The organism is Saccharospirillum sp. (assembly GCF_039982735.1).
Taxonomy (GTDB): Bacteria; Pseudomonadota; Gammaproteobacteria; order Pseudomonadales; family Natronospirillaceae; genus Saccharospirillum.
The window spans coordinates 1-56,948 of record NZ_JBDWXV010000009.1 but is presented as its reverse complement, the minus strand read 5'-3'; the positions used below and the strand labels follow the sequence as shown (position 1 = coordinate 56,948).

Annotated in this window: 55 protein-coding genes and 1 tRNA gene (1 of these 56 running past the window's edge); 40 read left to right on the top strand and 16 right to left on the bottom strand. The window is 55.9% G+C overall.

What is annotated here, in order from left to right:
- The 4 genes from ABJT94_RS06270 to ABJT94_RS06255 all read left to right on the top strand — a co-directional run.
- Positions 1 to 138: the final stretch of a hypothetical protein gene (locus tag ABJT94_RS06270; protein WP_348474834.1), read on the top strand. 783 nt of this gene lie to the left of the window's left edge; 138 of the gene's 921 nt are visible here — the last part of the coding sequence; its start codon lies beyond the left edge, outside the window; it ends in the stop codon at positions 136 to 138.
- Between the two features lie 40 nt (positions 139 to 178).
- A complete protein-coding gene (locus tag ABJT94_RS06265; RefSeq protein ID WP_348474833.1) occupies positions 179 to 676 on the top strand; it encodes a GNAT family N-acetyltransferase in 498 nt (165 codons plus the stop codon).
- A 57-nt stretch (positions 677 to 733) separates the two neighbouring features.
- Positions 734 to 1,243, top strand: coding sequence for a GNAT family N-acetyltransferase (locus tag ABJT94_RS06260; protein WP_348474832.1), 510 nt, complete (start codon positions 734 to 736; stop codon positions 1,241 to 1,243).
- Positions 1,244 to 1,416: 173 nt separating this feature from the next.
- Entirely contained in the window at positions 1,417 to 2,199 is a 783-nt protein-coding gene (locus tag ABJT94_RS06255) for a head GIN domain-containing protein (protein WP_348474831.1), read from the top strand.
- On the opposite strand, the gene ABJT94_RS06250 is transcribed toward ABJT94_RS06255, so the two are convergent.
- The 3 genes from ABJT94_RS06250 to ABJT94_RS06240 all read right to left on the bottom strand — a co-directional run bounded on the left by ABJT94_RS06250 (position 2,186) and on the right by ABJT94_RS06240 (position 5,550).
- A complete protein-coding gene (locus tag ABJT94_RS06250) occupies positions 2,186 to 3,049 on the bottom strand; it encodes a S1-like domain-containing RNA-binding protein (RefSeq protein WP_348474830.1) in 864 nt (287 codons plus the stop codon). The two genes, ABJT94_RS06255 and ABJT94_RS06250, sit on opposite strands and share 14 nt — an antisense overlap.
- A 93-nt stretch (positions 3,050 to 3,142) precedes the next feature.
- Positions 3,143 to 4,513 carry a decarboxylating NADP(+)-dependent phosphogluconate dehydrogenase gene (gene gnd / locus ABJT94_RS06245; RefSeq protein ID WP_348474829.1) on the bottom strand — a complete coding sequence of 457 codons (1,371 nt, stop codon included), beginning with the start codon at positions 4,511 to 4,513 and terminating at the stop codon, positions 3,143 to 3,145.
- 113 nt (positions 4,514 to 4,626) lie between these two features.
- Positions 4,627 to 5,550, bottom strand: coding sequence for an AEC family transporter (locus ABJT94_RS06240; protein ID WP_348474828.1), 924 nt, complete (start codon positions 5,548 to 5,550; stop codon positions 4,627 to 4,629).
- A gap of 134 nt (positions 5,551 to 5,684) precedes the next feature.
- Between ABJT94_RS06240 and ABJT94_RS06235 the strand changes: the two genes are divergently transcribed.
- On the top strand, positions 5,685 to 6,296 hold the full coding sequence (locus tag ABJT94_RS06235; protein ID WP_348474827.1) for a DUF2239 family protein: 612 nt from the start codon (positions 5,685 to 5,687) through the stop codon (positions 6,294 to 6,296).
- 93 nt (positions 6,297 to 6,389) lie between these two features.
- The gene (locus ABJT94_RS06230; protein ID WP_348474826.1) at positions 6,390 to 7,205 is read left to right on the top strand and encodes a class III extradiol ring-cleavage dioxygenase; all 816 of its coding nucleotides are present in this window, start codon (positions 6,390 to 6,392) and stop codon (positions 7,203 to 7,205) included.
- A gap of 109 nt (positions 7,206 to 7,314) precedes the next feature.
- Here the strand turns inward: ABJT94_RS06230 and ABJT94_RS06225 are convergent, their stop codons facing one another.
- Complete coding sequence (locus ABJT94_RS06225) at positions 7,315 to 8,172, bottom strand: class I SAM-dependent methyltransferase (protein WP_348474825.1); 858 nt, start codon at positions 8,170 to 8,172, stop codon at positions 7,315 to 7,317.
- A 464-nt stretch (positions 8,173 to 8,636) separates the two neighbouring features.
- On the opposite strand from ABJT94_RS06225, the gene ABJT94_RS06220 reads away from it, so the two are divergent.
- The 11 genes from ABJT94_RS06220 to ABJT94_RS06170 all read left to right on the top strand — a co-directional run bounded on the left by ABJT94_RS06220 (position 8,637) and on the right by ABJT94_RS06170 (position 21,382).
- A complete protein-coding gene (locus ABJT94_RS06220; RefSeq protein WP_348474824.1) occupies positions 8,637 to 9,959 on the top strand; it encodes a sugar ABC transporter substrate-binding protein in 1,323 nt (440 codons plus the stop codon).
- Between the two features lie 253 nt (positions 9,960 to 10,212).
- Entirely contained in the window at positions 10,213 to 11,091 is an 879-nt protein-coding gene (locus ABJT94_RS06215) for a sugar ABC transporter permease (RefSeq protein ID WP_127556906.1), read from the top strand.
- A gap of 9 nt (positions 11,092 to 11,100) precedes the next feature.
- Positions 11,101 to 11,931 carry a carbohydrate ABC transporter permease gene (locus ABJT94_RS06210; RefSeq protein WP_348474823.1) on the top strand — a complete coding sequence of 277 codons (831 nt, stop codon included), beginning with the start codon at positions 11,101 to 11,103 and terminating at the stop codon, positions 11,929 to 11,931.
- 93 nt (positions 11,932 to 12,024) lie between these two features.
- Complete coding sequence (locus ABJT94_RS06205; RefSeq protein WP_348474822.1) at positions 12,025 to 13,518, top strand: mannitol dehydrogenase family protein; 1,494 nt, start codon at positions 12,025 to 12,027, stop codon at positions 13,516 to 13,518.
- Positions 13,519 to 13,601: 83 nt separating this feature from the next.
- The gene (locus ABJT94_RS06200) at positions 13,602 to 14,495 is read left to right on the top strand and encodes an AraC family transcriptional regulator (protein ID WP_348474821.1); all 894 of its coding nucleotides are present in this window, start codon (positions 13,602 to 13,604) and stop codon (positions 14,493 to 14,495) included.
- A gap of 91 nt (positions 14,496 to 14,586) precedes the next feature.
- Complete coding sequence (locus ABJT94_RS06195) at positions 14,587 to 15,276, top strand: peptidase E (RefSeq protein WP_348474820.1); 690 nt, start codon at positions 14,587 to 14,589, stop codon at positions 15,274 to 15,276.
- Between the two features lie 103 nt (positions 15,277 to 15,379).
- Positions 15,380 to 16,192, top strand: a complete 813-nt coding sequence (locus ABJT94_RS06190; protein ID WP_348474819.1) for a methylamine utilization protein — start codon at positions 15,380 to 15,382, stop codon at positions 16,190 to 16,192.
- A complete protein-coding gene (locus ABJT94_RS06185) occupies positions 16,182 to 18,527 on the top strand; it encodes an EAL domain-containing protein (protein ID WP_348474818.1) in 2,346 nt (781 codons plus the stop codon). The genes ABJT94_RS06190 and ABJT94_RS06185 overlap by 11 nt, the downstream gene beginning before the upstream one ends.
- Positions 18,520 to 19,359 carry a DUF3034 family protein gene (locus ABJT94_RS06180; protein ID WP_348474817.1) on the top strand — a complete coding sequence of 280 codons (840 nt, stop codon included), beginning with the start codon at positions 18,520 to 18,522 and terminating at the stop codon, positions 19,357 to 19,359. The genes ABJT94_RS06185 and ABJT94_RS06180 overlap by 8 nt, the downstream gene beginning before the upstream one ends.
- A gap of 14 nt (positions 19,360 to 19,373) precedes the next feature.
- Entirely contained in the window at positions 19,374 to 19,832 is a 459-nt protein-coding gene (locus tag ABJT94_RS06175; protein WP_348474816.1) for a group 1 truncated hemoglobin, read from the top strand.
- Between the two features lie 140 nt (positions 19,833 to 19,972).
- Complete coding sequence (locus ABJT94_RS06170) at positions 19,973 to 21,382, top strand: HDOD domain-containing protein (RefSeq protein WP_348474815.1); 1,410 nt, start codon at positions 19,973 to 19,975, stop codon at positions 21,380 to 21,382.
- 59 nt (positions 21,383 to 21,441) lie between these two features.
- On the opposite strand, the gene ABJT94_RS06165 is transcribed toward ABJT94_RS06170, so the two are convergent.
- Positions 21,442 to 22,161, bottom strand: coding sequence for a hypothetical protein (locus ABJT94_RS06165; protein ID WP_348474814.1), 720 nt, complete (start codon positions 22,159 to 22,161; stop codon positions 21,442 to 21,444).
- 151 nt (positions 22,162 to 22,312) lie between these two features.
- Between ABJT94_RS06165 and ABJT94_RS06160 the strand changes: the two genes are divergently transcribed.
- From ABJT94_RS06160 to ABJT94_RS06145, 4 genes are all read left to right on the top strand, one after another.
- Positions 22,313 to 22,861 (top strand): sigma-70 family RNA polymerase sigma factor, encoded by a 549-nt coding sequence (locus tag ABJT94_RS06160; RefSeq protein WP_348474813.1) that lies wholly within the window; start codon positions 22,313 to 22,315, stop codon positions 22,859 to 22,861.
- Positions 22,858 to 23,580 carry an anti-sigma factor gene (locus ABJT94_RS06155; RefSeq protein WP_348474812.1) on the top strand — a complete coding sequence of 241 codons (723 nt, stop codon included), beginning with the start codon at positions 22,858 to 22,860 and terminating at the stop codon, positions 23,578 to 23,580. The genes ABJT94_RS06160 and ABJT94_RS06155 overlap by 4 nt, the downstream gene beginning before the upstream one ends.
- A gap of 132 nt (positions 23,581 to 23,712) precedes the next feature.
- A complete protein-coding gene (locus ABJT94_RS06150) occupies positions 23,713 to 24,156 on the top strand; it encodes a hypothetical protein (RefSeq protein WP_348474811.1) in 444 nt (147 codons plus the stop codon).
- Positions 24,157 to 24,271: 115 nt separating this feature from the next.
- On the top strand, positions 24,272 to 25,375 hold the full coding sequence (locus ABJT94_RS06145; RefSeq protein ID WP_348474810.1) for an AI-2E family transporter: 1,104 nt from the start codon (positions 24,272 to 24,274) through the stop codon (positions 25,373 to 25,375).
- Here ABJT94_RS06145 and ABJT94_RS06140 read toward each other — a convergent pair.
- The 5 genes from ABJT94_RS06140 to ABJT94_RS06120 all read right to left on the bottom strand — a co-directional run bounded on the left by ABJT94_RS06140 (position 25,372) and on the right by ABJT94_RS06120 (position 29,816).
- On the bottom strand, positions 25,372 to 26,247 hold the full coding sequence (locus ABJT94_RS06140) for a DMT family transporter (RefSeq protein WP_348474809.1): 876 nt from the start codon (positions 26,245 to 26,247) through the stop codon (positions 25,372 to 25,374). The two genes, ABJT94_RS06145 and ABJT94_RS06140, sit on opposite strands and share 4 nt — an antisense overlap.
- Positions 26,248 to 26,320: 73 nt before the next feature.
- Positions 26,321 to 27,016 (bottom strand): monofunctional biosynthetic peptidoglycan transglycosylase, encoded by a 696-nt coding sequence (gene mtgA, locus ABJT94_RS06135; protein WP_348474808.1) that lies wholly within the window; start codon positions 27,014 to 27,016, stop codon positions 26,321 to 26,323.
- Between the two features lie 172 nt (positions 27,017 to 27,188).
- A complete protein-coding gene (locus ABJT94_RS06130) occupies positions 27,189 to 28,454 on the bottom strand; it encodes an inorganic phosphate transporter (RefSeq protein ID WP_348474807.1) in 1,266 nt (421 codons plus the stop codon).
- A 55-nt stretch (positions 28,455 to 28,509) separates the two neighbouring features.
- Complete coding sequence (locus ABJT94_RS06125; RefSeq protein ID WP_127556869.1) at positions 28,510 to 29,190, bottom strand: TIGR00153 family protein; 681 nt, start codon at positions 29,188 to 29,190, stop codon at positions 28,510 to 28,512.
- A 206-nt stretch (positions 29,191 to 29,396) separates the two neighbouring features.
- Positions 29,397 to 29,816, bottom strand: coding sequence for an acyl-CoA thioesterase (locus ABJT94_RS06120; protein WP_127556867.1), 420 nt, complete (start codon positions 29,814 to 29,816; stop codon positions 29,397 to 29,399).
- Between the two features lie 300 nt (positions 29,817 to 30,116).
- Here ABJT94_RS06120 and ABJT94_RS06115 point away from each other — a divergent pair, with 300 nt between their 5' ends.
- The 10 genes from ABJT94_RS06115 (at position 30,117) to ABJT94_RS06070 (ending at position 40,222) form a co-directional block, all read left to right on the top strand.
- Complete coding sequence (locus tag ABJT94_RS06115; protein ID WP_348474806.1) at positions 30,117 to 31,160, top strand: substrate-binding domain-containing protein; 1,044 nt, start codon at positions 30,117 to 30,119, stop codon at positions 31,158 to 31,160.
- Between the two features lie 246 nt (positions 31,161 to 31,406).
- Entirely contained in the window at positions 31,407 to 32,795 is a 1,389-nt protein-coding gene (pstC, locus tag ABJT94_RS06110; protein WP_348474805.1) for a phosphate ABC transporter permease subunit PstC, read from the top strand.
- A complete protein-coding gene (pstA, locus tag ABJT94_RS06105) occupies positions 32,788 to 34,101 on the top strand; it encodes a phosphate ABC transporter permease PstA (protein ID WP_348474906.1) in 1,314 nt (437 codons plus the stop codon). The genes pstC and pstA overlap by 8 nt, the downstream gene beginning before the upstream one ends.
- Before the next feature lie 102 nt (positions 34,102 to 34,203).
- Positions 34,204 to 35,001 (top strand): phosphate ABC transporter ATP-binding protein PstB, encoded by a 798-nt coding sequence (gene pstB / locus ABJT94_RS06100; RefSeq protein WP_348474905.1) that lies wholly within the window; start codon positions 34,204 to 34,206, stop codon positions 34,999 to 35,001.
- A 17-nt stretch (positions 35,002 to 35,018) separates the two neighbouring features.
- Positions 35,019 to 35,735 (top strand): phosphate signaling complex protein PhoU, encoded by a 717-nt coding sequence (gene phoU / locus ABJT94_RS06095; RefSeq protein ID WP_348474804.1) that lies wholly within the window; start codon positions 35,019 to 35,021, stop codon positions 35,733 to 35,735.
- Between the two features lie 73 nt (positions 35,736 to 35,808).
- Positions 35,809 to 35,884: transfer RNA gene (locus tag ABJT94_RS06090), tRNA-Thr, on the top strand.
- Between the two features lie 211 nt (positions 35,885 to 36,095).
- Positions 36,096 to 36,431 carry a DUF3392 family protein gene (locus tag ABJT94_RS06085; RefSeq protein ID WP_348474803.1) on the top strand — a complete coding sequence of 112 codons (336 nt, stop codon included), beginning with the start codon at positions 36,096 to 36,098 and terminating at the stop codon, positions 36,429 to 36,431.
- A 5-nt stretch (positions 36,432 to 36,436) separates the two neighbouring features.
- Complete coding sequence (locus tag ABJT94_RS06080; RefSeq protein WP_348474802.1) at positions 36,437 to 37,240, top strand: S1/P1 nuclease; 804 nt, start codon at positions 36,437 to 36,439, stop codon at positions 37,238 to 37,240.
- 1,208 nt (positions 37,241 to 38,448) lie between these two features.
- Complete coding sequence (locus ABJT94_RS06075; RefSeq protein ID WP_348474801.1) at positions 38,449 to 39,234, top strand: hypothetical protein; 786 nt, start codon at positions 38,449 to 38,451, stop codon at positions 39,232 to 39,234.
- Between the two features lie 76 nt (positions 39,235 to 39,310).
- Positions 39,311 to 40,222, top strand: coding sequence for a response regulator (locus ABJT94_RS06070; protein ID WP_348474800.1), 912 nt, complete (start codon positions 39,311 to 39,313; stop codon positions 40,220 to 40,222).
- Here the strand turns inward: ABJT94_RS06070 and phoR are convergent.
- The 4 genes from phoR to ABJT94_RS06050 form a co-directional block, all read right to left on the bottom strand.
- Positions 40,190 to 41,539 (bottom strand): phosphate regulon sensor histidine kinase PhoR, encoded by a 1,350-nt coding sequence (gene phoR / locus ABJT94_RS06065; protein WP_348474799.1) that lies wholly within the window; start codon positions 41,537 to 41,539, stop codon positions 40,190 to 40,192. The genes ABJT94_RS06070 and phoR overlap by 33 nt on opposite strands.
- The gene (gene phoB, locus ABJT94_RS06060) at positions 41,536 to 42,243 is read right to left on the bottom strand and encodes a phosphate regulon transcriptional regulator PhoB (protein ID WP_127556847.1); all 708 of its coding nucleotides are present in this window, start codon (positions 42,241 to 42,243) and stop codon (positions 41,536 to 41,538) included. Before phoB ends, phoR begins: the two co-directional genes overlap by 4 nt.
- A 245-nt stretch (positions 42,244 to 42,488) precedes the next feature.
- Entirely contained in the window at positions 42,489 to 43,352 is an 864-nt protein-coding gene (ubiA, locus tag ABJT94_RS06055) for a 4-hydroxybenzoate octaprenyltransferase (protein WP_348474798.1), read from the bottom strand.
- Complete coding sequence (locus tag ABJT94_RS06050; protein WP_348474797.1) at positions 43,321 to 43,890, bottom strand: chorismate lyase; 570 nt, start codon at positions 43,888 to 43,890, stop codon at positions 43,321 to 43,323. Before ABJT94_RS06050 ends, ubiA begins: the two co-directional genes overlap by 32 nt.
- Before the next feature lie 182 nt (positions 43,891 to 44,072).
- On the opposite strand from ABJT94_RS06050, the gene ABJT94_RS06045 reads away from it, so the two are divergent.
- From ABJT94_RS06045 to ABJT94_RS06030, 4 genes are all read left to right on the top strand, one after another.
- The gene (locus ABJT94_RS06045) at positions 44,073 to 44,237 is read left to right on the top strand and encodes a rubredoxin (RefSeq protein ID WP_127556841.1); all 165 of its coding nucleotides are present in this window, start codon (positions 44,073 to 44,075) and stop codon (positions 44,235 to 44,237) included.
- Positions 44,234 to 45,400 (top strand): FAD-dependent oxidoreductase, encoded by a 1,167-nt coding sequence (locus ABJT94_RS06040; RefSeq protein WP_348474796.1) that lies wholly within the window; start codon positions 44,234 to 44,236, stop codon positions 45,398 to 45,400. Before ABJT94_RS06045 ends, ABJT94_RS06040 begins: the two co-directional genes overlap by 4 nt.
- Before the next feature lie 101 nt (positions 45,401 to 45,501).
- A complete protein-coding gene (locus ABJT94_RS06035) occupies positions 45,502 to 45,774 on the top strand; it encodes an HU family DNA-binding protein (RefSeq protein WP_127556837.1) in 273 nt (90 codons plus the stop codon).
- 174 nt (positions 45,775 to 45,948) lie between these two features.
- Positions 45,949 to 46,317 carry an SCP2 sterol-binding domain-containing protein gene (locus ABJT94_RS06030; protein WP_348474795.1) on the top strand — a complete coding sequence of 123 codons (369 nt, stop codon included), beginning with the start codon at positions 45,949 to 45,951 and terminating at the stop codon, positions 46,315 to 46,317.
- A 248-nt stretch (positions 46,318 to 46,565) separates the two neighbouring features.
- On the opposite strand, the gene ABJT94_RS06025 is transcribed toward ABJT94_RS06030, so the two are convergent.
- Positions 46,566 to 47,060, bottom strand: a complete 495-nt coding sequence (locus ABJT94_RS06025) for an Lrp/AsnC family transcriptional regulator (protein ID WP_348474794.1) — start codon at positions 47,058 to 47,060, stop codon at positions 46,566 to 46,568.
- A gap of 365 nt (positions 47,061 to 47,425) precedes the next feature.
- On the opposite strand from ABJT94_RS06025, the gene leuA reads away from it, so the two are divergent.
- The 3 genes from leuA (at position 47,426) to ABJT94_RS06010 (ending at position 54,251) form a co-directional block, all read left to right on the top strand.
- Complete coding sequence (gene leuA, locus ABJT94_RS06020) at positions 47,426 to 49,126, top strand: 2-isopropylmalate synthase (protein ID WP_348474793.1); 1,701 nt, start codon at positions 47,426 to 47,428, stop codon at positions 49,124 to 49,126.
- Between the two features lie 1,121 nt (positions 49,127 to 50,247).
- Complete coding sequence (locus ABJT94_RS06015; RefSeq protein WP_348474792.1) at positions 50,248 to 53,646, top strand: hypothetical protein; 3,399 nt, start codon at positions 50,248 to 50,250, stop codon at positions 53,644 to 53,646.
- Positions 53,647 to 53,852: 206 nt separating this feature from the next.
- Positions 53,853 to 54,251: a hypothetical protein gene (locus ABJT94_RS06010; RefSeq protein ID WP_348474791.1), complete on the top strand. Its 399-nt coding sequence runs from the start codon at positions 53,853 to 53,855 to the stop codon at positions 54,249 to 54,251.
- Positions 54,252 to 54,305: 54 nt separating this feature from the next.
- Here ABJT94_RS06010 and ABJT94_RS06005 read toward each other — a convergent pair whose 3' ends face one another.
- Complete coding sequence (locus tag ABJT94_RS06005) at positions 54,306 to 54,791, bottom strand: hypothetical protein (RefSeq protein WP_348474790.1); 486 nt, start codon at positions 54,789 to 54,791, stop codon at positions 54,306 to 54,308.
- Positions 54,792 to 54,936: 145 nt separating this feature from the next.
- Between ABJT94_RS06005 and ABJT94_RS06000 the strand changes: the two genes are divergently transcribed.
- Positions 54,937 to 55,728 carry a hypothetical protein gene (locus ABJT94_RS06000; RefSeq protein ID WP_348474789.1) on the top strand — a complete coding sequence of 264 codons (792 nt, stop codon included), beginning with the start codon at positions 54,937 to 54,939 and terminating at the stop codon, positions 55,726 to 55,728.
- 423 nt (positions 55,729 to 56,151) lie between these two features.
- Entirely contained in the window at positions 56,152 to 56,718 is a 567-nt protein-coding gene (locus ABJT94_RS05995; RefSeq protein ID WP_348474788.1) for a hypothetical protein, read from the top strand.
- The last annotated feature ends 230 nt before the right edge of the window (positions 56,719 to 56,948 follow it).

The window sequence follows — 56,948 nt, the reverse complement described above, 5'->3', positions numbered from 1 at the left end:
GTTGTTGTCAGTAAAGTAGATTGCGATTCATGCGGTACGGTTGGCTCTGTAATTCACCAGGTTTCAGGCCCGGATCTAACAGAGTATATTGATCGGCACCATGCGCTCATCACCCGTATAGAAAGCTTTGGGATATAATGGTTAACGCTGCTTTTCTTGCTATTTAAGGTGGTCTTTTTTGTCGATATCGCTAGTGCATGCAGAACATTGCCAGTATGTTGAAAACCTGTTTCAGTACTATCTGTACGATATGTCTGAGTATACGGGGTGGCCACCAGACAAAGACGGTAGCTACAAGATAGATAAGTCGCTCACCAATCTGGCCGAGTACTGGTCCAAGCCAGAGCACTATCCTTATTTGATCATGTTTGATAACGAAGTAGCGGGTTTTTCTTTGATCAGAAGATACCCTGGCAGCAGAGACACTTTTGATATTGGCCAGTTCTTTGTGCTGAGAAAGTTTAAGGGTGCTGGGGTTGGCCGCTCTGCATTTAACATGACAGTTGCCATGCAGCCTGGAAAGTGGGTTACCAGAGTGCTTGCTGGAAATCAGGGTGCTTATACATTCTGGGAAAAGGTGATATCGGAAGTGGCGGTGGAAGAGCCGACTGTCAAACGGAAACTTTACCGTGCGACAGATATGCACTTTTTCTACTATGAAGTACAGCCCTGTTAATCATGAATAGCGGTGGTCTACGAAATAAATTAGAACGCTATAGTGGAGTTGGGTTTTATGGACATACCGGTCATCGAAACTGAACGACTACGTCTTAGGGGTATATCTGCTGAAGATCTGGACGATTTCGCAGAAATGAACGCGAGTCCCGACTTTGCAAAATACTTTGGTACGGGTAAGCCTCTATCGCGCTGGGAGAGCTGGAACGTTTTAACGATGCTGGCTGGACACTGGATGGTACGGCAATTCGGGTTTTGGTTTGTGGAGGAAAAGGAAACCAGGCGTTTCGTCGGCAGGGTAGGTATCTGGTATCCGGATGGTTGGCCAGGCATTGAGATCGGCTGGGGCATCTCTCCCAAGTTCTGGGGGAAGGGTTATGCGACTGAAGCAGCCCGGGCCTCAAGAGATTGGGCCTTTGAGACCCTTGATCTGGACGATTTGATTAGCGTGATTCATCCGGAGAATGAGGCGTCCAAGAGAGTGGCTATGCGGATTGGTGAGTCCTTCAGGGAAACATTAACGGTGAATGGGAAAAGATCCGATATTTACTCGATGTCCCGTTCCTAGCAGGGCTGTCGATACTCCGAAGGCCGGTGATCGTTTTAAGACATTTCCGCAGTAGAATAATTGATCTGTTTGGTCAATATTGCTAAAACAAATAGTGTTTTTGCTTAATTGTATGCTTGTCATGCGGCCTATGAACACATCCGGGCCCCACGGTGCCTGGCTTGCAGCGCCGAATGCCTGGTTGGCACATCTCTCGCTATGGCAACGCCACCAATCACAATAGTAAGGAAATCGATATGCTGGTCAGGAATAGCCGGTGGGCCCTCTGGGCCGCCTTTGCAAGCTTTGTGCTGGTGGGCTGCGCCTACAACAATACAGTACGGGGAGAGGGGGAGGTGGTTGTCACGGAAATAGCCCTGGGTGATGTGTTGCATGTCGACATCGGTGGCCGGTCGACTGTTACCTTGCACCAGTCTGAGCGCAATGAACTGGTGGTTCATGCTCAGCAGAACGTGCTTGATGAGCTGTACATTAATCTGGCCGGTGACAGGCTGGAAATACGACCACGCCGGGGTGTGACGATCTCTTCTCGCACACCGCTCAGTTACGATCTCTACCTCAGTCAGCTGGAAAGACTGGACCTGAGTGGCAGCTCTTACCTGGTTTCCGATGGCTTTCAGACGCCCAGGCTGAGGCTTGATATCGCCGGCAGTGCAGACATCGACATGGTACTGACGGTCGATGAACTGGACCTCGATACGGCGGGCAGTGTGGATGCTCTTCTGGCTGGTCGGGCCGATCGGTTCTCGATCGATTCTTCAGGGTCGGCCGATATTGACGCCCAGGCATTAGTTGCCCGGGAAGTTGCTATCGATTCGGCCGGCAGTGCCTCGGTTCGGGTCTGGGCAGAGGATGCCCTGCGGGTGGATGCCGCCGGAGCCGCCAGTATCCGATACCGGGGCCGGCCCGTTATCCATCAGGATCTGGCCGGGTCGGCGTCTGTTAACCCCCTTTAGAATTGCTTGGAGACTGGTCGTTCTGCAACAGTATGCGATGGGTCTCCTGGGTTATTTTTCCCTGCTTGAGCAGGCGCCCAATGGCTTTCTTGAAATTGCCCTTGCTGACCTGAAAAGCCGAGTAGATGGCTTCCGGGGTGGAGCGATCCGACAGTTCCAGAACGCCGCCGTTATCGATCAGCTTTTTCAGAATCCGGTCGGCAATGTCTACCCGCGCTTCGTGGCCTTGCAGTTGTAGCATCAGGTCTATCTTGTGGTCGTCGCGGACGGTTTTCACATAGCCTTTTATGCGCTGGCCAATGCTCAGTGGCTGCAGTACATCTTCGTTAAACACCATGCCGAGATAGCGCTGATCGACCACGGCGCGGTAACCCAGATCTGTGCGTCCGGCGATCAGCAGGTCGACGGGGTCGTTGACCCGGTACGCATCGGTTTCTTCGGCCAGAAAATTGCTAAGCTTGGCACTGCCGGTAATGCGTTGCGTGAGGTTGTCGACAAACAAATAGACTACGTGTTTCTGGCCCGCTTCCATCGGTTTGCGTTGTTCGCCAAACGGCACCAGCAGATCCTTGGGTAAACCCCAGTCGAGAAAGGCACCAAAGGTCGTGAGTTCCTTGACTTCAAGCAGTGCGCACTGGCCAACTTCAGCTTTTGGTCTGATGCGCGTGGCGATCAACCGGTCTTCAGAATCGAGATAGATAAAGGCGTTGATGAAGTCGCCTTCGTGAATGGGCTCGGGGCATTGTTTTTTAGGCAGCAAAATGGTGCCAAGATTCTCGCCATCGAGAAAGGCGCCAAAGTCGGTAAGGGAAACGACTTCCATCGAGTTGAAGGTGCCAATTTGTGCCATAGTCGGGGTGCCTTGCGTGAAGCGTTTGGAGGGAAGTGTAGCGGGATGTTGTGCCGACACGCTACCGCGCGTCAGCAGCAACATCCTGAAAAGTCAGCCAGGCAACCGTTCGTATTCGTGGGCGCCAAAGAAGTTGCGCTGGCCCTGAATCAGGTTGGCGGGCAAACGCTGGCTGCGTACGCCGTCGTAGTAAGCCAGTGCATTGGACAACGCCGGTACCGGAACGCCGCCTTCGATCGCACGAACCAGCAAGCGTCGCAACGCGGCTTCGCAGCCTTTGAGTTCATCGACGAAGAAATCACTGAGCATCAGGTTGTCGAGGTCGGGTTCAGCCTGAAAGACCGACTGAATCGGGTCGAGTGCTTTCGCGCGAATGATACACCCGGCTTTCCAGACCTGGGCGATGTTAGCCATGTTCAGTTTCCAGTCGTACTCGCGGGCGGCTTCGGTGAGCAGGGTAAAGCCCTGAGCGTAGGCGAGCAGTTTGGCGGCATAGAGGGCTGCTTCGGCATCGTCTTCCAGGCCCTGGTAACCGGCAACTGAGGTCGTCTTTGCGTATTTCTCATGTACTGCCTGGCGTTCGTCCCAGCGCGAGGAAAGCGCCCGTGCGAACACGGCTTCGGTGACGATGGAACCCGGTACGCCCAGTTCCAGCGTTTGAATGGCGGTCCATTTGCCGGTGCCTTTCTGCCCGGCTTTGTCCCAGATGTTATCGACCCAGTCACTGCCGTCGTCGTCTTTGATGCGCAGCACGTCGGACGTAATTTCGACCAGATAGGACGCAAGGCGGCCCTGATTCCAGGTATCGAACAGGCTGGCGATGGCGTCGTTGCTGCGGCCACTGTGGCGCAGCAGGTCATAGATCTCGGCAATCATCTGCATGTCGCCGTATTCGATGCCGTTGTGCACCATTTTGACAAAGTGACCGGAGCCACCGTTGCCCATCCACTCGCAACAGGGTTCACCGGCCTCTGTCTTGGCGCTGATGCCCTGCAAAATGGGTTTCAGCGCAGGCCAGGCTGATTCATCGCCACCGGGCATCATCGACGGGCCAAAGCGGGCGCCGTCCTGCCCACCTGAAATGCCGCAACCAACAAAGTGGATGCCTTGCGGCGTCAGGTCGTCGCTGCGGCGTTGCGAATCGGTAAACAGGGAGTTGCCACCGTCGATCAGAATATCGCCATCTTCGAGTAGGGGTTTGAGGTCATTGATAACGGCGTCGACCGGGTCACCGGCCTTGACCATCAGGATGATCTTGCGTGGCTTGGCCAGTGATTGAACGAACTGTTCCAGTGAATGGCTGCCTACCAGGTTGGGGTGGTTGGCTTCTCCAACAAAGTCGTCAGTGACTTGTGCAGTGCGGTTATAGACCGCTACTTTGTTGTCGTGGTCGAGCAGGTTCAACACCAGGTTTTGGCCCATGACAGCCAGGCCGATCAGGCCAATTGAACAATCACCCTTCATCAGGTCACTCCTTGTCGGCGGACACTTCCGCAGTAATGTGAGTCTGTAGGGTAATAAGGGCAATTCTCAATAATGCAATCAGGAAGGGCTACCCCGTCAACCTGAGAAGCGCTTCAGAAGAGCGCGGTATTGGCGGCCAGAACCAGCCAGGCGGGCATCACGAGAAAGGCCATCAGCGTCTGCAGGGTAATGATGTTGGCCATCAGGTTGGCATTGCCGCCCATCTGTCGCGCCAGAATGAAGGCGGAACTGGCCGTGGGTAAGGTGCCCAGAATCAGCAGGACTGACACGCCCAGTGCATTCACGCCTAACAGGGTCGCCAAGGCAACCAGTGTCAGTGGCAGCAGGGCGAATTTTATCAGACTGGCCAGCAACACGGGTTTTACATCGGCACTGATCGTGCGCAGGTTCAGCGCCGCGCCGACGGCCAGCAGGCCCAGAGGCAAGGCCGTAGAGCCGAGCAGGCGAGCGGTGTCGGCGGTCCAGCCCGGCAGGCCAATGCCACTCAGGTTCAGCGTAACGCCAGCCAGGCATCCGAGAATGAGTGGGTTGCTGAGCAGTGCACGCACGATGCCCCGGGCCGATACCTGCGAGCCGGTGCCGGTCAGCGCGAAGGTGAGCACACACAGTACGTTGACAAAGGGAATCATCACCGCCATGGCCATGGCGGCAATTACCAGGCCGGGTTCGCCATGCAGGGCACTGACGACAGCCAGGCCGATGTAGGTATTGAATCGGACCGCGCCCTGATACACCGATGTCAGGTCTGGCCCGTTTTTGGCCAGCCAGCGTTGCAGCAGGGAAAAGAGCAAGCTGATCAGTAGCAGGGCCGAACAGATGGTGAGCGCCAGTTGACCGAAAGCGCGCAGGTCAAAATCGGCCAGTGCCAGCCGGTGAACCAGCAGCGCTGGGAACAGAACGGTATACGTCAGGCGTTCAATGCCAGGCCAGGTGGCGGCCGGCGGCAGATCCCAGTGGCGCAACGCAACGCCCAGCAGGATCAGCAAAAAGACGGGCCCGAGCGCATTGGCAATCATTCCGTGTTCCAGTCGGTAAAGCCCGCATTTAACCCCTTGGAGCACCCGGCTGTAAAGGGACGACAAAAGCACTGTTCGAACGCACGAAATCTGGATACACTGTATTAATTCCGGGTAAAAATAAAGAGAACCCCATGAAAGTCATCGCATTCAATGGAAACCTCAAGGTAGCCGAAGGCGAGCCAGAACAGGCACTGCCGGTCATTCGAGCCTTTCTTGAGACCGAACAGGACGCATCATTGCTGGTGCTGAATCATCAAACCTCCAGAGTGCTGGAGATCGACTGGACCCAGCCAGACGACCTGATTACCCGCAGCCTGGCCTACCAGGCAGGCGAGGCCCCGGTGCAGCAACGTCAGGGGCGCGGGCGGCCCAAGCTGGGTGTGCAGTCGCGTGAAGTGTCGCTGTTACCACGTCACTGGGAATGGCTGAACCGCCAGCAAGGCGGTGCATCGGCGGCCTTGCGGCGCATGGTGGAAGCGGCGCGCAAGTCACCGGTGGTGCAACTGGAAGAGGCTTCTCTGGCAGTGGACCGCTTTATGCAAACTCTGGCCGGTGACCTGCCCCGCTATGAAGAAGCGTTGCGCCAGTTTTATCGCCATCAGTACGGCGCCATGTTTACCGAAATGGCCGACTGGCCCGAAGATGTGCAGCGCCACATCAGAGCCCTGGTAGGCGAAGTGCAACACTGGCGGGAAGCCAGTGAACCGGATCGCCGGCATGAACATTCAATGCGGTCGTTTTAATCAAATAGGGTGAAGATGTTGCACAACTTATTTTGATGGTTGCCGCCCGGCTCGCAGGGCTATGCTTGGCGCCATAATGATGAGGAGCCAACCATGAATACGCCAACCATCCAAAGGGCACCCGCGGTCTTTATTCCACACGGCGGCGGCCCGATGCCGCTGCTGAACGAACCCAGCCAGCAGGCAATTGCCGACTTCCTGCGGCAATTGCCGCAACACTATGAGCGCCCAAAAGCGATATTGGTGATCAGCGCGCACTGGGAAGCGCCGCGCCCAACGTTGCTCGGTGCCGACACACCGCCTTTGCTGTTCGATTACTACGGATTCCCGGCTGAGACCTATGATTATCGCTACCCGGCAACCAACCCGGCTGATATCCGCGCCCGGGTGACGGAATGCCTTACCAACGCAGGGTTGCCGGTTGATACCGATGCAACGCGTGGCTATGACCACGGTGTCTTCGTGCCATTGATACTGATGCACCCGCAGGCGGACATTCCGGTACTGCAGTTGTCACTGATCGAAGGGCTGGACCCTGCATCGCACATCGCGCTGGGTCAGGCATTGTCTGCGTTGCGCGATGACGGCGTGATGATTCTCGGGTCCGGGTTTTCGTTTCACAACATGAGTGTGATGCGCAACGGCAACGACCAGGCCAGGGCCATTAACAGCGAGTTTCATGACTGGCTGGCCCAGACCCTAACTAATCCGGAGCTGACGCCGGAGCAGCGTATCGCCAAAATGATCGACTGGGATCAGGCTCCAGGAGCCCGGTTCAGCCACCCGCGTGAAGAGCACCTGTTGCCCTTGCCTGTGTGCCTGGCGGCAGCCGGAGGGCATGCCGGTGAGATTTTGTTTGATGACACCGTTCTGGGTTATCGGACGTTCTGTGTGATCTGGCGGGATTGACTCTGGCGGCTGCTTAACTCTCTGAGGGGGTTCGTCAGGTTCGCCCAGAACGGAATGGGGCGTGTGGCTAACATCACACTCCGCCCCCGTTGAGCCTGTCGACGAGGTTTCAGCCCGGTTTTCTCAAGACAATGCGCCGGTAGGTTTTGTATCGCTCAAACACCGCCTGGCTGCGATGGCCGCTGAGGTACTTGAACTTCAGTTTGGCCAGCTTCTTGCGAAACAACCACTTGACCGACTTCAAAATGAAACCGTGACGTTCACCCAGATACTGATCGAGCGTGCCCATTGCTGGCCCGATGCGTTCGCGCAACAGCAGGTCGAGCAGATGAATGTTCGGGCTGGTGTTGGCCGTGATGTCGCTGTTTTCAAGCACTTCCCAATCCGAGGCCTCCAGGTCTTTCACGAATTTGGTGTAGGGGTGACCACCGCCGAAACTCTTGTCGCCGGGCTGGCCATCACCGGTGTGGTCGGTTTTGAAAAAGTCACAGATGACAACGTGGCCACCGGGCTTGAGCAGGCTGTTCGCGGCGGAAAGTGCTTTCTGGTAAGGAATGTACTGGAAACTCTCGCTGAACAGAACCGTATCGTACTGGCCCGTCAGCGTATCGACCGGCACATCCTGCAGGGTGCAACCCCAGACGGTGCTCTCAAGATGACCAGCGGCGACTTTCTCGCGAACCCGGGCTTCCAGGTGCGGCGCGGGAATCACGCCATCGACATGATGGTCGCGCTCACTCAGCGCTACCAGCACCTGGCCGGTGCCACACCCCACATCTATGATCCGCTGCGGTCCAGCGCCGTGGGCTTCAATGGTTTCTATTATCTGTTCGGTGTAGCGCAGCTGCGCCTGTTTCATATATAGCACGGAGATCTCGGGAATGGTTTCGTCCCAGAACCCGTAGTGCAAATCTTCCATTCCCGTTAACTGCTGGCCGAAAACCAGCCCAAATTCTTTAGAGTCCATGGCTTTGCCGTTTGTTATTAGAGTCGGGTTACCTTATCACGGTCTTAGGAGGCGGTGAATCAGTGTTAAAGGGCTCGACTTACTGAATTGGCAACAGGCCAAGTATCAGTTGCCGGGTGTGTCTATCCGGGGTAGTCCGCAGCATGGACTAAAACGCCGGGAGCGTTTTAGCACGAGCATAGCGAGCCCGAAGGGTGAATCCCATGGAGGGGATTCATATCATGCGGACTAGGCCCCATGGACGGGTTTACGCCGACCCCGGATAGACACACCCGGTGACTGATGCGAACTCCTGGCAGTGGCATTAGACTAACCCTCGAAGTACCGAGCTCAAGAGGTCAAAAAAGTACAGAAACTTTCTGTTGAAGTATTGGTGAGTTGTTCGCCTTACTCGTTTAATGGTGTCGTCCGTAACGGGATTCCCGAAATCGCAGACATACAAAAACAACGATAGGTGAATGACAATGAACGCTTCCCCAACGACCTGGCTGCGCCTGAGTGCGCTCGCCATTGGTGTTTCCTGCACCACCGCCGCACTGGCAGAAACCATCACTATTGGCACCGTCAACAACGGTGACATGATCCGTATGCAAGCCCTGTCTTCCGAGTTTGAAGCCGCCAACCCGGGTATTGAACTGGAATGGGTCATACTGGAAGAAAACGTCCTGCGTCAGCGTCTGACGACTGACATCGCGGCCAACAGTGGCCAGTTCGACGTTATGACCATTGGCATGTATGAAACCCCCATTTGGGGTGCCAACGGCTGGCTCGAGCCCATGGACAACCTGCCAGCAAGCTACGACGAAGCCGATCTGTTCCCGTCGGTAAAAGCCGGCCTGTCGTCTGATGGTCAGCTGTATGCACTGCCGTTCTATGGCGAAAGCTCCATGACCTATTACCGCACCGACCTGTTTGAAGACGCAGGCCTGAGCATGCCAGCGTCACCCACCTGGGATCAGGTGCGTGAGTTTGCCGTCGCGCTGCACGACCCATCGAACGAACAGTACGGCATCTGCTTGCGCGGTAAAGCTGGCTGGGGTGAGAACATGGCGCTGGTAAGCACCATGGTCAACGCCTTCGGTGGCAGCTGGTTCGATATGGACTGGAACGCCCAACTGGAAACCGACGAATGGAAGAGCGCCGTTAATTTCTACGTCGACCTGCTTGGCAATTATGGCCCTCCAGGTGCCAGCAGCAACGGTTTCAATGAAAACCTGGCGCTGTTCAACACCGGCAAATGCGGCATGTGGATTGATGCAACGGTAGCCGGTAGCTTCGTTACCGATGAAAGCCAATCCAACGTAGCGGACTCCGTCGGCTTCGCTGCCGCACCTAGCCAGGTAACCGAAAAAGGCAGCGGCTGGTTGTGGGCCTGGGCTCTGGCGATTCCGGTCAGTTCAGACGAGAAAGACGCGGCTCAGAAATTCGTTACCTGGGCCACTTCGAAAGAGTACTCGGCACTGGTTGCAGACCGCCACGGCATTGCCGCCATTCCTCCTGGCACGCGTGTCTCTACTTACGAAAACCAGGAGTACCTGGACGCCGCTGAATTCGCCAGCATGACGCTGACGCAAATGCGCAAAGCCAACCCGGATGATTCAACCCTCGAACCGTCGCCCTACACCGGCGTTCAGTTTGTCGCCATCCCCGGCTTCAGCGGCTTTGGCACCACGGTAGGGCAGCAGATCTCCGGTGCCCTGGCGGGAAGTTCAACGGTTGATCGCGCATTGGCCAATGCCAATACGGTCGTGAACCGTGAAATGCGCCGCGCTGGATACCAAGACTGATCCGGTAGTAGCGACTAAATTGCCGGTATTCGAATTGTTGTACAGAGCGAGCGGCGGGTGCCGGTGACGCTTCTGCAGGGAAGTCCGCAACATGGATGTTGCGGCCTAGGCCCCATGGAAGGGTTCACGCCGACCCTGCAGAAGCGTCACCGGTAGCCGCTGCGGACCAAAGCCAACTAAGTGAACTCCGGCTCTTGATTGATGAGTGCCGCCCGAAAAGGCGGCCAGGCCTTAACGTGGACGTACCCTAGTCATGTCTCAGCTCTCTAGAAATGCCCGAGCGGCACGCTTTCTGGTTGCACCCTCGGTACTGCTCTTGCTGGCATGGATGACTGTGCCACTGGCAATGACGCTCTATTACTCGACGGTCAATTTTAATTTAACGATCCCGGGTTTGCGCAATTTCGTCGGTTTCGAGAACTACATCTTTTTCTTTACCGACCCCAGTTTCTTCGCCGGCATGTCCAATACTCTGGTGCTGGTAGGTTCTACTCTGTTGATTACCGTCGTGCTTGGCACGCTCATCGCGGTGCTGATCGACAGCCCCTTTCCGGGCCGAAGCCTGGTGCGCATCTTACTGATTTCACCTTTTTTTATTATGCCAACGGTGAATGCCCTGATCTGGAAAAACCTGCTGATGAATCCGGTCAGCGGTTTCTTTGCTTTCCTGTCAAAAACCTTTGGCATGACTCCGATCGACTGGTTCACCGACGTGCCCATGCTGGCGATTATTCTGATCGTTTCCTGGCAATGGCTGCCTTTTGCCATTCTGATTCTGATGACGGCCATGCAATCGCTCGACCAGGAGCAGCTTGAAGCCGCACGCATGGACGGTGCCGGACCCGTGGCTATTTTCCGGCACATTACCTTGCCACACCTGGCACGACCGCTGGCGGTAGTGGTGATGATTGAAACCATTTTCCTGCTGTCCATATTCGCCGAAATTTTCACTACGACAGGTGGTGGCCCGGGAACTCAGACCACCAATCTGGCGTATCTGATTTATTCCCAGGCGCTGCTGCAATACGACGTCGGCATGGCCTCGGCAGGCGGCATCGTCGCCGTGGTACTGGCCAATATTGTGGCGATTTTTCTGATTCGCATTGTCGGCAAATCGCTGGCCGGGGAATAGGAGTTCGAGATGAAGTTACATACTGAAAAAGTCGTCAAACTGACGCTGGTTACCATCGTCTCCTGGCTGGTCGCGGCGCTGATCTTCTTCCCGATTTTCTGGATGATACTGACTAGCTTCAAAACCGAATTGAATGCCTTCTCCTCACCGCCAAGTCTGTTTTTCTGGCCAACACTGGAGAATTACTCAGTGGTGTTTGAGCGCAGCGATTATCTGCGTTATGCCTTCAATTCGGTGGTTATCAGTGTTGTCTCGTCCATTCTGGCGATGGTGATCGGTATTCCGGCGGCCTATTCCATGGCGTTTTTCCCCACCAAACGAACCCAGGGTGTCTTGCTGTGGATGCTGTCGACCAAGATGCTGCCTCCGGTGGGTGTGCTGGTGCCGATCTATTTGCTGGCACGGGATACCTCGTTGCTCGATACCCGCACCGGTCTGGTCATTATTTACACCCTGATCAACCTGCCCATTGTTATCTGGATGATTTACACCTACTTCAAGGATGTGCCCAAAGACATTCTCGAAGCTTGCCGGATGGATGGCGCCAGCCTGTGGCAGGAGATTCGCCATGTGCTGGTTCCCATCACCATGGGTGGTTTGTCATCCACCTTTTTACTGTCGCTGATTCTTAGCTGGAACGAGGCGTTCTGGTCATTGAATCTGACCGCGTCGAAAGCGGCGCCGCTGACGGCCCTGATCGCCTCCTACTCCAGCCCTGAAGGGTTGTTCTGGGCTAAATTGTCTGCGGCGTCAACACTGGCGGTCGCGCCCATTCTGGTGTTCGGTTGGATCAGTCAGAAACAACTTGTTCGTGGCTTGACCTTTGGTGCTGTTAAGTAGTGTGGGTCCTCGTTAACGGAGCCTTCGGGCTCCGTCTTTTTCCAGATTTGTTGCAACCCGCCGGTTCAATGGCGGGTGATTAAGGAGTTTTTTGTGTCGCAATCGAATGTCCTGGCTATCGCGGAGTTGACGGCAGATACCTGCCCACCGGCGTTGCACTGGCCCGCCTATAATCGCTCTGACGTGGTGCCGGGTATTGCCCATATTGGTGTTGGCGGGTTTCATCGAGCGCATCAGGCGCTCTACCTGGATGACTACATGGCCCGTACGGGCGAGTTAAACTGGGGCATCTGCGGCATTGGCATTCGCCCGGCCGATAAAGGCTTTCTGGATACTCTGGCCCGTCAGCACGGGCTGTATACGCTGACCGAGAAAGATGATGACGTCATTCGCGACCGGGTGATCGGCTCGCTGACCGACGTATTGTTCGCACCGGACGACCCGCAGCGGGTTGTCGACACTCTGGCGCAGCCAGGCATCCGCATCATCAGCACCACCATCACCGAAGGCGGATATTTGTACGACTTCGAACAGCAGCGGTTCTTTCACGATCACCCCGATGTTCAACACGACCTGAGCAACCGGGAACAGCCGAAAACCATCTACGGGTACCTGTGGCAGGCGCTCGAAGCGCGTTCAAAGCTGGGTGCCGGCGGTGCGGTAACACTGCTGTCGTGCGATAACGTGCCGCACAATGGCGATGTGTTTCGCAAAGCATTGCTGAGCTTTCTTGAACAGGCTGACGCAACCCTCTGCGACTGGGTCAGCTCGCAGGTGTCGTTTCCGAACTCGATGGTCGATCGTATTACGCCAGCGCCCGGCGTGGCTGACCAGCAGGCCGTGCTTAAACGCCATGGCGTGGTCGACCCCTGTGCTGTCGGCGCCGAAACCTTTATTCAGTGGGTGATTGAAGATAACTTCAAAGCCGGTCGCCCGGCCCTGGAACAGGTTGGTGTGCAGTTTACGTCCGACGTATCGCCCTATGAAACGGCCAAATTGCGGCTGTTGAATGGCAGCCATCTGATGATGGGCTTTATTGGCTATCTGGCGGGCTACACCCGGGTGGACAACGCCATTAAAGACCCGGTCATCCTGCAGTTGGTCGAAGATTACATGACGCTGGATGCGGCCCCAACCCTGACCCCCATCGCTGACATGCCGCTGGATGCCTATCAGCGGCAATTGATCGAACGATTTGGTAATTCGAAAATTGCCGACCAGCAGCAGCGTATCTGTTCCGATGGCTATGCCAAGCTGAAGAATTATCTGATGCCCGTGCTCGCTGATGTCATGGCCGCTGGCGGTGACACCAGCCGTCTCAGTTTGCTGTTCGCCAGCTTTTTGAAGTATCTGGACGGCGTTAACGATGCAGGCGAACCGATGCCGATCATCGAATTTAATCTCAGTGAGGCGCAACGCGAAGCCAGCTCGGCAGATCGTCTGTCGTTGCTGAAAGTGGATGCCCTTTTCGGCGAGCGCCCCGACGATAACCGCACTCGCTTTCTGGAAGATGTAGCCAGCCACCTGGCCGGCATTCGTTCCCGCGGTGCTTACGTCTACTTGCAACGGATGATGCAGGGCGGATGATGCAGGGGTAAAGCAGTAACAGCACAGCAGGGTGGCTATTTGTCGGTCGGAGGGTATCCTGTGTAAGCGACTGGAGGAACTGTATGAGCGCAATCAAACCGGAATACGAAGCCGTTTATGAAGCCCAGAACAGCTTTCGGTATCTGGCGCACGGTGCCGACAGTTCTCTGGTGCGCTGGCATTACCACAACGAATACGAACTGCACCTCATTCTGACCACCCACGGCAATGCCTTTATTGGCGATTACGTCGGCCCCTTTACGCCCGGCTCGGTGTTCTTATGCGGCCCCTACCTGCCGCATAACTGGGTCTCGCTGGGTGACTTTCAAACCGGTATTCGCGACCGGGTGATCAACTTCTCCGATGAGCGCATTCAATCGCTGATTCAGATCCTGCCGGAAATGAAATCGCTGCAAACCATGCTGGCCGACTCGCGCTACGGCATTGAATTCTCCAAGGAAGCCAGTGCCCGGGTGATGGATGAGTTTGCCACCATCGCTGGACTGAAAGGCCCGGCCCGGGTGTTGTCTTTCCTCAACATAATGTCGGAACTGGCGCAGTCGCAGGATTATTGGCCGCTGTCGAGCCGCTCGTTCGAGGAGGAGTCAGATTCATTGATGGAAGGCCGGGTCAATACCGTGGTTAATTACATCATCCACAATTGCACCCGGGAACTGAGCCTCGAAGAAGTGGCCGGTGTGCTCGGTCTGGCGCCGACCTTCTTTTCACGCTGGTTCAAAAAGGCCACCGGATACCGCTATATCGACTTTCTGACCCGCTTGCGCATCAGCCGCGCTTGCGAGCATCTGGAAGTGACCGATCGCCCCATCACCGAAATATGCTTCGACGCCGGCTTTGCCAACGTCGCCAACTTCAACCGGCACTTCCTGAAGATAAAAGGTATGACACCCCGCCAGTACCGGGAGTCGATCGAGATTCGCGGCCGAACCATGCAAAAGGTGGTCTTACAGCGTTAGCCTTGATCCTGCACCCACTTAGTGGGTATAAAGGGTGTCAGCGGGGAGCAAACCCCTACCGACCCACCCGGATGTGAAGGATCATAACGCCATGTCGATCATCGCCATTGGCGGCGGTGAACTGAAGGATCAGGAAACCCTCTTGCTCGATCAGTTCATCGTCAAACAAACCCAGAAAGCCCAGCCCCGTGCCCTGTTTATACCCACTGCCAGCGGCGATGCACCTGGCTACATTGAAGCCTTCGATCAAATTTACGGTCTCTTGCTCGGGTGCGACACCCGGGCTCTGTGCCTGAGCCGGGCGCTTTCTCCGTCGGCCATTGCCGACCTGGTTGGCTGGGCCGATCTGATTTATGTGGGTGGCGGAGATACCCGTTCCATGATGGACCAGTGGCGGGCGCACGGGCTTGACCGCCTGCTGATCGAAGCCGAGGCCAGCGGCAAGGTGCTGTGTGGCCTCAGTGCTGGCGCGATATGCTGGTTCGACCTCGGGTTCAGTGATTCCAATCGCTTCGACTCGCGCGGCGACTGGGCTTATACGCGGGTTGAGGGGCTGGGGCTGTTGCCCGGCATGCTCTGCCCGCATCTCGACAGCGAGCAACGCGCCTTGCCATTGATGCAGGATTTACTGGCCAACCCGGTGCAGACGCTGGCGCTGACAGACGGTGCCGCCGTCGTGGTCAGTGACGGGCAACTGTCGATACTGGAGGGGAAGGACCGCGCCGCGGTCTATCGCATTACGCCCGCTACCGACGGGTTGAACTGGAGCCAGCTTCGCTGACGGTCGCGAACCCGGCCACAGGCTGGCCATCACTGTAAAAAAACACCGGAAACCCGCTGTTTGAGTCGCCAAACCGTGACCGGGTCGACTATAGTGAAGGGCCATGGTAATTAAATGGCTGTGCATCATGCAGTGTGTTTCCCAATTGCGACGTTGGTGCCACCGGCAACGCCGGTTCTTCACGCAAAATCCGTTTGAAGCGTTGCGTTCTGTTCGTCACGCCCGCGGTTCGGGCAGTCGGCTTATAACTGGACTTCCTTTACTGGTCTTCAGTCTGGGCGCGACGGCCTCCGCTACCGCCACCACCTTACCTCCGCTGCAGTTAGTTGATCAGGCGGGGCAACCCGTCAGCGACGCCGTGGCACGCATTGAGCAGTCACAAACCTCCGCCGCCCAGGAAGGCCCGGCGGTCGCGGTGATGGATCAGGTTGAGCTGAGCTTCAGCCCCAAGGTCATTGCCATCAGCACCGGAACCCGGGTGCAGTTTCCCAACAGCGATGACACCCGCCACCATGTCTATTCATTTTCGCCCGCTAAGACCTTCGAGCTGCGGTTGTTTCGCGGTAACGAAGCGCCACCGGTCGAGTTTGACCAGGCCGGTCTGGTGGTCATCGGTTGCAACATTCACGATGCCATGGTCGGCTACATCTATGTGACCAATGGCCAGGTGTATGGCGTGACCGATGCCGACGGTGGCCTGATGCTGCCCACCTTCACAGCGCCCGAGTCAGCTGAACTGCTCATCTGGCACCCAGATATGGACGACCCGCTGGCAGTGCCGCTGGCCGGGCTTGATACGTCCGGAGACCTTCTGCGAATTGAACTGCCCATGACCCAGCGCCAGCCAGAGCCAGCATCAGGTGCTGCCGGCGGGTTGCGCAACCGACTGCAACAATACAAGACCAATGACGATTAGCTTTCGAACCCGGCTGCTGCTGATTTTTACCGCTGTACTGGCTGTCACCCTCACCGCGACTACGCTGTCTGCTTTGCGGGCAACGGATGCCAATACCCGCGCGAACGCCACGCGAGAGCTGGCGGTGGCCGAGCGTGTGTTTCAGACCCTGCTCGATGAAAACAGCCGAGAACTGACCGACAGAACCACCTTGCTGGCCGAGGATTTCGGCTTTCGCGAGGCCATTGCCACCAACGAAGAAGACACCATCATCAGCGTGCTGGCCAACCACGGTGATCGCATTGGTGCCGATCTGATCATGCTGATGTCGCCGCAGGGCGAGGTGTTGATCAGCACCCACGACATTGGCGCCGACCTTGGCCGGGTGCGTGCAGGCCTTGGCAACCAGGCATCGGCGTTTTCACTGTTAACCCTGAGCGAGCATCAGCCCTATCAGATGGTGATGGTGCCGGTGGATGCGCCCCAGCGGGTCGCCTGGGTCGGCATGGGGTTCCTGCTGGACAACGATCTGCTGAGCCGGTTTCGGGACATTACCAGCGCCAATGTCACCCTCATTTACCGCGAACGGGAAACGGGCAGCAACTCGGACATACAAACGCTGAGCACGCTGCCTACTCAGCCTCTGGCTAATGTTGACTTGCTCGGCCCTTACGACGAGGTCCTCAGTCAGGCATCCCGGGAGTTGCGTGAACAGGGCCTGCTAAGTCGCTACACGACTCTGCTCGATCAACCGCCCGTGCACCTGGGGGCCTTACTGACGGTGTCGCTGGCCGACGCGGTAGCAGCGAATACCCGGCTGCGTACTCAAATGCTGTTAATCGCCCTGGCGGCGCTGGTGGCCGCTGCCGTTGTCACTCTGTTCATAGCTCGTGGTATTACCCGGCCGATTGACACCCTGGTGGCCGCCGCCAGACGCATTGCCAGCGGTGATTACCAGCACAGCGTGTCACTGCAAAACACCAATGAGTTCGGCGTGCTTGGGCAAACCCTCAACACCATGCAGAACGATATCCAGCAACGCGAGCGACATATTTTTTACCAGGCCCGGCACGACCTGAAAACAGGCCTGCCCAATCTGGAACAAATGGCGCAGCGCTTTGCCGACTTGACGCCGGACGAGCAGCACCCGCTGGTGGTTGTGCTGGTGCGCCTGGAAAACGTCAGCGCGCTCAGCGATGTCTATGGCCTCGCCTTTACCGACGAGATCGTGCGACTGGCCGCCGAGCGCCTGGTGCACCGTTTACGGTCCGGCGACATTGTGGGCCGGGTGGGCACCAATGAGTTTCTGGTGTTGGCCGATGCGCAGCTTGCCGGGGAGTGTGATCAGGCATTGGCGGGGTATCTGGCGGTGTTTGACCAGGCCATTGAACACCAGGACATCGATGTGTTGCTCGATGTTCGCATGGGCCAGGTGATGTGCCCCGAACAGGCCGGCAGTTTTGAAGATGCCCTGCGTCGTGCCAACATCGCCGTCAGTGATGCCAGAGTGCATGGTCAGGCGCTAGAGCGTTACCAAATCGGGCGCGATGAATCGCACCTGCGGCAATTAACCGTCACCAACCGCTTGCAGCACGCCATCGAACATGGTGGTTTCGAGCTGTTGTTTCAGCCGCAATACGACCTGCGCAACCGCCGCATTCATTCGGCCGAGGCGCTGTTGCGCTGGCACGACGATCAGTTGGGCCGAATGTTTCCGGATGAGTTCATTCCGCTGGCGGAGCAGTCGGGTGACATCACCCAGATTACTGAATGGGTTGTCACCGAGGCCATTGCCCGGATGACCGCCTGGCGAGAGGAGGGGTATGACCTTGGCGTCAGTATTAACCTCTCGGCCCGGGATATTCTCAACAGCCACTTTATCGACCGGGTGATCGAGCGAACCGCCCATGCGGGCTTTGAGCGCAAACAGCTGATGCTGGAAATTACCGAGAGTGCCATGGTTACAGATACAGAGCTCGCCCTGGCTCACCTTAAACGCCTCTATGATGCGGGTTTTGACCTGGCGATGGACGACTTCGGCACTGGCTATTCGTCGCTGGCGCAACTGAAAACCATGCCAATACACGAACTCAAGATCGACAAGTCCTTTGTGTTGAAGCTCGATGAAGATCAGGATGACCAGAACATCGTGCGCTCAACCATTGAGATGGCACATCACCTGGGGCTGACCGTTATTGCCGAAGGCGTCGAAAACCAGGCCGCACTCAAATTGCTGGAACAGATGGGGTGCGATGCCATTCAGGGCTATTACCTGAGCAAGCCGATCGCGATTGCCGATCTGAAACCCTGGCTCGCCGCTTTTAATGAAACCACACTGGAGTCTAGTTATGGTTAACCGGTACCTGAATCGGGCTTTGCTGGCCGGTGCAGTGCTGTCGCTGCTGGCACTGGCTCCGGCCTGGGCTGGCAGTAAGATTCTGGCCACCTCAGCCGCCACTCAGATTGAAGGTGCCGCCGGCGGTGGTCTGGTGCCCTGGGCCGTAATCGGCGGCTATGGCAGCGACGGTGAGTGGGGCGGTGCCGCCAGCCTGACCCGCGTTGGCCTGCCGGACTTTCAGCTGGGCACGGCAGCGGTGCATGCCGGGATTAACAACCGTTTTGAGTTCAGCTTCGCGCAGCAGACATTGCAGGTGGAAAACCTGGATCGTGTCATAGAGCAGCATGTTTACGGTGCAAAGGCCCGAATTTTTGGGGATTTGATTTATGAGCCCTGGCCACAGCTATCTGTTGGGTTTCAACACAAAGTGAATTTGAATCAATTTGTGATCCCAGGTGCTGAATCTGAAGGAACCGACTTTTACTTTGCAGCCTCTAAGCTTTATCTGCATGCGATATTTGAAAGGAATTTGCTGTTGAACGGCACCTTTCGCTATACCGACGCTAATGAAACCGGTTTTCTCGGGTTTGGCGATGGCACGGGCGCTGACCCACAACTCATGGCCGAAGCCAGCGCAGGCCTTTTTCTGAATGCGAACTGGGCATTGGGGGTTGAATATCGCCAAAAGCCAGACCGGCTGAACCTGGGCGAATCGGACTGGCGCGATGCCTTTGTCGCCTGGTTTCCCAACAAGCAGGTAACCGTGGTCGGAGCCTATACCGACCTAGGCAAGGTCGCCCTCTGGGATGACCAGGCGGGCTGGTATCTGTCGGTTCAAATCAATAACTGAAGGTGACTGAATTCATGCGACTGATGACCTCCATCGTTCTGGTGGCCCTGGTGGCGGCCTGCAGCACTACGCCCACCCAGCCGACTTTGTATGAGCGCCTGGGTGAGCAGGATGGCATTACCACCATTGTCGATAACCTGTTGTACGAAATTGGTGGCAACGACACTCTGCTGCCTTTTTTTGCCAAGACCGACATCGGCCGGTTTCGCGAAAAGCTGATCGAACAGCTGTGCCAGGTCAGCGACGGCCCCTGCGAGTACACCGGCGATAGCATGGCGCAGGTGCATGCGGGTATGGGCTTGGATGACCGTCATTTCAACGCCCTGGTAACCGACCTGGTGGTGGCCATGGACGAAGCCGGCGTGGCGACCGGCGCGCAGAACGATCTGTTGTCGCGGCTGGTGCCAATGTATGACGAAGTCATGAACCCGGACGCTTATCTGGAGTCTGGTACCACACCGGAAGCGCCATAATCCGGCTATACTGATGATTCAAGACTGTGTTCCCGGGTCGTTGGAACAACCAACCCCGGGGCCGGGCAGGGATACCCGCTTAACGTTTGCCGCCATTGGCAGGCAGACACCCAGCCATATCCACTGCAACGGGGCCCGCCATGACTGACGTACGAGGCCTTAAAGCCTGGCTGAAAGTGATCGCCAAGCTCGATTTGCCGTCATTAAACTCGGTGGTGAAGGCCATCTGTGAACTCAGTGACGACGACGACAGCAGCGCCGATGAATTCACCCAGATCGTGCTGCGCGACGCCGACCTCACCTCTCAGGTGCTCAAAGTCGCCAACTCGGTGCATTACAACCGCAGCTTCAGCCCGATCAAGACCGTCTCCCGCGCCATTGTTCAGATCGGTTATCTGGATCTGAAGAACATTGCCCTGGCCACAACGCTGATTGATGGCTTTCTAGACGGCAAGCCCCGGGACCGGCTGATCAATAACCTGGCCCGTTCTTTCCATGCCGCCGTGCAAGCGCGCGCCATCGCGCAGCAGTTGAACAGCGACGATCATGAAGAAGTCTTTATAGCCGCCCTGTTGCTGCGTCTCGGTGATCTGGCCTTGCTGGCCACGGGTCGGCCTGAAGTTGAAACCTTTATGGCTGCACGCGATCTGAGTCCGGCCGAGGCACACAGCCTTGCGCTGGAGCATCTGGGTGTCGGAGTCAAAACCCTGAACCGGGCGTTGATTCAGGAGTGGGGGCTGGGGGATCTGGTACTGAAAGCCAGTGATGACACTCACAGTGCCGACCCCTGGGTGCGCTCGGTTCAGTTTGGCGATGAAATCAGCCAGACCATTCATCTGGGCATCGACCATCCTGAGATGCGCAAGGTTATTCAGCGCATCAGCCAGTTTCAGGGCCGGAGCAGTGTCGATGTGCGCGAGCATATTTTGCTGATGGCAGAAGAGGCCTCGTCGGTAGCCACCACTTACGGCGCCGAGCGACTGCTGCAAGCCTTACCACAACGCGAAGCCATAGAGGGCGACGCTCCCGACGTTAAAGCGACCGACTACGATATGCAGCGCTTTCTGAATCGCATCAGCCGCTGCATCATGGATGTCGAACCCTTGCCCCGCCTGCTGCAACTGGCGGTTCATGCCTTGCATCGGGGCGCCGGTTTTGGGCGGGTGGCCCTGTGGTTGAGCTCCGCACGGGATCACCGGCTTGAACCGGTCATCGTTGCCGGCGACGATGTCGCCCGCTGGCGCGATGTGTTGAAGCTCGATCTGAGCACCCTGCAGCAGGATGAATCACTGACTTTGTTCCTGAAAGCGCCGGAACCCCGGTGGTACCGCCGCAAAACACCCACCGACGGCGTCATGCGGCGGTTGCTTGGTCCTGTTGACGGGATGATGGTGCCGGTGCAATCACCGGAACGGCTGGTGGGGGTGATCTACGCGGATAACGATGGTGCGTCACTTACCGAACGCCAGTTCGAGGAATTGCAGCTGGTGGCGAACCAGATCAATCTGTATTTGCAGTTTAATATGCCTGCACAACCAAAAAGCGGCTGACGAGTCAGCCGCTTTTATCAGATATATCCGGTTAAAACACCGCCCATACTTTGCACGGATTAAAGCGTCGGTGTCCGGTCACTTTGCAGGGCATCGAGCACCGGGCTGGCTTCAATGCTGGTCAGGCCATTGGCATCAGTGATGTTTTCAAACGCCAGTTGCTGCTGCACGGCGGTGGTCACCGAATCGGCTTCTTCTGCTGAGCCGATCGCCGGGTTCCCCGGTGTCAGCCGTTCATCCTGAATGGCATTGAACGATTGCTGGAGTTGATCGATCTGTGTTGATTCCGCTTCCGAGAAGCGTTCCAGAGCAGAGATGGTGCCATTCAACGTGGTCAGGGTGTCGCCCCGGTCACGCACGAAAAAGCTGCTATCGGGCAGCGGGCCCAAATCTTCAATGCCCTGGCCAAAGGGGTCGCTCAGCGCCCGTTCACGCAGCGCCTGCAAGGCTTCTGCAGCCTGGGCGCTTAACTGCTCACGGCCTTCTGTAAGCTCGGTGCTGCCGCCTTCAGCGATCTGATCGCGTTCGCTGCGTAGCTGGTCGACCACTTCGCCCCGGCTTTGCTGGGAAATGGCCAGACTCGAGGCTTCCTGAACCAGAGAGCGCTCGGCGCTGGTGCGCCGGTCGATTCGGGTATCGACCTGAACATCGGGAGCGGGTGTCTGGCGCTCCTGGGGTGAGGGTTCCTGCCGGGCAGGCGTCGGCGCCTGGGGCGCACGTGGCTCCGGCCGATTGATCGAACCCAGGGTGGCATTGCTACCCGTTACGTCCGTCAACATCTGCTAACCTCCCAAGCGTTTGTTGAATGTCTTATACAAAGTTTAGGGGTGTTTGGTTATTTTTCAACCAGCCTTCTGCATCCGAATGCGGTTTAGCCGAGTATTTACCCTAACTCGACACTTTATCAATTAGCAACGGTGACCCTCTGCAATGACCGAGTCCGATTCCCTAAGGCTACTGATGCGAACGGCTGAAGGCGACGCCCAGGCCTTTCGCCAACTCTACGACCACACCTCCGGCAAGCTGTTTGCCGTCAGTCTGGGCATGATGAAACGCCGCGATCTGGCCGAAGACGCCGTTCAGGATGCGTTTGTCCGGATCTGGCATAACGCCGGTGAATACCGGGCCGAAAAAGGTGTGGTGCTGACCTGGATGATCAGCATTGTGCGCTACCGGTGCCTGGATCTGCTGCGGTCTGCAAAAGCGCGACGCGAGCATTTGACCGATGGCGATCTGGATCTGGCCGATGAGCCGGAAGACCATGCCACCCCGGAAGGCGCCTTGCATGCCGGTCGTGACCGGGTACGCATTGACGAGTGTCTGGATGAACTGGAAGACCAGCAACGCCATGCCATTCAACTGGCCTACTTTCGCGGCATGACCCACCAGGAAGTCTGCGGTCAGCTGGACTTGCCGCTGGGGTCGGTAAAAAGCTGGATTCGGCGTGGCCTGCAACAACTGAAACGGTGCCTGGAATGACCCAACAACTGTCCGACAGACGGCTCGATACCCTGGCCGCCGAATACGTACTCGGAACACTCGATGCCGATACCCGGGTCAAACTGCAACGCCTGATGATGACCAGCGACCGGGCCCGCCAGGCGGTCTGGCGCTGGGAGCGGGAGCTGAATGCACTGGGCGCCAGCCTGAACGATGTTCAGCCAGGCCCGGTCGTCTGGCAGCGGATTGAGGCAAGCCTGGGCCTGGCTGGCCAGGCGAGGGCCGACTCAGCCAAGGCGGAGCCGCGACCCTCCCGGGTCGGTTCAAGCCGAGGCTGGAATCCGTTCCAGCACTGGGTCTGGCCCGCCATTGCGGCAGCACTGGTACTGGTCATGGTGAGCTGGAATACCTGGCAGGTTCCGCAACCGGCCCCGACGCAGGTCGCGGTTATTCAGGATGCCAGCGCCCGGGCACTCTGGTCGGTTAGCCTGACTGAACAGGATCTGGTGGTTACCAGTACCCGCGAGGTAACGGCCAGCTCCGATCGCGACTACCAACTCTGGTTGGTAGCGGCCGACGGTCGAGCCCCTGTCTCTCTGGGTCTGTTGCCGGAAACGGGCCAGCGCCAGCTAGCGCGCAGTGCGCTGTTTGATACGGCTACGGTTGACGTGCTGGCGGTCAGCCGTGAGCCGGAAGGTGGCTCGCCCACCGGCCAGCCGACCGAGGTGCTGTACTCAGCGCAACTGGTCAGGCAATGAAACAAGGGGGCGGTTCAGGGGCAGTGAATTGTTCTTAACCGGCCCCTTTAAAATACAGGTTTCGGCATAATCACGGAACAATGCCATACTCATGGCGAACAGGGCCTACATATTGCCCCCGGGAGCGCCATTATGCCGATACTCAGAGACGACCATACCGCTGCGCTGGCAGGAATTCATGCCCAGGGCGGCGAGCTGCTGGAGCGAATTCAGGATGTGCTCGACCAAAGCACCCTCTCGGCTCCGATTGAACGTTTGTTAAGAACCACAGCGGTGCGCCGCGAAACCCTGCTGCTGGATGTCGAAGTGCTCGAGCGCGAGCGTGGCGACCTGCCCAAGGCCGCCAACACCGAACGTGCTCTGCTTGAGGCCATTGCGGACTGGGTGCATACCCAGCTGACCGACGAGAGCAGCCTGATCCGCCGCCTGACCGAAGCCGAGACCCAATGGCGCCAGGTTATTCTGGAGGCACTGGAACAGGATTGGACTGACCAGGAACAGGATGTACTGCAGGCACTGGTAGAACACAGCGACGAGTTCATCGACGAACTGGCCGTGTTGCAAACGACGCTGTAGCCAGGTTTCTGCGCCCAGCTGTGACCCGCTGGGCATTTTAGCGGCCCAGAGTTAGGTTTTTGCGCCACTTAAGGTAAGCTGGCCGACCTTGGATTAAGGGATTAGGGATTGGAACATGAAACAGTCGATGGAAACGCGCTCGTTTCTGGTGTTTTTACTGATCGTTACGGTGCTGTTCGGGCTGGTGCTCGAACCGTTTTGGGGGGCCATCTTCTGGGCCGCCGCTGTCTCTGTCATTTTTTATCCGTTGCAGCAGCGCCTGGTGCGTCGCTTTAACGGGCGGCGCAATCTGGCGGCGATTACCACCTTGTTGTGCTGTATGTTGATCGTAGTGATTCCGGTGCTGTTGATTCTGGCACAGGTCGTTCGCGAAGCCATTGGGGTGTATCAGGGCATTCAGGATGGAGAAATGTCACCCGGTGCTTACCTCGACCAGATTCGCACCGCTTTTCCGATCATTCCGGAAACGCTCGAGCGACTGGGCATCGACACCAACAACCTGCGCGAGCAGATCTCCAGCTTCAGTGTTGCTGCGAGCCGCTATTTGGCTCAGGAGACACTGACCTTTGGCCAAAGCACCCTTTCTTTTGTATTGCACCTGGGCATGATGCTCTATCTGACGTTCTTCCTGTTGCGCGACGGCGATACCCTGATCGAACTGATGGTCAAAGCCCTGCCTTTGGGCGATGAGCGCGAACGCCGCTTGTTCGATAAGTTCGCTGAAGTCACTCGGGCGACGGTCAAGGGCAACCTGGTTGTGGCCATGGTGCAGGGTGCGCTGGGGGGCTTCATCTTCTGGGTGCTGGGCATTCCCGCCGCTATACTCTGGGGCGTGATGATGATGGTGCTGTCGCTGATTCCCGCCGTCGGTGCAGCCCTGGTGTGGGGGCCGGCGGCCATCTACCTGTTTGCTGTGGGCGATGTTGTGGCGGGCATTGTGCTGGTGCTTTATGGCGTCATCATCATTGGCCTGGCCGATAATATTCTGCGCCCCATTCTGGTCGGACGGGACACCAAGCTGCCGGATTACCTGGTGTTGTTCTCGACCCTGGGCGGTATTGCACTGATGGGCATCAATGGCTTTGTCATCGGGCCGCTGATCGCCGCTGTCTTCCTGACCTTCTGGGATATTTTCATGGAAGAATTCAATACCGATGTGAACCAGCCAGTGCCAGACAATCAGACCGCAGAGGCTGGCACCGCCGAACAAGGCCCCTAACGCGGTGGGCGGGCTGGTTGCTTTGCCCGTCCCGTCAGGAACACTCCAATGCCGCCCAGTAACAGCCCGGTGGCGATCAGTAGTTGCGTCGTCAGAGGTTCCAGTACGATGATGGCGCCACCCACCGCCGCCAGAATCGGCACACTCAACTGCAGCACGCTGGCCTGAATGCCACTGAGTACAGGCAGCACGCTGTACCAGAGCGCGTAACCGATGCCGGAGGCCAGTGCACCCGAGGCAACGGCCAGCCAAAAGCCGTGCGATGAAATCAGAATCGAATCGGTAAAGGGTAGATACAACAGCAGGGCGAACGGCGCCGCCCGAACGAAGTTACCGGCCGTATCGGCCAGCGGCTGGCTTGAACCGCGCCCGTTCAGGGTGTAGAACCCCCAGGCAATGCCACTGATGACCATTAGCATAAACCCGAGCCGGGTTGGAGCTGTCAGCCCCGGCACGATCAGGTACAGAAAGCCGCCCACCGCCATCCATAGCCCCAGCCACTCCAACCCGGTCAGGCGTTCACCCCGCAGCAGGCTGGTGATGATCATCGTCAGTTGCACCGTACCGAACAACAGTAAGGCGCCGGTGGCGGTATCGAGCTGCACGTAGGCGAAACTGAAACTCGCCGCGTACAGCCAAAGAAAACCCGCCCCACGCCACGAACCGGCGAGCACCAGAGCCGACATACGCTTATGGCGATGCCGCAACGCTAGAATGACCACCAGCGTCAGCGCACCGGACACCAGCCGCACGGCGGTAAACGACGCTGCATCAATACTCAGGGTGCCCAGTGCCAGCCGGCACAACACTGAATTGGCGGCGAATGCGAGCAGTGCGAGCAAGGTCAGAGAGGCGTGGCGGGGTGGCAGCATGGCGGAACCGTATCAGAACTGTGGGGCGCCTACTGTACGGGTTTTTACGCCAAAGCTCATGCCTTGAAACAAACTAACGAATCACGCCTTCCAGGTAGCTGTGACCGCCCAGATAGGACATGGCCGTGCGAATCGTCCGGCTGCGCTGTGATACATAGACCGATGGCTGTCCGACGTTCAGGCGCTTGGGGTTTGGCAGCACAGCCGCGAGCAGAGAGGCTTCGTAGGGCGTCAACTGCGCCGGTGTCTTGTTGAAAAAATGCTCGCTGGCGTCGGTCACCCCATAAATGCCCGGCCCGAACTCAACGACGTTCAGGTAGATCTCGAGCAGACGGCCCTTGCTCCAGAGCAGCTCCATCCACAACGTTAGCCAGGCTTCGATGCCTTTGCGCACTAAGCTGCGACCGGTCCAGAGATAGAGGTTTTTGGCCAGTTGCTGGCTGATGGTGCTGCCGCCGCGCAACCGGTCACGGTCTTCATTCAGGGCCTTGCGAATGGCCGCGACGTCAATGCCGAAATGGTCGGGGAAGCGCTGGTCTTCAGAGGCAACGACGGCCAGGGGCAGATGCGGGGAAATGTCTTCCAGTGGGGTCCACCGGGTTAGCCAGGGCGACCGGTCGCCCGAATCTTGCAGGATGTACGCTGTGGTGGGTGGGTTAAACACGGCCAGCGGCAAGGTCAGGCCAACACTCAGCAGGCACAGGGCGCCTGTCAGCCAGAGGAAACGGCGCAACAAGCGCCTGGGAGTGAAGTTGAAACGCACACGCATCCATGATGATCAGAGAAAAATAAGTAGCCAGTTTACCCCAAAAGCAGGCCTTGCAACTGTCATGAAAGAGTATGGTGCCATTGCCTGTCGCGCACACGGAAAGTGCGGTTACCATCTGCAAAGCTGGCGAGTAAGAGACAACCGCCCGGCAGGGCGGTTGCGGGAAAGCGGCTTAGCCGAAAATGCCCTTGAACATAAAGAAGAAAATGATCGCCAGGAAGGCACCGGCGGGCAGTGTGACGATCCAGCTGGCGAAGATAGTGCCCACGACTCTGAGGTTCAGCGCTGAGATGCCGCGTGCCATGCCCACGCCGAGCACGGCGCCCACCAGGGTGTGGGTCGTGGAAATCGGCAGGCCGGTGCCCGAGGCCAGCACGACCGTGGTGGCAGCCGCCAGTTCGGCGGCGAACCCCCGGCTTGGGGTCAGTTCGGTGATTTTCCGGCCGATGGTGCCCATCACCTTGTAACCAAAGGTGGCCAGACCGACCACAATGCCGCCGCCGCCAAGCAGCAGGACCCAGGCGGGCATGGCTGATTCAGCCAGAATATTGCCCTGATTGGCCACCACATTGATGATGGCCGCCAGCGGGCCAACCGCATTGGCCACATCGTTGGAGCCGTGGGCAAACGCCATGGCGCAAGCAGTGAAGATCATTAGAATGGCGAACACTTTTTCGACCGAGGCAAAGCGAAAATGACGGTCTGCCTCTTCGTCGATGGTCACACGTTTGAGTAAGGCGACCCCGAGCAACATCACGGCGAAACTGACGGCGAGACTGATCAGTACGCTTTCCCCAAATGAGAGGCCAACGCCGACGTGTTTCAGGCCTTTGGTGAACGTCACCATGGTGATCATGAAAGCGGTCAGAAACATATAGCCGGGTACGTAGCGTTTGGCATTGCCAAAAGGGTCGTCGGTATTGAGGATGAGCTTGTGAACGCTGCGGAAAATGAAGAAGGCCAGGGTTCCGGCCAATACCGGAGACACCACCCAACTCATCACAATGGACGTGACCTTGCCCCATTGCACGTACTCAACGCCGATGCCGACGGCCGCAAAACCAACAATGGCGCCGACGATGGTATGAGTGGTGGAGACCGGCCAACCCATCATCGAGGCGATGACCAGCCAGATGGCCGCCGCCAGTAGCGACGACATCATCCCGTAGACCAGTAATTCCGGCGATCCGGCCATCACATTGGCATCGATGATGCCTTTTCGAATGGTACCGGTGACCTCGCCACCGGCCAGGTAAGCGCCGGCGAACTCGAACACCATGGCGATAATAATCGCCTGTTTAACGGTCAGGGCGCGAGAGCCGACGGATGTACCCATGGCGTTGGCAACATCGTTGGCGCCAACGCCCCAGGCCATGAAAAAACCAAACAGGCAGGCAAGCAGGACGAACCATTGGCCGTATTCTGCAATGACGGTCATGGGGTATTCCTCTTATCGGTGAGCATGGGGTGACACAAGCCGATTGGGGCGCGTATCAGCGAGCTAACAGAATTTGCAAACGAGAGCCGACGCGTTGTGCCACGTCTGCCAGGTCACCGATCAGCTCGATTACCCGGTACAGGAACATCACGTCGATGGGGGGGTAGTCCTTTTCCACGGCACGCAGGGCGCGGCGTACGCGGATTTCCAGTTCATCGGCCCGGTGCTCCTGATCGTCCAGATCGTTGAGCAGGCCGCTCACCAGTTTGATTTCGCGGCTGCTGAAGCCGGTTTCAAACAGTTCATCCAGTTCGGCAAGTGCATCAGCCGCTTTTTGGCTGGTGTTGATCGATGATTCCAGGTACTCGCGCATCAGCGGCTGTATGGGGTTCGGGATGGTCATTTCCCGTCCCAGCATCACCCCGGCAATGTCCTTGGCGCGGTTGGCGAGTTTGTCCTGGTGGGTCAGCAATTCGAGCAGGTCGGAGCGGGGGACCGGCATGAACAGGCTGTTGGGCAGGTGCATGCGGATGTCTTTTTTCATCCGGTCCGCTTCGCCTTCGAGTTTGGCGATGTCCTGACGGATGGCTTCGGCCGCCTGGTAGTCACCAGTAGCGGCCACATCATAAAAGTCGATCAGTCGAACCACACAGGCGTGTGCCTTCTGCATGTGCTCCTGCATGGGCTTGACCGGGGAACGGCCAAAGAGGGCCATCAATGGGCTATCAGCCGCCATGTCGCTTTCCTCTGTTGCATCGTCGAATGAAGTGGGGGCGCATTATAGAGACCCGGCGCAGTAATAAAAACGTCACATGCGGGCTAATTCACATTTTTTTGACCAGCGGGTGTTTTGGCGTGGAGACGAGGTTGCAAGGCCGGGGGTTGTATGGAGAGTGATTACTTACCCGGCAGGCCGCCGGGCAGGTTTGAACAACGCGTTGGTCAGTTAAGTGGTTCGCCCTCGCTGGGCTGGGGCAGAGCCCGGATGCGTCGCTTGTCGTCAATGGCGACGTACACGAACTCCGATTCCGTGACCTTTTGCCGTTCTTCGTCTTCGGGCATCCGGCACCAGACTTCAACGCCGATGCGAATTGAACTGCGGCCCATGCCCAGAATGCGGGTATAGCAGCAGATGACGGAGCCAACCCGGACCGGCCGCACAAACGACATGTCACCAATGGCCATGGTGGTGGTACGGCCATGCGCCAGTCGGCTGGCGGCGATGCTGGCGGCCATGTCCATATGCGTGACCAGCCAGCCACCGGAGATATCGCCATTGGTGTTGGTGTCTTTGGGCTGGGCGACGACCCGCAGTTGTAGCTCACCGCGGGGCGTCGGGTCTTTTTCATCCAGTTTTTTCATGGGGTCCCTAGCGTCGTTCTGGCCTGGAAAGTCAGGCCGGGCGGGGCTGTCCGGCCGGTAGCGGCAATACATCACTGGCTTGGAGTATACGGGAAAACCACCGCTTTTGACTATGCTGATGGGCCGCTGATCGGTCCGTATGCGATATTTATGACAGTTGTAACAATACTGTCATATCAAAGACATATCCTTGTCATATCCGAGCTCTAGCATGCCTCTCGAGCTTCGAGGTTGTGACCCAGTTGCCAATTCGCAGTTGGGCAGGCCGAGAAAAACCAAAGACTGACTGGAGGTTTACCAGTGAACAAGAAAATGATTGGCGCCCTGGCACTTGCCGCCGCCGCTACCAGCTTCGCAACGGTATCGGCCGAAGGCCGTAGCCAGATTAGCATTGTAGGGTCTTCTACTGTGTTCCCATTCGCGTCGGTGGTTGCCGAGCGTTTCGGTCAGACTACTTCATTCCCAACGCCGACCATTGAATCTACCGGTTCAGGCGGCGGTTTGAGCCTGTTTTGCCAGGGTGTCGGCGAAAGCACGCCAGACATTACCAACGCTTCTCGTCGCATCAAGCAATCTGAAATCGACCTGTGTGCCAGCAACGGTGTGGAAGACGTCGTTGAAGTATTGATCGGCTACGACGGCATTGCCATCGCGAACAGCGTTGACGGTGCTGAGCTTGAGCTGAGCAAGGGCCAGTTGTTCCTGGCGTTGGCTGAAACTGTGCCGAGCCCGAATGGCTCCGGTCTGGTGACCAACCCATACGAAACCTGGAACGACATCGACAGCAGCCTGCCGAACATCGCCATTCGCGTGTTTGGCCCGCCGCCATCATCCGGTACCCGTGATGCGTTCGTTGAACTGGTCATGGAAGAAGGTTGCATGGAATTTGACGCGATAGCGTCTTTGGAAGACACGGATGAAGACAAGATGGAAGAAGTCTGCGCTACCATGCGTGAAGACGGTGCTTTCGTTGAAGCCGGTGAAAACGACAGCCTGATCGTGTCGCGTCTGGAGAATGATCCAAACGCACTGGGTATCTTCGGATACTCGTTCCTGGATCAGAACTCTGACAAGGTCAAGTCAGTCGCGGTTGAAGGCGTTCAAGCCACGTTTGATACCATCGCTGACGGCTCTTACTCAGTGTCCCGCCCGTTGTTCTTCTACGTTAAGAAGGCACACGTGGGTGTGATTCCGGGTATCGAAGAGTACCTGGCTGAATTCACCAGCCGCCGGTCCATTGGCGCCAACGGTTACCTGATCGACCGTGGTCTGATTCCGCTGTCCAATACCGAATTCGCTCGCATGAAAGACAACGCAGAGAACCTGCGCGACGTCTCACTGTAAGCGATAGTCGTAAGGGGCCGGACAAGCGTCAGGCCCGATCGGAGGAGGTCCAGTTGGCTGGCCCTCCTCTTGGTGTTTTAACGGTACGGGTTCTTCTGGCGGTATTTTCTGAGAGAATGCGCAACCTAGGCCCGGTACTGTTAACACCGATAATGGAATGTCCCGGTCAACGCTCTGCACGGTGTATTTCAACCGGGCAACAGAGCAGTGACCGAGACGTTTTTTCATGTTCTGAGGAGTGGTTGGATGCAAACATCGACCCTGATTTTGTTCGTACTGGCGTTGACGGTCGCCGCCTACGTGCTCGGCCGTCAACGCTCGGTGCAGCTGGCCCAGCCACTTGGCGGGATTAAGCGGCTGCATTCCCTGCCCAATTACTACGGACTGATGGCCGCCGTCTGGACAAGTATTCCAGCCCTTATCATCGTGGCTGTCTGGTCGGGGATGGAAACAACCGTCATCACCGGTACCGTCCTGTCGACGTTGCCGGACGCCTACACCAGCGTCTCGGAATCTCAAATAAGCCTGACCTTTAGCCGCATTCGCAACATTCAGCTCGGCACTATTGATGGGAGTCAGTACCCCGACCTGGTTCAGGCGGGTGAGTTGCTGCAACGCTTAACCGAGAGCAGTCAGTTTGGCAAGGTGGCGCTGACCCTGGTCATCTCGGTTCTGGGGGGCGCCTATGCCTGGCTGCGCACCAGCCCGAGGCTGAGAGCCCGCCCGCAGTTTGAGGTCGTGCTTAAAGGCTTTTTCCTGCTTTGTTCTACCATCGCCATCTTCACCACGATCGGCATCATTTTGTCGGTTCTGTTTGAAAGCATCCGTTTTTTCCAGTCGATTCCATTTCTCGATTTTGTGTTCGGTACCAAGTGGAGCCCTCAGATTGCGATTCGCGCCGATCAGGTCGGTTCGTCTGGCGCCTTTGGGGCCATACCGTTGTTTGTCGGCACACTGTTGATCGCTGCCATTGCTTTGCTGGTGGCCGTACCACTCGGGCTGATGTCGGCCATTTATCTATCGGAATACGCCAATTCGAAAGTGCGCGGTGTCGTTAAGCCGCTACTGGAAGTGCTGGCCGGTATTCCCACGGTGGTGTATGGCTTTTTCGCCGCCCTGACCATGGCGCCGCTGGTCCGTGACTTTTTCCAGGGCATCGGGTTCGATGGCGTTTCCGCCGAATCGGCGTTAGCCGCGGGCCTGGTTATGGGCATCATGATTATTCCCTTTGTGTCGTCGTTGTCTGATGACGTGATCAATGCCGTCCCGAACAGTTTGCGCGATGGCTCTTACGGCCTCGGTGCCACCAAGAGCGAGACCATTCGCCAGGTCGTCTTTCCGGCCGCTCTGCCGGGCATTATGGGCGGGGTACTGCTGGCGGCGTCACGGGCCATTGGGGAAACCATGATTGTGGTGATGGCGGCCGGTCTGGCCGCCAACTTGACGGTCAACCCGCTGGAAGCCGTGACCACGGTGACGGTGCAAATCGCTACCTTGCTGGTCGGTGACCAGGAGTTTGACAGCCCTAAAACGCTGGCCGCTTTTGCGCTCGGTTTGATGCTGTTTATTACTACCCTTTTGCTGAACATTGTGGCCATGTCGATCGTGAAGAGGTTCCGTGAACAATATGACTGATCAATCGTTGAATGCCATCGAGCGGATGGCGACCGTCAAGCAGGAACGTCTGAACGCCCGACTGAAGCAGCGTTACAACCGTGAGCGCCGCTTCAAGGCCTATGGCATCGCGTCCATCACCGGAGGCCTGGCCTTTCTGGCTATATTGCTGGTTACCATTTTCAGCCAGGGTATACCGGCCTTTCAGAGCTCCTTTATCAAGCTCGACATCACCTATGATCCGGATGCCCTGTACATCGACGACGCCTCCGATCCAGAGCAGCTGCGTTTTGCCGACTTTGACAACGCGGTGCGTCAGTCGATGCTGGAACGCTTCCCCGAGGTGTCTGGCCGGAACGACACCCGCGAACTGATGTCGCTGGTCAGCACCGCCGCCGGATACACCGTGCGGGATCGGCTGATAGCCAACCCGGATCTGTTGGGTCAAACCGAAACACTGTGGCTCATGGCCGATGATGACCTGGACCTGGTACTGAACGGCACCATTGATCGTAATTTGCCATCCGATGAGCGCCGGGTATCCGATCTGGAGCTGGAGTGGATCGACGACTTGCTGGCCAATGACGATATCGAGCGCCGTTTTAATACCACCTTTTTTACCCGTGGCGACTCGCGTGACCCTGAGACCGCCGGTGTCTGGGGGGCTGTGGTCGGCTCTTTCTACACCCTGGTGGTGACGCTGGCGCTGTCGTTCCCGATAGGGGTGGCCGCGGCCATTTATCTGGAAGAATTCGCGCCCAAGAACCGGTTGACCGACATCATTGAGGTAAACATCAACAACCTGGCGGCGGTGCCGTCCATTGTGTTTGGCCTGCTTGGTTTGGCCGTGTTTATCAACTTCTTCGGATTGCCGCGCTCGGCCCCGGTGGTCGGTGGCCTGGTGCTGACGCTGATGACCTTGCCGACCATTATTATTTCAGCCCGTGCATCGATAAAGGCGGTGCCACCGTCGATTCGGGATGCAGCCATGGGGCTTGGAGCCTCAAAAATGCAGGTGACGCTGCACCATGTATTGCCCCTGGCGATGCCCGGCATGCTGACCGGCACCATCATTGGCATGGCTCAGGCCCTGGGTGAAACAGCCCCATTGCTGATGATTGGCATGGTGGCCTTTATTGTGGATATTCCGCAGGGGTTCACTGATGCCGCCACGGTTCTGCCGGTTCAGGTGTATATCTGGTCGGACAGCCCGGAACGGGCCTTTATTGCCAAGACATCCGCAGCCATTATGGTGCTGCTGGGCTTCCTGGCGCTGATGAATTTGTTGGCCGTCCTGCTGCGCCGTAAATTTGAGCGTCGCTGGTAGGCGATTTCGGGGAGACCGTAGACGATGACCATTTCCAATCAGTACACAGAACATAAGGCCGACACCGTGACCGTAGCCAAGACCGAACCCGATCAGTTTGACATCGGCGACTGGACCCAGACCGTGGGCGACCCGTTGCTGGACGACCCACGCCTCAGCGCCCGCAATGTCGATGTATTCTACGCAGATAATCAGGCGATTCACAATGTGAGTCTCGATGTCGGCAAGAACGAAGTCATTGCGATGATTGGGCCGTCCGGGTGCGGCAAGTCGACCTTTTTGCGCACCCTGAACCGAATGAATGATTCAATCGACATTTGCCGGGTCAAAGGCGAGATCATTCTCGACGGCCGCAATATTTACGATAAAAGCATGGACGTTGTAGAGCTTCGGGCCAAGGTCGGGATGGTGTTCCAGAAGCCGAACCCCTTCCCCAAATCCATTTACGACAACGTTGCTTATGGTCCACGCATTCATGGCCTGGTGTCGCGTCGTGCGGAACTGGACGAGGTGGTGGAAACCGCTCTGCGCAAAGCGGGCCTGTGGGATGAAGCGAAAGACCGGCTCGACAAGCCAGCCACCGGTCTGTCGGGTGGTCAGCAGCAGCGTCTGTGCATCGCCCGCACCATCGCGGTGTCGCCCGAGGTGATTTTAATGGACGAGCCCTGTTCAGCCCTGGACCCGATCGCCACCGCGCGCATTGAGGAGCTGATCGCCGAGCTGTCAGAGAACTACACCATTGCGATCGTGACCCACAGCATGCAGCAAGCGGCTCGGGTTTCGCAGCGTACGGCCTATTTTCACCTGGGCAAGCTGATTGAAGTGGGTGACACCGACAAGATTTTCACCTCGCCGGATCACAAACTGACTGAAGATTACATCACCGGTCGCTTCGGCTGACCGGAGAGGGAGACACCATGGATAAATCACATTTCGACCGCCACACCTCCGCTCAGTACAACGCCGAGCTGGAAGAAGCGCGCAAGAACCTGATGCAAATGGGCGGCCTGGTTGAGCAACAGGTCGAAGACGCGCTCAAAGCGCTGATGGAAATGGACACCGCCCTGGCCCAGCGCGTGATCGAGACCGATAAAACGGTAAACGACATGGAGCTGGAGATCGACGAGGAATGCACCCGCATTCTGGCGTTGCGCCACCCGGCAGCGTCAGACCTGCGCTTTGTGATCGCGGTCACCAAGGCCGTAAACGATCTGGAACGCATGGGTGACGAGGCTTCAAAAGTCGCCAAGCACACGCTGGAACTGGCCGACACCGGCTCGGGCCCGCAGGGTTACGTTGAGTTGCGCCACATTGGCGAGAAAGTCCGTCAGATGGTCTCCCAGTCGCTGGATTCCTTTGCCCGCCTGAATACCGACAGCGCCTTTGATGTGCTGCAACAAGACCAGGCGGTCGACCTGGAATACGGCACAGCCATTCGCACCCTGGTCACCACCATGATGGAAGACCCGCGCACCATTACCCGGGCACTGAACGTGATGTGGTCGCTGCGCTCGCTGGAGCGGATCGGCGATCATGCCCGCAACGTGGCCGAGTCGGTCATCTATCTGGTGAAGGGCAAAGACGTGCGCCACATCAAGCTCGATCAGGTGGAAGCCCAGATCAAGAAAAAATAATGGCGAAAAAACTTGTTGCGAATCAAAAGGTTGTTGACGAGCACAGGGGTTTTCCTTATATTACGCACCCGTTGCCGGCATAGCTCAGTTGGTAGAGCAACTGACTTGTAATCAGTAGGTCCCGAGTTCGACTCTTGGTGCCGGCACCATATTCAAAGAAACCCGCTTCGTGCGGGTTTTTTCGTATCTGGGGTTTGGTGGTTGCTGTCACTGGGTGCCATGAGTCCGCTTCGGCACCTGTTTGCCATCGATCATGCAAAAATCTGCCTCGACTGATCCTTTCAGTTCCCTTCACTGGCGGCTTGCCCGGATATTCAGTAGAGTCAGCGGTTCGTCCGTTGTACTGCTTTGGAATCTGGCATGAACTTCATTACCGACCTGCTGTTGTCGCTTTCGGGGCTGATCCGCCCGCACCTTACCTTTGTGTCTTCGGCCCTGGTGGCCACTTTGCTGGTTATATATGGCAATGACGTTAACCGTGCCGTCTGGGCGCTGATTCGCCGGGCTCATTTTATCGTTCGGACACTGGTGTTTATTCTGCTGTGTGCCATCGGGTATGGCCTGATCGCGGTCTATCTGGTGCCGCTGGTTTCCCGGCTGTTGTTAATGGCGGGTTCGGTCTGGTTTGGGTTGATTGTGGTGCTGGTGTTTATACTGGTCGGCTGGCTGGCTGAAAAGCACAGTCGGCGGGGGTGATGAGGGTGGCTGGCACCTGGCTCAAACTGTTGCGCCGACTGGGGCTCAGCGTTGCGCTCTCTTTGTCGCTTCTGCCGCTGCAACGGGCCTGGGCCCTGAATGAGACGGCGCACCAGGCGGTGCTTCAGCTAGCGATCATGCAGCTGGAGGAGGGCGCCCGTGAGCAGTTGGCACAGTGGTATGGCCCCGAGTGGCAGCGCGATCTGATCGCCCTGGCGAACTGGGCCGATGAGGCCCGGCCCGAGCCGCGGTTCAGCAAGGTACTGTTTGCCGAGGGCGCGATGGGTTTTGACCTGGTTGAGAATTGCCCGGGGAATCTGTGTGCCGTGGCGGCCATTCTGGAAAGCCGTCGGGTGCTTGAAGATGAATCGTACAGCGTGATCCGCAAGCGCGAGGCTTTGCAGTATCTGATGCATTTCGTCACCGAGTTGCATGTGCCAGTCAATGCCGGGCGTCTTTCGGATGAGGGCGGGCAAACGCTGACCCTCACGGCGAGTGACCTGCGCGATGTCTCACTGGATTGGGTGTGGAATCAGGATCTGTACAGCCGGGTGAGTGATTCCTGGTTTGTGCAGGCCCAGCGCTATCGGCGTCGGCTGTCAGAGCTGCCTGTATCGCAGTGGCAGCAGTCTACGACTCCAGTCGACTGGGCGCTGGAAACGCATCAGCTGTCGCTGGAGACAGCCTATGCCTTTGCTGAGCGCGGTAAGTATGATGCCGCCTACCGCCAGGCAGCGATGCCGGTGCTTGAGACGCAGATGATCAAGGCCAGTGTGCGGCTGGCTGGGGTACTGAACGCGGTTTTTTGAAGGGGCCGGGTTTCCGGCAGGCATAAAAACCAGGCATAAAAAAAGGCCCCATCCGAGGGCCTTTCTTTATTACGATCATTTTAACCATCCGTGTCGACCACTGAACTGCTGAGAGCTTCCGTTGCCGCACCATTGGCTCCGTCCTGGCGCCTTTGGTGTGTCTATTCTGCTATCAGGCTACTTGCGTATTCTGACGTCAGCATCCGTGCTGTGTCGCGTGATGCGATGCTCCTGTTGCCATCCTATGGCTGGCCAGCCTGGCCCCTGTTTTGTCCGTTGGCGTTCTTCCTGAACACGAGAGAAGTATAGCGAATGCCAGTTTTCTTTGTGACGCAGTTAGCGCTTTGAGGGCCGGGTTTGGGCAGTTTTTCCCCGTGGGCAGACGGTTAGAAGCGGCTTGGCGGGTGCTTTTAGTGAACTTCGTCACAAAAGAAGTGGAAACATCGCACGCGTCGTGTAGGAAATGTCTTACACGGAGATGAGGAAAACGGGAAATTGAACGTCAGTGGCGAGGTATGAAACGGTCAGGTAAACGTCAGCCAAGGCGCTTGTAGAGCCTGTGTCGGTGGGTGGCTGCCCGTGTACTGTGTAAGAAAGGGTATCTGCTCTGGTGTTTGCCCGGGCAAATCTGACGGTTAACTCATCATTATTGCTACGGTGAAAGTGGAAGGGCAGATGACTCTGCCCTTCCGGGTCTTGCCAGTGTGATGCTATTGGCTTGCTGCTGTGAACCATCCCGGCTCTTGCATGCTCTTCCGTGTGACCGTCCCCGGTCGGCCGTTCCTTGCGGCGCTTCTGTCCCTGTCGGTTCGTCCTTGCGCATCCCTGTGACGGCTGCTGCCGAGCCGTGCGTTGTCCCTGGTGTGACCGTCCTGGTCGGCGTCCCTGTTACTGGCCATCCTTAGAGCTGACTGTCCGTAGCCTCCGGTTTCCTGTTGGTTCAGGCCAAGTCTTGGCCCTGCTCCCTGAACGCAGGCTATGATACGGGTAAGACCCCCTGGTTTGGGCGTCAATTTGTTGTCATATTGAATTGTAAAAAGTGTGACAGAGTGCAAAGCCAGCCATGCTGGGGGTGGGCTCTTCTTGTGGGACGACTCTTAGTGCAAGTCGCTCTTATTCTCACATCGAATGTAGGAAATCTCGTACAAATCATGTCAGAAAAAAAGACATTACCCTCCGGAACCTTACATTTTTTTGGCGGAAAACCGATGGTTTTTTGGCTTAAACAGGGGGTAATACCCTTGAGCCCGGGTTTGCCGCTGGCGCAGCCCTTTGTTCAGCCGGTGCCAGAACAGGCGCGAACGCTGCAGCCGGTCAGTGCCGAAGCAATGGAGCGCGAATGGCAACGCCAGTATGAGGCGCTGCCATTGGCTGTTAAGGGGCTGTTGAGTTTCGAGCACTTTCGCGCCCAGTCGGGCGAGCTGGCCAGCTCCATACAAACGGCGGCCCGGGAGCGTGAACACGGACGCTTGCCCGGTTATGACCTGAACCGGCTGGCGAAAGCCCGGGTGGCCCGGTTGTTTCCATCGGCGCTGAGCTATCTGGCCTGGCGAGACCTGGCAGGCGGGTTCAGTGGCCTGGCGGTGGCGGTGCAGAGTCGGCACGCGTCTCTGGCCAGTCGGGAAGGGCGGCCCGCACTGCTGGCGCCGGTTCAGTATGGAGGCGAGCACCGCTACCAGGTCACCGCAACCAACCCCTTTCCAGGCTTGTTGGTCGATCACCCTGCCTGTACAGATAACAATGAATGGCGCTTGCTGATGCCGGAGACTACGGTGCCGGTGAAACCCGGGCCCGACCGGGAGCCGCAGCCGGTGCTGCCGATTCAGCGGGGGCTGGTCACGGCCATCTACTGGTCGGTCAATACTCCGGAAACAACGATTGCCGAGGTTCGCCAGCTGGTTGCCCGCGACATGCGCTTTCGGTCGGTGGCCCTTGGCCAGGTAATACCGGACCCGGGGCGCTGGCAGTTGCAGTTGCACCCGGTCAGCGAGTAAAGGCAGGAATTGACTGCTAGAATAAAAACCGATTTGTTTCGACATCCACCCGCAGGCCCGTTACAGGATTAACGACATGCAGAAACTCTCTTTTCTGGTGGCCGATGATGCCGGTTTTATCCGGGATCTGGTCAAGCGTGCGCTTAAAAGCCAGTTTGCCCAGTGCCAGATCGATGAAGCCCCCAATGGGCGCAAGGCCCAGGGGCTGTTGAATCGGAACCGCTACGATCTGGTGCTCTGCGACTGGGAAATGCCAGAAATGTCGGGGCTGGAATTACTGGGCTGGCTGCGTGCGACCGAGACCGAGCGCGAACAAAGCAAGACGCCGTTCATCATGGTGACCAGTCGTGGCGACAAGTCCCATGTGGTTAAGGCGGTGGAGGCCGGCGTCAGTGATTACATCGGCAAGCCGTTCAGCAACGAGCAGATTCTTAAGAAGGTGCTCAAGGCGTTGTCGGTGAACCACCGGGATCTGATCCGCAGTATTTTGAAGGGCCAGGCGACCATGTCGAAGCCGGAGGGTGGGCTGGGTGAATCGGCCAGCTTGCTGACGTCTTCTCAGGCGACACCCCGGCCGGCCCCGGCACAGAACCTCAGCGACAGTGCCAGCTTGCTTACCGGCGGCAAACCCGCAACGCCCAAACAAGCCCCCGCCGCAGCCAACAGCAAGGCGCTCACCAAGGTGCTGGTCCGGTCATCGAAAGGGCAGTGGAAGGGCGCGGTGCGTGATTTGAACCTGATTGAGATTTCCGTCGACATTCTGCTGGAAGAAGCGCCGCCGCCCATCCTGTTTGAGCAGGTGGTGATTGACTTGCAGGTTCCGGATCAGCCCAGTTCCCTGGCGCGCATCAACGGTTTTGTCACCCAACTTGCGCTACGCGAAGCCTCAATGGATGCTCGCAGCGTGCGCCTGGGCGTGAAGTTCGTGGATGATGACCCGCAGAAGATGGAAGTCTTAAGCCGGCTTGTGGCGTCGATCCGTCGCTGAATCTGGCGTGACCGGTGCGTTGGCGGGCGGTAGCAGTCGTTCGGCGGGCAGGCAGCAGGTGAATACGGAGCCGCGCCCCGGCACGCTGGCGACATCGAGCCGGCCCTGGTGGTGATGCAAAATGTGCTTGACGATGGCCAGGCCGAGGCCAGTGCCACCGCGTTCGCTACTGCGGCCTGGATCTACCCGGTAGAAGCGTTCGGTCAGCCGCGGAATGTGGCGCGGGTCGATACCGATGCCGTTGTCCCTGATCGAGATATAGCCGCCCTGTGGTGATTCGTGCCAGTGCAGTTCAATATCGCTGCCATCGGGGCTGTAGTTGACGGCGTTGTAGACCAGGTTGCTGATGGCCGAGCGCAGTTCCGAGGGGTCTCCCTGAAGGTCTTTATCGCTGTCGAGGCGAACGCTGATGTGGTGGTTGCGTTCACTCGACAGCGCGCGGGCATCGTCGGCAATGCTGTTCAGCAAGGTACTCACCTCGATGCGCTGGCGTACCGACTCCCTCACTTCCACATCCAGGCGCGTCAGCACCAGTAAGTCGTTTACCAGGTTTTCCATGCGCTGGGTCTGGCCATTCATGCTGCCCAGCGCCCGACGCAGTGGGGCAGGCAGATCGTCGCTGAAGTCGAGAATCGATTCCAAATAACCCTTAAGCACGGTCAGCGGGGTCTTGAGCTCGTGGCTGGCGTTGGCCACGAAGTCCTGACGCATTTGTTCCAGCTGGGTCATCCGGGTGGTGTCGCGAATCAGCAGCAGACGTTCGCCTTTGCCGTAAATGGTCATCGAGACATCGAGGGTTCTGTCGGGGAGGGCTGGGTTATCGATGCGGATACTCTCGCGCACTTCCCGGTTCTGGTAGAACTTCTGAAAGGCGGGCTCGCGCACCAGGTTGATCAGCAGTTGGCCTTCATCGCGCGGTTGCAGCTTGAGCAGGTCGGCTGCCGACTGGTTCCACCATTGCAGGGCGCCGTGATGGTCGAGCAGGATAACGCCATCGCGCAGGGCCTCGGTGGAATTCTGCACCCGGTTGATCACGTTCTGGTAATGGCGGACTTGCTTCTTGCGCCGGCGTTGTTCGCTGTAGAGGTGATCGAACACCATGCCCCAGAGGCCTTTGGAGTCCGGCGGTTCCGACTTGGCACCCTGCTCCAGCCACTTGATCAGCCGGCTTTGCTGGAACAGTTGCCAGGCCAGATAACCGCTGACGGCAATCAGTAACAACAGGATCGGCTGGCCTATATAGACGCCGAAAGCGAATACGCCGGTCAGTGCCAGCAGCAGGTTTCGGAAATAGGGGCGTCGTATGTCTCGAATCATGAAGCCGATTGTGCCGAAACTTTGGTCGAGAAGCGATATCCCGTGCCTCTAACGGTCTGAACCATGGCCTGGAAGGGCTCGCCCAGGGCTTTGCGCAGACGCCGGATGTGAACATCCACGGTGCGCTCGTCCACATACACGTTGCCCCCCCAAACCTGGTCGAGCAGTTGCGAACGGGTGTAGGCGCGCTCTGGGTGGCTCATGAAAAATTGCAGTAACCGGAACTCGGTCGGCCCCATGGTCAGTTCGCCTTCGCCGGTGCTGACGCGGTGGCTATTCGGGTCGAGCCGCAGGCCCTGAATGTCGATGGGCTCTTCAATGCCCGCTGGCGTAGTGCGACGCAATACGGCTTTCAGTCGGGCAACGAGTTCGCGCGGTGAGAAGGGCTTGGTGATGTAATCATCGGCCCCGGCTTCCAGGCCGGTGATTTTATGGTCTTCCTCGCCTTTGGCCGTGAGCATGATGATGGGGATTTCTGCTGTCATCGGATCCCGCTTCAGGCGGCGTGCCAGTTCAACACCACTGACATTGGGCATCATCCAGTCGAGCAGGATCAGGTCGGGCTTTTGGTCGACGACCAGGCTGTGCGCTTCGGTGGCATCGCCCGCTTCCAGAGTGTGGTAGCCGGCCATTTCCAGAGCGGCGGCGATCACTTCACGAATGGCCGATTCGTCGTCAACGATCAGAATGCTGCGAGAGTTCATGGTTCACCTTAATGTCACCTTTGTGATCATTTAACGCCGCTTCCATGACAGAAGTGTTACAGCCGTCATTGAATTGTCAAAATTCACCCTGGTGCCGCATCCCGTGCCCGGCACCGGGTGCGCCTCTCCGGGGTCGGCGTGAACCCCTCCATGGGGCCTAGGCCGCAACATCCATGTTGCGGACTTCCCCGGAGAGGCACACCCGGTACCAGACACTCAATTGGTCGCAATATTCATGATTCCCGTTAAAACTGTATCGCCAGGTCCAGAACGGCGCCGATGAATAAAGCCAGGCCGGCCCAGTGGTTGTTTAGAAAGGCCTTGAAGCAAGGGTCGCGCTCGCGGTGGCGAATCAGCCATTGCTGATAGAGGAAGCAGCCGGTGGCGACGGCCAGGCCCAGCCACCAGAATAGCTTCAATTCAGCCTGAATGCCCAGCATGAACCAGGCGAGCCAGGTGAGCAGTTGCAGCAGGCCGACCATGAGTTTGTCGGCATCGCCAAAGAGGATGGCGGTGGATTTAATGCCGATTTTTAGGTCGTCGTCGCGATCGACCATGGCATACAGGGTATCGTAGTGGACCGTCCAGAGAATGTTGGCGGTGTAAAGCAACCAGGTGATTTCTGTGAGCGGCGCGCCAACAGCGGTATAGGCCATGGGAATCGCCCAGGAGAAGGCAGCACCGAGAAAGACCTGGGGCAGGTAGGTGTAACGCTTCATGAACGGATAAAGCGCCGCCAGAAACAGCCCGACGAACGACATATAAACCGTAGTGGTATTGGTGAACAGCACCAGGCCAAAGGCGGCCAGTGCCAGAAGGGCGGCCAGCAGCAGCGCTTCGCGTTCGGTGACCAGGCCCCGGGCCAGTGGTCGTTGATTGGTGCGTTTTACGTGGCCGTCGAGGTGGCGATCGGCGTAGTCGTTGATTACGCAGCCGGCGCTGCGCATCAGAGTGGTGCCGAGTATGAAGATAACCACCAGGTGCAGCGGCGGCCAGCCCTCGGCTGCTAGCCACAGGGCCGTTAACGTAGGCCACAGCAGCAGGTAAATACCGATAGGCCGGTCGAGACGGGTCAGTTTAAGGTAGTGCGGTAAGGCGTTGATGTTCATGGCTGAGTAAGGCTTCCATAAAAAATTCAGCGACCAGAATCGGGGCACCATGCAGCCAGTAACGGGTGCGTCGGCCCCAACCGTCTTGGGTCCGGGTGAACTGTTGCTGGTCTTTGCGAACCCCGGGCGTGGTGAAGAGCAACTCGCCCAATGGCCGCGTTTGCAATTGCGGCAGGGCCGCCAGAGAGCTGTTTAGGCTGGCCCGGGTAACCAGGGTATGTGCCAGCACCCAGGGTGTATTGCCATGGCACAAGGCCACCTGGCGAGACCAGCAGTGGCAGGCATCGGCTTGTTCCGTAAAGGCTGCCAGCGGTGTCGCGAGTGTCAGTTCGCCTTCGGCCAGAACCCTTACCGAAAAAGCCGGGGTCCGGTCGCGCAGCGCCTGCGTTAGGCTACCTGGCAACTGCAGCCAGTAGCGCCAGGCTCTGGACGGCTGGTCTGGTACGGTCGATAGGTCGTACCAGTTGTACTGACGCATGTCAGCCGGTTCGGGCGCGGCGCTGGATGCTGTGGCGGGTTGGGGGTGTGCAAGGGTCACAACCGTGCAATCCGTCTGCTGTAAAAGGCGCAGTGTAAAGTGGCGCACCCGCGAATACCAGAGGCGTTCCGGCCTCGCTGACGGCGACTTTCTTGCAATTGGCGGGCAGTGTCAGTAGTTTCAGCAGCCCCGGGTTTATCGGCCCGGGCCGGTAAAGCAGATCGCTATCTGAGAGGATCGACATGAGAAAGTGGCAATGCATTGTCTGTGGTTTTATTTATGACGAGGCCGAAGGTATTCCGGAAGAGGGCATCGAGCCTGGTACCGCCTGGGAAGACGTACCCGACACCTGGGCCTGCCCCGATTGCGGCGCCACCAAAGACGATTTTGAGATGATTGTGCTTTGAAGGCGTCGCCTGCTCCTACTCCACCGCTGATTGTTGTTGGCTCTGGCCTGGCGGCCTACACCCTGGTCCGCGAATGGCGCAAGGCCGACCCCGATACCCCCCTGGTGCTGATCACCGCTGATGATGGTGCTGGCTATTCCAAGCCGATGCTGTCCAACGCGCACAGTAAGGGGCAATCGGCTGATGATCTGGTTCAGTTGACGGCCGATGAAGTGGCACAGCGTTACCAGGCCGAGTTGCTGACCCGAACTGAAGTGCTGCACATTGACCCGACTACCCGAACACTGCATCTCGATAATGGCTCTACGCTGGTGTGGGGCCAGCTGGTGTTGGCTGTGGGTGCTGAACCGATCCGCGCGCCGCTGGAAGGCGATGCCCTGAAGCGGGTGTTCAGCGTCAACGACCGGCTCGATTTTGCCCGCTTCCAGTCTGAACTGGATGGTGCACGGCAGGTGGTTATTATGGGCGGCGGCCTGATTGGCTGCGAGTTTGCCAACGACCTGGTCAGTGCGGGTTTCGAGGTCGACCTGGTAGCCCCCAGCGAGACACTGCTGTCGGGCCTGGTACCCGCTGAAGTAGGCGAGGCGCTCAAGCAGGCGCTTGGTGAGGCGGGCGTTCGCTTTCATCTTGGGCCCCTGGTAAGCCGGGTAGACCGGGCGGATGATAAAAAATTGCAGGTCAGTCTGACCAATGGTCAAAAACTGCCGACCGACCTGGTGCTCTCGGCCGTGGGCCTCCAGCCGCGGCTCGATCTGGCTCGCAAGGCTGGGTTGGCGGTTAATCGGGGCATTGTTGTTAATAAGTACTTACAAACCTCGGACCCTTCGATTTATGCGCTGGGAGACTGTGCAGAAGTGGAAGGCCAGGTACTGATGTATGTGATGCCTCTGATGAATGCAGCCCGCGCCCTGGCGAAGACGCTGGCCGGAGAAACGACGGCCGTACAGTGGCCGGCGATGCCGGTTACGGTAAAAACCCCGGCCTGTCCTGTGATCGCGTACCCACCCCGGAGCACTGGGGCATGGCAAATTGACGGCAGTGGCGCTAATCTAGCGGCTGTGTGCCGTCAGGGTGAGTTGATTGTGGGCTTTGCTTTGTCCGGTGAGCGCATCAAAGAGCGCAATACCTGGTTAAAGGCCGTACCACCTTTGCTGGCTAGCTAACCTGGGGTTGCCATGGGCCTGTGCGGCGCTTGGCAATCCAAATACCGTCGCGTATGCTGATTCAGTCATGCGGAACCCGAAATAAACAGAAGGAAAGTCTTATGCGTAAACCAGAACTGGCCGCTGCCATCGCTGAAAAAGCGGATATTTCAAAAGAAAAAGCCAACGAAGTGCTGAATGCCATGTTGGACCAGATCACCAACACCGTTGCCAAGAAAGAATCCGTAACTCTGGTAGGTTTCGGTACTTTTGAAGCACGCGCTCGCGCCGCTCGTACTGGCAAGAATCCGCAAACCGGTGCCAGCATCCAGATTCCGGCCAGCAACACCGTTGCTTTCAAGCCTGGTAAAGCGCTGAAAGACGCGGTTAACTGAGAAAGAGACGCAAGCCGCCTTCAATCCGGTTAATCACCAATGAAGGGGTTTTCGTCACGAAACGGGGCCCTCTGGCCCCGTTTTTCGTTCTAATTGCATGAATCCCCGCTTAGGCTTGGCAATCTGCCTGTGGCCCTGCATGATGCGCCTCCCCTGCATTGTGAGGCTAATGTCATGAAATATCGGTTATTACTTTGGTTGATGGCAGTGCGATTCAAGCGCGCCCTTCGACGTCAGCCTGCGTTTCGCGAAGCTCTGCAAGACATCGACCGAACGATCCAGTTCACCACCGACGAGCGCAAGGTCTCACGCTATCTGGCGTTTCGCGACCAGCGGCTCAAGTCCCGTCGCGGTCAGGCCGAGCACGCCGACATCACCCTGCGTTTCACCACCGCTTCAGAGGGCTTTAGCACGCTCTGGGCCATGGCCACCGGCAAAGATCGCAACGCCGTTATGAAAGCCATTCAGGACAAACGCCTGGCCGTAGAAGGCGACCCCATGCTGCTGATGTGGTTCCAGAAGACGGTCAAGTTCCTGCGGTAGGGTTTTCTGTTGTGCCAGGGGGTCGCTCTGGCTACCGGGTAGACCTATCCGGGGTCGGGCGGAATGCCGCCCACTCAACCCATCCATGGGGCCTAGACTTCGGGATATGAATCACTTCCATGGGATTCACCCTCCGGGCTCGCTACGCTCATGCTAAAACGCTCCTGGCGTTTTAGTCCATGCCTCAGACTTCCCCGGATAGCTCTACCCAGCAGCCAGTGCTTAGTGCAATGGTTGAAGTTACTGTTTTAAAGATCTTTTATATAACCTAGCGGCAAATCCGTTTTATCCACTACACGCCTCAGCACAAAACTTGAATGAACGCCGGAAACACCGGGGATTCGGGTTATTCGGTTCAATAGCAGCTCCTGAAATACATCCATATCTGGTACCACGGCTTTGAGCATATAATCCGCATCGTGGCCTGTGATCAGATAGCATTCCTGGATTTCCGGGCAGGCTTCGATCTGGCGCTGGAACTCGTCGAACCGTTCGGGAATGTGTCTGTCCATGCTGATCATGATTACGGCCGTCAGTGACAGCCCCAGAGCTTTGCGCTCCAGCAGGGTCACCCGTTTAAGTATTACGCCCGCGTCTTCCAGAGCCCGCACCCGGCGCAAACACGGCGAGGGTGATAGCCCGACGCGTTCGGCCAGTTCCTGATTGGTGAGGCCGCCGTCCTGTTGCAGGCAATCCAGAATGCGGCGGTCTGTTTTATCAATTCTGACCAGCTTTTCGCTCATGGTGGCTTAATCTCGCTCGAAAAATAGATTATTGGCAATTAACTGCTCAAAAATAACGATATCGAGTCAAATTAGCAAACACATTGCCCAATGGCCCGGGTATCATAAGGTTATTGCTCGGGTGAGTAGCGGTTACCGCTGTTGCAGACCCCGACTGCCTGGCTCACAAGGCCAGCCAGTGCCAGCGACGACCCCGTTGCCGGCTCAGCAGGTGCCAGACCCATCATCATTGGGCTGAGTCCCTGACCAGGCGGTGCAGGCCGCCTGTCAGCTTTCTTGCAGAAACGAGCAAGAAAGTTGCTGAATCCAGCACTACTGATCAATGAGCACGGCCTTTTCAGGACAGTCTAAAACAGGAAACCATCATGAGCTTCGACCATCGCAAATACCCGGCCTTTGCCCCCATTCGCAAAACCGACCGCCGCTGGCCCGATCGAGTCATCGAGCAGGCCCCGGTCTGGTGTGCGGTGGACCTACGGGACGGGAACCAGGCGCTGGTCAAGCCGATGAACCTGGTACAAAAGCAACAGATGTTTGATCTGCTGGTTGATTGTGGCTTTAAAGAGATCGAGATTGGCTTTCCCTCGGCCAGCCAGCCCGATTTTGACTTCTGTCGCCAGTTGATTGAACAGAACCGCATTCCGGACGATGTCACCATTCAGGTGCTCACCCAGGCGCGCCCGGAACTGATTGCCCGCACCTATGAGGCCCTGGCCGGTGCACCGCGTGCCATCGTGCATGTGTACAACTCCACCTCGACCGTACAGCGCGAGCAGGTGTTCGGGCTTGACCGCGAAGGCATTAAGGCCATCGCGGTCAACGGTGCAAAAGAAGTACAACGCCACGCTGCCCTGCACCCGGAAACCGACTGGACCTTCCAGTATTCGCCAGAGAGCTTTACCGGCACCGAGCTGGATTTCTCAGTAGAGGTGATCGACGCCGTATCCGACGTTTGGCACCCGGAGCAGGGCCAAAAAATGATCATTAACCTGCCTGCCACCGTTGAAATGTCGACCCCCAATATTTTTGCCGACCAGATCGAATGGGTCTGCGACAACATTCAGCACCGTGAACACATCGTGATCAGCCTGCACACTCACAATGACCGGGGCTGTGGCGTGGCCGCAGCAGAGCTGGGGTTGATGGCTGGTGCCGACCGCATTGAAGGCACACTGCTGGGCAACGGCGAACGCACTGGTAATATGGATCTGGTGACCGCCGCGATGAACCTCTATTCACAAGGCGTTGATCCGAAACTCGATTTATCCGACATGGCGCGCATTATTCGCACCGTTGAGTACTGCACCGAAATTCAGGTTCACCCGCGCCACCCCTACGCCGGTGAGCTGGTATTCACAGCTTTCTCGGGCAGCCATCAGGATGCGATTCGCAAGTGCCTGAACCGCCGCACGGCTGACGACGACATGTGGCACGTCGCCTACTTGCCGATCGACCCTTCCGATCTCGGCCGTCGTTACGAAGAAGTGGTACGCATCAACAGCCAGTCTGGCAAGGGCGGCGTCGCCTATGTGCTGGAGCGGGATTACGACATCACCCTGCCACGCTGGTTGCAGATTGATTTTGCCAAGGTCGTGCAACGTGCAGCTGAAGTCAGCGGCGACGAAATCAATTCCGATACCATTCATCAGTTGTTTGACCGCCACTATCTGGCCACGCCAGAAGGCTGGCGTCTGCACACCTACGATCTGCACCGCACCGACGAAGGCGTGGAAGCCCAGGTTGATTTCGGTGACGACGGCGACCGGGCGTTGTTGCAAGGCTATGGCCAGGGCGCAGTTGAAGCGCTGGCACAGGCACTGGAAAAACGCTACGAGATCACCCTGCAAGTCGATGCCTATGACGAATTCGCGTTGTCAGAAGGCACGCGGGCCAATGCACTGGCGTGTTTGAAAGTGAGTGTGAGCGGAACGCCGGTGACAGCAGCTTCGCTGGCCGGTGATACGACTACCGCTACCTTGCAGGCATTGTTGAATGCGGTTGGCCGGTATCAGTTGGCCAGTGCAGATGATAAACGCCAGGCGGGGAGTGAAGCGGCGGCGTTGTAAGTAATAGAGACAGATCCTTCTGTGGCTGTTCTGTGTCAAACGCGGTAATCAAGCCAGCCCTAAAAGGGCTGGCACGACATGTTAAGCTTCTGTTGTGTGGTCTAAAGCTTTTGGTCCTCTCTAATTCTGGTTGAGCAAAAACGCTAAGGCGCGACCTAGTGGAGCCATTGCAAAGATCGGTTTCTGTTAGCGCAACGACACTTCAATATATGGTCGTATAGTTTTCAGCATCGATTTCTCTTCCTTGTCTATTTTCGACCCAAACCCGAAAATCCCCCCCCCAGATTCTGATGCTACTTTATCGGCAAGACCAAGCAAGGTTTGTTTAAACAGACCACTCGTATCGCCGGGTATCTTTTCAGCTATGGCGCGGGTTGCTATGGCTAAACACGCTTCGGGCCAATACATGAATTTTGATTGCGGGAGGTTGACAATATAGCTAGAGAAAGTTTGTGCCGTAGGTTGATATATTTCTGCAAAGAAAGGGGCGTCTACACTTTCCGGCTATTCCAGTATTTCTTTGTCATCAATGCTCTCATCAGACCCTGAAGCAAGTATAAAAATGAATTCAGGAAGTATATTGGGCGGGCGGAGTATTTAACAGCACTATGAATGCTCACTATTAATATTTCCATAGTGTGAGTTGCGTCACATTTATTGCTGAGTCGACTTAAATAATTTGTGAGATTTTGTTGCCGCCAGTCAGAAAGATCGAGCGCGCCGTTAGTAAAGTGGCGTTATCTGGGTGTCTTTGTGCCAATTTAATGTTCGATCCTTCAAACTCAAACTGTCTGACACTATGCACTAGGGTTCCAGGGTATTGTTAAAAAACATTACGGTTTCAACCATGTTCCGACGTCTATTAGCCTCTGAAGTGGAACTTTTTGCGTCAACGAGCCAGATAAACGGAAAGTTGCCGGACTAGTGTAGTGAGGGCTGAAAGCGTTAGGATGGGTGTCCACCGATACACTGAAGGCTCCATTTATCTGTTGCTCACCATTTCCTTTTTGCACAAATGCGCGCTTCAGCTTTTTGATCTGCTTTGCTAAAGTCCGGGAGGGTCTTTACTCAAAGTAGGGATAAGTTAGGACCCAAATAATACTAAATTAGGGATATTAGATATGAAGAGTAGTTTTAAGCTGGCTCATATTGTTATCGGGCTTACCGCAGGCGTGACTCTCTCGCCTGCTTGGGCCGGAAATATGATCTCTGAAGAGTCCTTTAGCGCGTCATTCGGTAACCAGTGGTTTAATAATACTGCTGATGACTCCCATGATTGGCGATTCAATACCTACGGAACTCCTTCCTCCAATACCGGGCCGTCATCCGGTGCAAGCCGAGGGGCTGATGGTTATGTGTATTTGGAAACCTCATCTGGCGCAGCATATAGTGACGGGAGTACTGCCATCCTTGAGGGCCCTGAACTAGAAGAAGGACACTATCGTTTGGACTTTAAGGTCCATCGGTACGGGTCAGATATTGGCACCCTTGAAGTGCAAGCGCGGACGTATGAAGCCGCCACTGGTACTTGGGAGTGGGTTACCCGCATATCAGATACAGGCCAGTTTCAAACGAGTAGTTCAGAACCATGGCTAGAACACTCCGTGTCTTTTGAGACTTATGAGATCGACCAAATTCGATTTAAAGCATCTGCAGCTGGTGGGTGGCAAGGTGACGTTGCAATAGATGATATTGTTATTTACACCTCAGGTCCGGATGCCCGCCCACCGAGTCTGTCACAAGACGTCGTCAACGAGACCGTTTACCAGGATACCAGCGTTTATATTGATCTGGACGACTACATTACCAGTGGAAGCGAATATTACGTATCATGGCCAGATATCCCGGCATGGCTTTCCCTGGAAGCAGATAATGTGTTGTCTGGCAGTGGTGTGGATGCGATACCGGGGCTGCTCCAGGACGAGATAGAAATACAGAATGAATACGGCACTATAGCTTTGCCTATTACGATAGATGTAGTGGATAGAGTAGCGCCCACGTTGGTCAGCAGCGAGTCCTTTGGCGAAGGAGTAGATCCAGTTTGGACGCTTAATTCAGACGGTGATACAAATGCTTGGCTGTATAAAATCGGTAACACGTCGAGTTCCAATACAGGGCCAGAAACATCTCCTGCAGATGATCAATATGTATACTTCGAAACATCGAGCGGGTATGCCTACACTATTGGTAATTCTTCATCCTTAAAGAGCAACAGCTTTCTGATTGAAGAAGCGCTGATCGAATTTCAGTACCACATGTATGGCTCTAACACTGGCTCGTTGATTCTGGAAGCAAAAGTCGACAACGAATGGGCGCAGGTCTGGACAAAAGAAGGTCAGCAGCATGCGTCATCACAAGACCCATTCAGCACGGAAACAGTTGAGCTGGGCAATTTGGGTCAGATTCAGCAATTGAGATTCCTTGCCATTGCTCAAGGCGGTTTCATGGGTGATATCGCCATTGATGAAATCAGCATTGCAGGCTACCCGGTAGCCCAGCCCGATACTGACGGCGATGGCTACCACGACGAGATCGACGCATTTCCCAACGATCCAAATGAATGGGTGGATTCAGATGGCGATGGCACGGGTGACAACTCGGACGTCTTCCCGACGGACCCCACTGAGATAGCAGACTCTGACTACGACGGCACAGGCGACAATGCCGACGTGTTCCCCGGCAATCCGAATGAATGGCAGGATTCAGACTCCGATGGCGTTGGCGACAACGGTGACGTGTTCCCTACCGATCCCACAGAATGGGCTGATAGTGATTTCGATGGCTATGGCGACAACGGGGACGCATTTCCGAACGACCCCGGCGAATGGTTAGATACTGACAGTGATGGTATTGGCAACAATACCGATGAAGACGATGACAATGACGGCATTCCGGATGTCGATGATACGAACCCGCTGACGCCGGATACTGGCGCTTATATCCCACCGTATGAGATGGTCAACCTTCAGGTAACGTTTATTGATGCGACTGGCCCGTTTCACACTGAGGTATCTGACCATATCGGGCTGTTTGGTTACAACAACCCCGCCCTTGATGGGGTTGACTACAACAGCCTGACGGTTGAGTGGAGTGGTCAGCTGGTCGTGAACCGTCCCGGGACCTATGTTGCAGGGCCGTATGGCAATATTGCAAATGTGGTTGAATTCGACCTCGACGGACCCGCATTAGTTTACTCTCCACTTCAATTGGCTGCTGGAACTTACGAGTTCACTTTGGCAATTGATGGGCTGGAGGGTGACAGCAATTTCCAATTCCAGTTATTTGATACCAGTGAAAATCCGCCAGGAGATCAGGAGCTTGCTGCAGAGTTGCAACAATTGATGACTGACCAAACGGCCGTGATTTACGCAAGCGCAAATCATCCACAGGATAAATACGGCAATATAAACGTTACCTTTGAGGCTACACAATACCCGGTGATATTGTTCCTAAGCACTTTTGAAGGGATGGGCTGGGACATCGATATCCCCGACAACGTTGAGGTTGCTGCAATTGTTTCGAACGCCAATATGGCCCCCCCTAAAGTGACGGTGAATCAGGATGTGCCAATATATCAATACAGCTTTCTAACCGCTGAGAGTCGTGAACTGATTGATGATGCTATACACATTGAGAACATGATTGGTACTGAGCCACACTTATACTATGGCAATGAAGCAATACTGGGGTGGAATCCAGAGATCAACCAGCTGTTGATGATTGAAAGGTGTGAATACTATTGCGGCTTGGATCCCAACGAACCATTGGACAGTGATCGGGATGGGATATTCAACGACGTCGATACCGATGATGATAATGATGGATATCCCGACACCAATGACGACTTTCCGTTGGACAGCAAGGAGTGGGTCGACACAGATGGCGATTCAATTGGCAATAACGCCGATCAGGATGATGACAATGACGGCGTAACGGACCGCAACGACGAATACCCTCTGGACTCGTCAGAAGCGTTCGACAGTGACAATGATGGGTTAGGTAATTCAATTGACACCGATGATGACAACGATGGTGTACTGGACTGGGCTGATGACTTCTCCCTGGATCCCAATGCGAACTCTGATTCAGACTTCGATGGCACCGATGACTCAGTGGATACCGTAGACAATGGTAGCCCCATCCGCATAAACAACGCGTATGACCTTCATCCTTTTCAATGGGAGATTTACGCCGGTAAGCACCTGATGACCACTGAGTATCGTCGTGTTATTGACCTGTACTATTCGTGGGACGATTTATTTGGTATTGACTCCCCTGAATACTCGGCAGTCTGGAAAACGAAATTAGAGACTACAAATGTAGATCAACCAGTACATCTTGACGTTCTTTTGAGTTGGGCAAGTGCTGAAGTATCCGTTAATGGGGATGTTATCGATTCATGGAGTAATGGTAGTTCTGTGCATACCACCAGTTTTGTTATTCAACCCGGTGTGACCGATGTTGAGATACGACATGTTAACAATTGGCATACGACTAGATTTCAGGCGACCTTCCGTTAGGTAGCTGCTTATCTGGCCAAGGGAGTGCTGTTGGTGCTCCCTGTTTTCGGTTATTATTTGGTGCAATACGGGTTCGAATAATATAGGTCCGTTGTTTTAGTATCGAGGATGGGTGTTTGCATCAGCTGCAGTAAAGGTCAGTGACTAAGGTGCATTGTTAGTTGGTCTAAGTTTTCTAATCATTTCTATCCTAAATAGAGAGATATATGATAGGCATTGGTAAATTATTAGACGGGTATGAAGAAAATATTCAGGCTTTGTTGTCTGAACCTTATGGTAGCGATACTTTCAAAGAGGCAGAAGAAAATGTAATTGAAGTATTAAAGGAAGTTCGAGGTCATATAAGTGATAAGGATCTAGAGCGATTAACTACAGTTCTTGATGAGTATGGTGGTCAGGAGATTCTGGTAGAGCTTGCTTATACCCTTGGATATATTGGTACCAGTAAGTCATTTGACTACTTGCTGCTAATGTTCAACCAGTCTTTTGCAGATGGATGCGAAGAGTACGGTACAGCAATGGCATGTTTGGAAGAAATGAGTGTGATTGATAAAGAAAGAGCAAAAAGAGAAGGCGTATTCGACCATCCTATGTTATTGGAATAGAAACAATTAATGGCTCAAAAAGTAGATCAAACAGGGGGCTTAGGCTAATAATTTCTAGAGTCGCCCAGTGCAGCCGTCTTCCACATTGGTCTGTCGGGCAATGTCTTTATTCAGGGCCTGCATGAACCAACTGATCGACATTAGGCGTTCGCGCCATTCAGTCGCGAGCTCTGTTATGGCTTTGAGTTGCTCTTCGTACAGATCTTTCCCGGCCATATACTGTTGGGTCAGGAAATTACCGGTATACAACCTATGCCAACGCTCAATAACTTGTCTATCCGTCCAGGCTTTGGCCTTTTCGGCATTGATGTGCAGAACGATATGATAATGGTTGGACATGACCGCATAAGCGCAGATATCGAGGGCATATACCTCGGCTAGCAATAGCATGCGGTGTTCAATCCAGCCACGGCGGTGTTCATAGTCGTTGCCGGAATGTTCGTCGCGACCGCACAAGAATGCCCGACGCACGCATCGGGAGGTGCAGTGGTAATAAGGAGTCGCCTCTATGGCGATCTGGGATTTCCTCGGACGTGCCATAGCGTCTAACCCTGATGGCCCGTTGTAAGCGTGCTGTATAAACTACTGTATGTCTTTTCCCAAGTCAAGTGTTAGGATGGGAGTGCAGCTTCGTGCTGCTATTGAAGCAATTGAAGAATTGCCAGAAATAAATGGAGGCTGATAGGTGATTGTAATCGATAAACCAGATTTGAGTTTTACTGAAGATCCGAAGTGGATTGCAGAGAGGGAGGTATTGTGGGACCAATACTGTGAAAATCAATATTCAGAGTTAAGGAAGGAAAAGCTTAGAGTTCGTAAGGTTTATTTCTTTACAGGTGTCTTTGAAAGGCCCCAGGATAATGGCAGAGGTCAGTCAATATTTTTGAAGGCTAGAGTAAATGATTTTCCTTTAAGACGTGCCGAAGGGTGGGATTATGTTGTTTATATGCTTGGTGGTTTCAGTAATGTAGAGATGACAAAGCTGCTTGTGCATCAGATACTTGGAAGTTTGATTTCTTTAGGTTGGAGCTTAGAAGAAGAGCTGGCACTTTGGGATCATTTTTTACCTGAGACGTATGAGTCAATAGTAAGGACTCCTGGTCCAGCCAAAAAACATGGCCTTCCCCTTGAAGGCGTACTGCCAATTGATAGTGTTATCAGGCAATACTTGGTGAATCTAAAGGGATTGCTTTCAGGATATTCCGATGTTTCAAGTAAGTATTTATATAGATCTAAGTTGTTATTGTCTGCACTTCAATCAGTTGATGACATTTACCTATCTCAGGAGAACAGTTTAAATAGTCTTATTAAATCTCTGTTTTCTGTACTCTATATGAATAGTGATAATATTTCAGACGAGTACAAGATCGCTTTTCGAAAGTTCACAAAAAACTTAGCTGGTAGTATTGAAAGTACCGAGTTTCATGCTGGGGTGCTAAATATTTGGGAGGAAGTAAAGAAAGAAAATGATGGATAACTCGAGCGGGATGCTCATATAGGGTTGTAATAATCGGTATTTGGTGAGCGCCTTTTGCGTTTATATTGTGACACAACTGGACACCCCAAACTAGCTATAATTTAAGCTATTTTGATCCCGGTGGAGAAAAATCACTTAACGGTGAATAGTAAAAATGGCCGTGCGTGGGTTGTTGGCGTGGAAGGCATTGGAATCATGATTATCGGAATGACTGTGACAGAGTTAGAAAAACCGGATATGAGCTTCACTGAAGACCTAGGTGGCAGAAACGGAGGGAAGCATTGTGGCATCAGTATTGTGAATTCCAGTACGATGGAATGAGGGAAGGTAAGCTTAAAGTCCTTGAAAAGTATTTTTTCACGGGGGATCTAGATTCACCTAAAGATCATGGGAGGAGTAGCTCTCGTTTTTTTAGGTAGCCGAATGGATACCTTTCCATTACGTACACCTGAGGGCTGGGATTACGTTGTCTATACCTTTGGCTGCTATGACCGATCGAATTTAGAGATGAAGCAGCTGCTAGTAAATAAGGTTTTGGCGAGCCTAACGAATAGGGGCTGGACCCTAGAGGAGGAGCTTGCACTATGGGATCACTTCTTACCAGAGAGGTATCAGGCGATAATCAAGTCGCCTGTACCAACAAAGCGACAGCAAGGCGTACTAGAGGGTGCTTTGCATATTGATGTAGTTGTAATGCATTTCTCAGTTAGAGTCGAAAGTGTTTTTGATGGATTGGCGGGATCTTCACCAAAGTATATATATCGGCCTAGATTGTTGCTTTCGGCGATTGAGGAAGTAACTCTCGAGGATATTAGCAGTATTAAATACTTAGATGGAAATCTACAGAACTTGATGAGATTGTGCTTTAGGAGTCACGACAATGCTTTACCAGAGTTTAAAGATCCCTTAAATAACTTCATACGAGAGTTCAAACAAGAAATGGAAAAATTGCAGTTAGACCCGACCATTAGGCTATGTGGGAAAATGTGAAACGGGAGAACAGTTGATGGAAATTTACATAACGATCAAAGGTAAGGTTGAGCCTGAGAAAGCGTCCGGCTTTAACGGCCTGTTTGACTTGCCGAATTCATATACTAAGTGCGACAGTTTCGACAAATAAGCGGGTGAGCTGCCAAAATGGCCGTTTTTCTTTCCGACCAAAGAGAGATAAACGATGACCACTTATAGACAACTCACCCTGGAAGACAGGGTACTGATGT

Bases quoted from the DNA above. Each gene is read 5' to 3' on its own strand.
- ABJT94_RS06215 (WP_127556906.1), top strand. From the start codon at position 10,213: ATGTCTCAGCTCTCTAGAAATGCCCGAGCGGCACGCTTTCTGGTTGCA.
- ABJT94_RS06175 (WP_348474816.1), top strand. From the start codon at position 19,374: ATGCGACTGATGACCTCCATCGTTCTGGTGGCCCTGGTGGCGGCCTGC.
- ABJT94_RS06015 (WP_348474792.1), top strand. From the start codon at position 50,248: ATGAAGAGTAGTTTTAAGCTGGCTCATATTGTTATCGGGCTTACCGCA.
- ABJT94_RS06235 (WP_348474827.1), top strand. From the start codon at position 5,685: ATGAAAGTCATCGCATTCAATGGAAACCTCAAGGTAGCCGAAGGCGAG.
- ABJT94_RS06190 (WP_348474819.1), top strand. From the start codon at position 15,380: ATGGTAATTAAATGGCTGTGCATCATGCAGTGTGTTTCCCAATTGCGA.
- ABJT94_RS06085 (WP_348474803.1), top strand. From the start codon at position 36,096: ATGAACTTCATTACCGACCTGCTGTTGTCGCTTTCGGGGCTGATCCGC.
- leuA (WP_348474793.1), top strand. From the start codon at position 47,426: ATGAGCTTCGACCATCGCAAATACCCGGCCTTTGCCCCCATTCGCAAA.
- ABJT94_RS06025 (WP_348474794.1), bottom strand. From the start codon at position 47,060: ATGAGCGAAAAGCTGGTCAGAATTGATAAAACAGACCGCCGCATTCTG.
- ABJT94_RS06240 (WP_348474828.1), bottom strand. From the start codon at position 5,550: ATGATTGCCAATGCGCTCGGGCCCGTCTTTTTGCTGATCCTGCTGGGC.
- ABJT94_RS06005 (WP_348474790.1), bottom strand. From the start codon at position 54,791: ATGGCACGTCCGAGGAAATCCCAGATCGCCATAGAGGCGACTCCTTAT.
- phoU (WP_348474804.1), top strand. From the start codon at position 35,019: ATGGATAAATCACATTTCGACCGCCACACCTCCGCTCAGTACAACGCC.
- phoR (WP_348474799.1), bottom strand. From the start codon at position 41,539: ATGATTCGAGACATACGACGCCCCTATTTCCGAAACCTGCTGCTGGCA.
- ABJT94_RS05995 (WP_348474788.1), top strand. From the start codon at position 56,152: ATGGATACCTTTCCATTACGTACACCTGAGGGCTGGGATTACGTTGTC.
- ABJT94_RS06155 (WP_348474812.1), top strand. From the start codon at position 22,858: ATGACCCAACAACTGTCCGACAGACGGCTCGATACCCTGGCCGCCGAA.
- ABJT94_RS06140 (WP_348474809.1), bottom strand. From the start codon at position 26,247: ATGCTGCCACCCCGCCACGCCTCTCTGACCTTGCTCGCACTGCTCGCA.
- ABJT94_RS06165 (WP_348474814.1), bottom strand. From the start codon at position 22,161: ATGTTGACGGACGTAACGGGTAGCAATGCCACCCTGGGTTCGATCAAT.
- ABJT94_RS06010 (WP_348474791.1), top strand. From the start codon at position 53,853: ATGATAGGCATTGGTAAATTATTAGACGGGTATGAAGAAAATATTCAG.
- ABJT94_RS06225 (WP_348474825.1), bottom strand. From the start codon at position 8,172: ATGGACTCTAAAGAATTTGGGCTGGTTTTCGGCCAGCAGTTAACGGGA.
- ABJT94_RS06210 (WP_348474823.1), top strand. From the start codon at position 11,101: ATGAAGTTACATACTGAAAAAGTCGTCAAACTGACGCTGGTTACCATC.
- pstA (WP_348474906.1), top strand. From the start codon at position 32,788: ATGACTGATCAATCGTTGAATGCCATCGAGCGGATGGCGACCGTCAAG.
- ABJT94_RS06200 (WP_348474821.1), top strand. From the start codon at position 13,602: ATGAGCGCAATCAAACCGGAATACGAAGCCGTTTATGAAGCCCAGAAC.
- ABJT94_RS06035 (WP_127556837.1), top strand. From the start codon at position 45,502: ATGCGTAAACCAGAACTGGCCGCTGCCATCGCTGAAAAAGCGGATATT.
- ABJT94_RS06220 (WP_348474824.1), top strand. From the start codon at position 8,637: ATGAACGCTTCCCCAACGACCTGGCTGCGCCTGAGTGCGCTCGCCATT.
- ABJT94_RS06150 (WP_348474811.1), top strand. From the start codon at position 23,713: ATGCCGATACTCAGAGACGACCATACCGCTGCGCTGGCAGGAATTCAT.
- ABJT94_RS06070 (WP_348474800.1), top strand. From the start codon at position 39,311: ATGCAGAAACTCTCTTTTCTGGTGGCCGATGATGCCGGTTTTATCCGG.
- ABJT94_RS06185 (WP_348474818.1), top strand. From the start codon at position 16,182: ATGACGATTAGCTTTCGAACCCGGCTGCTGCTGATTTTTACCGCTGTA.
- ABJT94_RS06130 (WP_348474807.1), bottom strand. From the start codon at position 28,454: ATGACCGTCATTGCAGAATACGGCCAATGGTTCGTCCTGCTTGCCTGC.
- ABJT94_RS06075 (WP_348474801.1), top strand. From the start codon at position 38,449: ATGGTTTTTTGGCTTAAACAGGGGGTAATACCCTTGAGCCCGGGTTTG.
- ABJT94_RS06180 (WP_348474817.1), top strand. From the start codon at position 18,520: ATGGTTAACCGGTACCTGAATCGGGCTTTGCTGGCCGGTGCAGTGCTG.
- mtgA (WP_348474808.1), bottom strand. From the start codon at position 27,016: ATGCGTGTGCGTTTCAACTTCACTCCCAGGCGCTTGTTGCGCCGTTTC.
- phoB (WP_127556847.1), bottom strand. From the start codon at position 42,243: ATGAACTCTCGCAGCATTCTGATCGTTGACGACGAATCGGCCATTCGT.
- ABJT94_RS06260 (WP_348474832.1), top strand. From the start codon at position 734: ATGGACATACCGGTCATCGAAACTGAACGACTACGTCTTAGGGGTATA.
- ABJT94_RS06250 (WP_348474830.1), bottom strand. From the start codon at position 3,049: ATGGCACAAATTGGCACCTTCAACTCGATGGAAGTCGTTTCCCTTACC.
- ABJT94_RS06030 (WP_348474795.1), top strand. From the start codon at position 45,949: ATGAAATATCGGTTATTACTTTGGTTGATGGCAGTGCGATTCAAGCGC.
- ABJT94_RS06120 (WP_127556867.1), bottom strand. From the start codon at position 29,816: ATGAAAAAACTGGATGAAAAAGACCCGACGCCCCGCGGTGAGCTACAA.
- ABJT94_RS06045 (WP_127556841.1), top strand. From the start codon at position 44,073: ATGAGAAAGTGGCAATGCATTGTCTGTGGTTTTATTTATGACGAGGCC.
- ABJT94_RS06255 (WP_348474831.1), top strand. From the start codon at position 1,417: ATGCCTGGTTGGCACATCTCTCGCTATGGCAACGCCACCAATCACAAT.
- gnd (WP_348474829.1), bottom strand. From the start codon at position 4,513: ATGAAGGGTGATTGTTCAATTGGCCTGATCGGCCTGGCTGTCATGGGC.
- ABJT94_RS06160 (WP_348474813.1), top strand. From the start codon at position 22,313: ATGACCGAGTCCGATTCCCTAAGGCTACTGATGCGAACGGCTGAAGGC.
- ABJT94_RS06170 (WP_348474815.1), top strand. From the start codon at position 19,973: ATGACTGACGTACGAGGCCTTAAAGCCTGGCTGAAAGTGATCGCCAAG.
- ABJT94_RS06125 (WP_127556869.1), bottom strand. From the start codon at position 29,190: ATGGCGGCTGATAGCCCATTGATGGCCCTCTTTGGCCGTTCCCCGGTC.
- pstC (WP_348474805.1), top strand. From the start codon at position 31,407: ATGCAAACATCGACCCTGATTTTGTTCGTACTGGCGTTGACGGTCGCC.
- ubiA (WP_348474798.1), bottom strand. From the start codon at position 43,352: ATGAACATCAACGCCTTACCGCACTACCTTAAACTGACCCGTCTCGAC.
- ABJT94_RS06195 (WP_348474820.1), top strand. From the start codon at position 14,587: ATGTCGATCATCGCCATTGGCGGCGGTGAACTGAAGGATCAGGAAACC.
- ABJT94_RS06145 (WP_348474810.1), top strand. From the start codon at position 24,272: ATGAAACAGTCGATGGAAACGCGCTCGTTTCTGGTGTTTTTACTGATC.
- ABJT94_RS06230 (WP_348474826.1), top strand. From the start codon at position 6,390: ATGAATACGCCAACCATCCAAAGGGCACCCGCGGTCTTTATTCCACAC.